Source organism: Streptomyces cucumeris, assembly GCF_024295805.1.
Taxonomy (GTDB): Bacteria; Actinomycetota; Actinomycetes; order Streptomycetales; family Streptomycetaceae; genus Streptomyces; species Streptomyces cucumeris.
On record NZ_JANCLX010000008.1, the window covers coordinates 1 to 55,728 of the forward strand.

Annotated in this window: 53 protein-coding genes, 1 pseudogene and 1 riboswitch (1 of these 55 only partly in view); of the genes and pseudogenes, 27 read left to right on the forward strand and 27 right to left on the reverse strand. The window is 72.2% G+C overall.

Annotated features, from left to right (window positions below):
* Window positions 1-433: 433 nt before the first annotated feature.
* Window positions 434-585: riboswitch (cobalamin riboswitch) on the forward strand.
* A 156-nt stretch (window positions 586-741) separates the two neighbouring features.
* The 8 genes and pseudogenes from NMK44_RS14150 to cobC all read left to right on the forward strand — a co-directional run bounded on the left by NMK44_RS14150 (window position 742) and on the right by cobC (window position 10,305).
* Window positions 742-1,740 (forward strand): cobalamin biosynthesis protein, encoded by a 999-nt coding sequence (locus tag NMK44_RS14150; protein ID WP_254742658.1) that lies wholly within the window; start codon window positions 742-744, stop codon window positions 1,738-1,740.
* Window positions 1,737-3,269 carry a cobyric acid synthase gene (locus NMK44_RS14155; protein ID WP_254742661.1) on the forward strand — a complete coding sequence of 511 codons (1,533 nt, stop codon included), beginning with the start codon at window positions 1,737-1,739 and terminating at the stop codon, window positions 3,267-3,269. Before NMK44_RS14150 ends, NMK44_RS14155 begins: the two co-directional genes overlap by 4 nt.
* A gap of 46 nt (window positions 3,270-3,315) precedes the next feature.
* A complete protein-coding gene (locus NMK44_RS14160) occupies window positions 3,316-5,499 on the forward strand; it encodes a putative cobaltochelatase (RefSeq protein WP_254742664.1) in 2,184 nt (727 codons plus the stop codon).
* Complete coding sequence (gene cobO, locus NMK44_RS14165; protein ID WP_254742667.1) at window positions 5,499-6,095, forward strand: cob(I)yrinic acid a,c-diamide adenosyltransferase; 597 nt, start codon at window positions 5,499-5,501, stop codon at window positions 6,093-6,095. The genes NMK44_RS14160 and cobO overlap by 1 nt, the downstream gene beginning before the upstream one ends.
* Window positions 6,089-7,534 (forward strand): cobyrinic acid a,c-diamide synthase CobB, encoded by a 1,446-nt coding sequence (locus tag NMK44_RS14170; protein ID WP_254742670.1) that lies wholly within the window; start codon window positions 6,089-6,091, stop codon window positions 7,532-7,534. Before cobO ends, NMK44_RS14170 begins: the two co-directional genes overlap by 7 nt.
* Window positions 7,455-7,856 (forward strand): annotated as a pseudogene (locus tag NMK44_RS14175) (cobalamin biosynthesis protein); the annotation flags it as partial. The gene NMK44_RS14170 and the pseudogene NMK44_RS14175, both read left to right, overlap by 80 nt.
* Window positions 7,857-8,420: 564 nt before the next feature.
* On the forward strand, window positions 8,421-9,263 hold the full coding sequence (locus tag NMK44_RS14180; protein WP_254743359.1) for a sirohydrochlorin chelatase: 843 nt from the start codon (window positions 8,421-8,423) through the stop codon (window positions 9,261-9,263).
* Entirely contained in the window at window positions 9,253-10,305 is a 1,053-nt protein-coding gene (cobC, locus tag NMK44_RS14185; protein ID WP_254742673.1) for an Rv2231c family histidinol phosphate aminotransferase CobC, read from the forward strand. Before NMK44_RS14180 ends, cobC begins: the two co-directional genes overlap by 11 nt.
* Before the next feature lie 288 nt (window positions 10,306-10,593).
* Here cobC and NMK44_RS14190 read toward each other — a convergent pair whose 3' ends face one another.
* Window positions 10,594-11,487, reverse strand: a complete 894-nt coding sequence (locus NMK44_RS14190) for an SCO1860 family LAETG-anchored protein (RefSeq protein ID WP_254742676.1) — start codon at window positions 11,485-11,487, stop codon at window positions 10,594-10,596.
* 211 nt (window positions 11,488-11,698) lie between these two features.
* Window positions 11,699-12,811 (reverse strand): amidohydrolase family protein, encoded by a 1,113-nt coding sequence (locus tag NMK44_RS14195; protein WP_254742679.1) that lies wholly within the window; start codon window positions 12,809-12,811, stop codon window positions 11,699-11,701.
* A 489-nt stretch (window positions 12,812-13,300) separates the two neighbouring features.
* Here NMK44_RS14195 and ectA point away from each other — a divergent pair, with 489 nt between their 5' ends.
* The 4 genes from ectA (at window position 13,301) to thpD (ending at window position 16,588) form a co-directional block, all read left to right on the forward strand.
* On the forward strand, window positions 13,301-13,846 hold the full coding sequence (gene ectA / locus NMK44_RS14200; RefSeq protein WP_254742682.1) for a diaminobutyrate acetyltransferase: 546 nt from the start codon (window positions 13,301-13,303) through the stop codon (window positions 13,844-13,846).
* Window positions 13,847-13,985: 139 nt separating this feature from the next.
* The gene (ectB, locus tag NMK44_RS14205) at window positions 13,986-15,251 is read left to right on the forward strand and encodes a diaminobutyrate--2-oxoglutarate transaminase (protein WP_254742685.1); all 1,266 of its coding nucleotides are present in this window, start codon (window positions 13,986-13,988) and stop codon (window positions 15,249-15,251) included.
* Between the two features lie 40 nt (window positions 15,252-15,291).
* Window positions 15,292-15,696: an ectoine synthase gene (locus tag NMK44_RS14210; protein ID WP_254742688.1), complete on the forward strand. Its 405-nt coding sequence runs from the start codon at window positions 15,292-15,294 to the stop codon at window positions 15,694-15,696.
* 4 nt (window positions 15,697-15,700) lie between these two features.
* On the forward strand, window positions 15,701-16,588 hold the full coding sequence (gene thpD / locus NMK44_RS14215; RefSeq protein WP_254742690.1) for an ectoine hydroxylase: 888 nt from the start codon (window positions 15,701-15,703) through the stop codon (window positions 16,586-16,588).
* Window positions 16,589-16,678: 90 nt separating this feature from the next.
* On the opposite strand, the gene NMK44_RS14220 is transcribed toward thpD, so the two are convergent.
* Entirely contained in the window at window positions 16,679-17,725 is a 1,047-nt protein-coding gene (locus NMK44_RS14220) for an aminotransferase class V-fold PLP-dependent enzyme (RefSeq protein ID WP_254742692.1), read from the reverse strand.
* Between the two features lie 136 nt (window positions 17,726-17,861).
* Complete coding sequence (locus NMK44_RS14225; RefSeq protein ID WP_254742694.1) at window positions 17,862-19,412, reverse strand: aldehyde dehydrogenase (NADP(+)); 1,551 nt, start codon at window positions 19,410-19,412, stop codon at window positions 17,862-17,864.
* A 237-nt stretch (window positions 19,413-19,649) separates the two neighbouring features.
* Between NMK44_RS14225 and NMK44_RS14230 the strand changes: the two genes are divergently transcribed.
* The 4 genes from NMK44_RS14230 (at window position 19,650) to NMK44_RS14245 (ending at window position 23,681) form a co-directional block, all read left to right on the forward strand.
* On the forward strand, window positions 19,650-20,642 hold the full coding sequence (locus NMK44_RS14230; protein ID WP_254742697.1) for a hypothetical protein: 993 nt from the start codon (window positions 19,650-19,652) through the stop codon (window positions 20,640-20,642).
* Window positions 20,639-21,943 (forward strand): sensor histidine kinase, encoded by a 1,305-nt coding sequence (locus NMK44_RS14235; protein ID WP_254742700.1) that lies wholly within the window; start codon window positions 20,639-20,641, stop codon window positions 21,941-21,943. The genes NMK44_RS14230 and NMK44_RS14235 overlap by 4 nt, the downstream gene beginning before the upstream one ends.
* A gap of 47 nt (window positions 21,944-21,990) precedes the next feature.
* Complete coding sequence (locus NMK44_RS14240; RefSeq protein ID WP_254743361.1) at window positions 21,991-22,617, forward strand: response regulator; 627 nt, start codon at window positions 21,991-21,993, stop codon at window positions 22,615-22,617.
* An 83-nt stretch (window positions 22,618-22,700) separates the two neighbouring features.
* Entirely contained in the window at window positions 22,701-23,681 is a 981-nt protein-coding gene (locus NMK44_RS14245; RefSeq protein ID WP_254742703.1) for an aldo/keto reductase, read from the forward strand.
* A 16-nt stretch (window positions 23,682-23,697) separates the two neighbouring features.
* Here NMK44_RS14245 and NMK44_RS14250 read toward each other — a convergent pair whose 3' ends face one another.
* Window positions 23,698-24,918 carry a right-handed parallel beta-helix repeat-containing protein gene (locus NMK44_RS14250; RefSeq protein ID WP_254742706.1) on the reverse strand — a complete coding sequence of 407 codons (1,221 nt, stop codon included), beginning with the start codon at window positions 24,916-24,918 and terminating at the stop codon, window positions 23,698-23,700.
* Between the two features lie 196 nt (window positions 24,919-25,114).
* Window positions 25,115-25,699, reverse strand: a complete 585-nt coding sequence (locus tag NMK44_RS14255; RefSeq protein ID WP_254742709.1) for a dihydrofolate reductase family protein — start codon at window positions 25,697-25,699, stop codon at window positions 25,115-25,117.
* A gap of 131 nt (window positions 25,700-25,830) precedes the next feature.
* Here NMK44_RS14255 and NMK44_RS14260 point away from each other — a divergent pair, with 131 nt between their 5' ends.
* The gene (locus NMK44_RS14260; protein ID WP_254742712.1) at window positions 25,831-26,409 is read left to right on the forward strand and encodes a TetR/AcrR family transcriptional regulator; all 579 of its coding nucleotides are present in this window, start codon (window positions 25,831-25,833) and stop codon (window positions 26,407-26,409) included.
* A gap of 36 nt (window positions 26,410-26,445) precedes the next feature.
* Here the strand turns inward: NMK44_RS14260 and NMK44_RS14265 are convergent, their stop codons facing one another.
* Window positions 26,446-27,243 carry a polysaccharide deacetylase family protein gene (locus NMK44_RS14265; protein WP_254742715.1) on the reverse strand — a complete coding sequence of 266 codons (798 nt, stop codon included), beginning with the start codon at window positions 27,241-27,243 and terminating at the stop codon, window positions 26,446-26,448.
* A 299-nt stretch (window positions 27,244-27,542) separates the two neighbouring features.
* Between NMK44_RS14265 and NMK44_RS14270 the strand changes: the two genes are divergently transcribed.
* Window positions 27,543-28,358 carry an NAD-dependent epimerase/dehydratase family protein gene (locus tag NMK44_RS14270; RefSeq protein WP_254742718.1) on the forward strand — a complete coding sequence of 272 codons (816 nt, stop codon included), beginning with the start codon at window positions 27,543-27,545 and terminating at the stop codon, window positions 28,356-28,358.
* On the opposite strand, the gene NMK44_RS14275 is transcribed toward NMK44_RS14270, so the two are convergent.
* Complete coding sequence (locus NMK44_RS14275; RefSeq protein ID WP_254742721.1) at window positions 28,355-28,546, reverse strand: DUF397 domain-containing protein; 192 nt, start codon at window positions 28,544-28,546, stop codon at window positions 28,355-28,357. The two genes, NMK44_RS14270 and NMK44_RS14275, sit on opposite strands and share 4 nt — an antisense overlap.
* Window positions 28,543-29,352, reverse strand: coding sequence for a helix-turn-helix domain-containing protein (locus tag NMK44_RS14280; RefSeq protein ID WP_254742724.1), 810 nt, complete (start codon window positions 29,350-29,352; stop codon window positions 28,543-28,545). Before NMK44_RS14280 ends, NMK44_RS14275 begins: the two co-directional genes overlap by 4 nt.
* Window positions 29,353-29,524: 172 nt before the next feature.
* Here NMK44_RS14280 and NMK44_RS14285 point away from each other — a divergent pair, with 172 nt between their 5' ends.
* On the forward strand, window positions 29,525-30,001 hold the full coding sequence (locus NMK44_RS14285; RefSeq protein WP_302888202.1) for an ATP-binding protein: 477 nt from the start codon (window positions 29,525-29,527) through the stop codon (window positions 29,999-30,001).
* Here NMK44_RS14285 and NMK44_RS14290 read toward each other — a convergent pair.
* Window positions 29,930-30,493, reverse strand: a complete 564-nt coding sequence (locus tag NMK44_RS14290) for a TetR/AcrR family transcriptional regulator (RefSeq protein WP_254742729.1) — start codon at window positions 30,491-30,493, stop codon at window positions 29,930-29,932. The genes NMK44_RS14285 and NMK44_RS14290 overlap by 72 nt on opposite strands.
* A gap of 106 nt (window positions 30,494-30,599) precedes the next feature.
* Here NMK44_RS14290 and NMK44_RS14295 point away from each other — a divergent pair, with 106 nt between their 5' ends.
* Both NMK44_RS14295 and NMK44_RS14300 read left to right on the forward strand, forming a co-directional pair.
* Window positions 30,600-31,526, forward strand: coding sequence for a DMT family transporter (locus NMK44_RS14295; protein WP_254742732.1), 927 nt, complete (start codon window positions 30,600-30,602; stop codon window positions 31,524-31,526).
* Window positions 31,527-31,560: 34 nt separating this feature from the next.
* Window positions 31,561-32,814, forward strand: a complete 1,254-nt coding sequence (locus tag NMK44_RS14300; RefSeq protein WP_254743363.1) for a TerD family protein — start codon at window positions 31,561-31,563, stop codon at window positions 32,812-32,814.
* On the opposite strand, the gene NMK44_RS14305 is transcribed toward NMK44_RS14300, so the two are convergent.
* From NMK44_RS14305 to NMK44_RS14315, 3 genes are all read right to left on the reverse strand, one after another.
* Complete coding sequence (locus NMK44_RS14305) at window positions 32,767-33,873, reverse strand: LLM class flavin-dependent oxidoreductase (protein WP_254742735.1); 1,107 nt, start codon at window positions 33,871-33,873, stop codon at window positions 32,767-32,769. The two genes, NMK44_RS14300 and NMK44_RS14305, sit on opposite strands and share 48 nt — an antisense overlap.
* An 80-nt stretch (window positions 33,874-33,953) precedes the next feature.
* Entirely contained in the window at window positions 33,954-35,402 is a 1,449-nt protein-coding gene (locus tag NMK44_RS14310; protein WP_254742737.1) for an alkaline phosphatase PhoX, read from the reverse strand.
* A gap of 174 nt (window positions 35,403-35,576) precedes the next feature.
* Window positions 35,577-37,061: a hypothetical protein gene (locus NMK44_RS14315; protein ID WP_254742740.1), complete on the reverse strand. Its 1,485-nt coding sequence runs from the start codon at window positions 37,059-37,061 to the stop codon at window positions 35,577-35,579.
* 1,174 nt (window positions 37,062-38,235) lie between these two features.
* Here NMK44_RS14315 and NMK44_RS14320 point away from each other — a divergent pair.
* The 3 genes from NMK44_RS14320 (at window position 38,236) to dapA (ending at window position 41,716) form a co-directional block, all read left to right on the forward strand.
* On the forward strand, window positions 38,236-40,089 hold the full coding sequence (locus tag NMK44_RS14320) for a DUF8508 domain-containing protein (RefSeq protein WP_254742743.1): 1,854 nt from the start codon (window positions 38,236-38,238) through the stop codon (window positions 40,087-40,089).
* Window positions 40,090-40,190: 101 nt separating this feature from the next.
* Window positions 40,191-40,703 carry a hypothetical protein gene (locus NMK44_RS14325; RefSeq protein ID WP_254742746.1) on the forward strand — a complete coding sequence of 171 codons (513 nt, stop codon included), beginning with the start codon at window positions 40,191-40,193 and terminating at the stop codon, window positions 40,701-40,703.
* A gap of 95 nt (window positions 40,704-40,798) precedes the next feature.
* Complete coding sequence (gene dapA, locus NMK44_RS14330; protein WP_254742749.1) at window positions 40,799-41,716, forward strand: 4-hydroxy-tetrahydrodipicolinate synthase; 918 nt, start codon at window positions 40,799-40,801, stop codon at window positions 41,714-41,716.
* Between the two features lie 6 nt (window positions 41,717-41,722).
* On the opposite strand, the gene dapD is transcribed toward dapA, so the two are convergent.
* The 13 genes from dapD to NMK44_RS14395 all read right to left on the reverse strand — a co-directional run bounded on the left by dapD (window position 41,723) and on the right by NMK44_RS14395 (window position 52,357).
* Window positions 41,723-42,718, reverse strand: a complete 996-nt coding sequence (gene dapD, locus NMK44_RS14335; RefSeq protein ID WP_254742752.1) for a 2,3,4,5-tetrahydropyridine-2,6-dicarboxylate N-succinyltransferase — start codon at window positions 42,716-42,718, stop codon at window positions 41,723-41,725.
* 363 nt (window positions 42,719-43,081) lie between these two features.
* Entirely contained in the window at window positions 43,082-44,041 is a 960-nt protein-coding gene (locus tag NMK44_RS14340; protein WP_254742755.1) for a CU044_5270 family protein, read from the reverse strand.
* The gene (locus NMK44_RS14345) at window positions 44,034-44,651 is read right to left on the reverse strand and encodes an RNA polymerase sigma factor (RefSeq protein ID WP_254742758.1); all 618 of its coding nucleotides are present in this window, start codon (window positions 44,649-44,651) and stop codon (window positions 44,034-44,036) included. The genes NMK44_RS14340 and NMK44_RS14345 overlap by 8 nt, the downstream gene beginning before the upstream one ends.
* An 89-nt stretch (window positions 44,652-44,740) precedes the next feature.
* The gene (locus NMK44_RS14350) at window positions 44,741-45,280 is read right to left on the reverse strand and encodes a TetR/AcrR family transcriptional regulator (protein ID WP_254742761.1); all 540 of its coding nucleotides are present in this window, start codon (window positions 45,278-45,280) and stop codon (window positions 44,741-44,743) included.
* Window positions 45,280-45,600, reverse strand: coding sequence for a DMT family transporter (locus NMK44_RS14355; RefSeq protein WP_254742764.1), 321 nt, complete (start codon window positions 45,598-45,600; stop codon window positions 45,280-45,282). The genes NMK44_RS14350 and NMK44_RS14355 overlap by 1 nt, the downstream gene beginning before the upstream one ends.
* 125 nt (window positions 45,601-45,725) lie before the next feature.
* Entirely contained in the window at window positions 45,726-46,061 is a 336-nt protein-coding gene (locus tag NMK44_RS14360; RefSeq protein ID WP_254742767.1) for a metal-sulfur cluster assembly factor, read from the reverse strand.
* Window positions 46,058-46,522, reverse strand: a complete 465-nt coding sequence (sufU, locus tag NMK44_RS14365; RefSeq protein WP_254742770.1) for a Fe-S cluster assembly sulfur transfer protein SufU — start codon at window positions 46,520-46,522, stop codon at window positions 46,058-46,060. Before sufU ends, NMK44_RS14360 begins: the two co-directional genes overlap by 4 nt.
* Window positions 46,523-46,532: 10 nt before the next feature.
* Window positions 46,533-47,789 carry a cysteine desulfurase gene (locus tag NMK44_RS14370; RefSeq protein WP_254742773.1) on the reverse strand — a complete coding sequence of 419 codons (1,257 nt, stop codon included), beginning with the start codon at window positions 47,787-47,789 and terminating at the stop codon, window positions 46,533-46,535.
* Window positions 47,786-48,550: a Fe-S cluster assembly ATPase SufC gene (sufC, locus tag NMK44_RS14375; RefSeq protein WP_254742776.1), complete on the reverse strand. Its 765-nt coding sequence runs from the start codon at window positions 48,548-48,550 to the stop codon at window positions 47,786-47,788. Before sufC ends, NMK44_RS14370 begins: the two co-directional genes overlap by 4 nt.
* 7 nt (window positions 48,551-48,557) lie before the next feature.
* The gene (locus NMK44_RS14380; RefSeq protein WP_254742779.1) at window positions 48,558-48,881 is read right to left on the reverse strand and encodes a bifunctional 3-phenylpropionate/cinnamic acid dioxygenase ferredoxin subunit; all 324 of its coding nucleotides are present in this window, start codon (window positions 48,879-48,881) and stop codon (window positions 48,558-48,560) included.
* Window positions 48,878-50,047, reverse strand: a complete 1,170-nt coding sequence (gene sufD / locus NMK44_RS14385) for a Fe-S cluster assembly protein SufD (protein ID WP_254742782.1) — start codon at window positions 50,045-50,047, stop codon at window positions 48,878-48,880. The genes NMK44_RS14380 and sufD overlap by 4 nt, the downstream gene beginning before the upstream one ends.
* Before the next feature lie 82 nt (window positions 50,048-50,129).
* Window positions 50,130-51,551 (reverse strand): Fe-S cluster assembly protein SufB, encoded by a 1,422-nt coding sequence (sufB, locus tag NMK44_RS14390; protein ID WP_254742784.1) that lies wholly within the window; start codon window positions 51,549-51,551, stop codon window positions 50,130-50,132.
* Window positions 51,548-52,357, reverse strand: a complete 810-nt coding sequence (locus NMK44_RS14395) for a helix-turn-helix transcriptional regulator (protein WP_254742786.1) — start codon at window positions 52,355-52,357, stop codon at window positions 51,548-51,550. Before NMK44_RS14395 ends, sufB begins: the two co-directional genes overlap by 4 nt.
* 181 nt (window positions 52,358-52,538) lie before the next feature.
* Here NMK44_RS14395 and NMK44_RS14400 point away from each other — a divergent pair, with 181 nt between their 5' ends.
* The 3 genes from NMK44_RS14400 (at window position 52,539) to NMK44_RS14410 (ending at window position 55,372) form a co-directional block, all read left to right on the forward strand.
* Window positions 52,539-53,465: an ABC transporter ATP-binding protein gene (locus NMK44_RS14400; RefSeq protein WP_254742788.1), complete on the forward strand. Its 927-nt coding sequence runs from the start codon at window positions 52,539-52,541 to the stop codon at window positions 53,463-53,465.
* Entirely contained in the window at window positions 53,462-54,235 is a 774-nt protein-coding gene (locus NMK44_RS14405; protein WP_254742790.1) for an ABC transporter permease, read from the forward strand. The genes NMK44_RS14400 and NMK44_RS14405 overlap by 4 nt, the downstream gene beginning before the upstream one ends.
* A 96-nt stretch (window positions 54,236-54,331) precedes the next feature.
* The gene (locus NMK44_RS14410) at window positions 54,332-55,372 is read left to right on the forward strand and encodes a COX15/CtaA family protein (protein WP_254742793.1); all 1,041 of its coding nucleotides are present in this window, start codon (window positions 54,332-54,334) and stop codon (window positions 55,370-55,372) included.
* Here NMK44_RS14410 and NMK44_RS14415 read toward each other — a convergent pair.
* A protein-coding gene (locus NMK44_RS14415) for an amidohydrolase (protein WP_254742796.1) crosses the window boundary here: on the reverse strand, window positions 55,309-55,728 show its end. It continues 744 nt past the right edge of the window; 420 of the gene's 1,164 nt are visible here — the last part of the coding sequence; the start codon falls outside the window, past its right edge; the stop codon is at window positions 55,309-55,311. The two genes, NMK44_RS14410 and NMK44_RS14415, sit on opposite strands and share 64 nt — an antisense overlap.

Here is a 55,728-nt window from a genome sequence, read left to right on the forward strand (position 1 = left end):
GGGCGTTACGGTGGATCACGAGGGCCTCCTGCCATCGGCGTAGATGTCGCAATCCACACCGAGCCAGAAGGCCCTCACCTCGTTCAAGCACCCAGCACGCGTGTCACCAACGTGCCGGGACAGCACACCTAGGGCGTGTCCGCAAAGTCCCGCCGGGCCCGCGACGCCTGGCACGCACGCTCGCTGCGTTGTCGGGATCATCCGAGTAGGCCCGCCCCCAGACTCCGTCCGGGGGTACCCCCGCGAGGACGACCCTCCGCCTTGCGATCGCACGCTCCCCCGGCTACCGCCGGGAGGTGCCCCCTGACGCCGCGGGCTGATCCGACGCGACTTTGCGGACACGCCCTAGGCACACTCGTGCGTCGCAGGTCATGGGCGAGTTGACGGCCCTTCGCGGCCCATGGTGGACTTCCGGAGCCAAACGGCGGCAGCAGAGGAAGCCGGTGCGAATCCGGCGCGGTCCCGCCACTGTCACCGGGGAGCGCTCTCCCATCGCCTGCACGGGGTCACGGCTCGTCCGTACGGCTGGTCCGTACACGGAGCTGGAAGACCGGGAGAGCCGCGGATCCGGGAGCCAGGAGACTCTCCCCGCCGGTCACGTCGAACCAGGGCGCGGACCCTGAGTGAGGACATACCGCCATGCCCGGCATCGCCACGCCGCCGCCCCCGCCGCTCCGCGGCCCACTGGACGCGGACACCCCGCGCATCCCCTTCTCCCGAGGCACGACGGCGGGCTGAGGGATGCGTGCCGATCACGCCTCGTTCGCGTGCGGCGCCGCTCTCGGCTTCCTCGGCGACCTCGCCACGGGCGACCCCCGCCGCGGCCACCCGGTGGCCGCGTTCGGGCGGGCCGCCCTGGCCGCCGAGCGCCGACTGTGGCGCGACCACCGCGGTTACGGGGCCCTGCACACCGTGCTGTGCGCGGGCGGCGCGGCCGCCGGTGCCGCGCTGCTGACGCGTGCCGGACGGGCGGTGGCCGGGCGCCACCGCGCCGACATCGCCCTGACCGCCGCCGCCACCTGGGCCGTGCTGGGCGGTACGACGCTGGGGCGCGAGGCCCGCGCCGTCGGCGGCGCGCTGGCCGCCGGGGACGTCGAGGCCGCCCGGGAGCGGCTGCCGCACCTGTGCGGACGCGATCCGCAGGCACTGGACGCGCAGGCGATCGCCCGCGCGGTGGTGGAGTCGGTCGCGGAGAACACCTCCGACGCCGTGGTGGGCGCCCTGGTGTGGGGGGCGGTGGCCGGAGTACCCGGGCTCGTCGCCTTCCGGGCCGTGAACACCCTGGACGCCATGGTGGGCCACAAGTCCCCGCGCTACCGCCGGTTCGGCTGGGCCGCGGCCCGGCTGGACGATGTCGCGGGCTGGCCGGGCGCGCGGCTGACGGCCGTTCTGGCGACGGTCGCGGGCCCCGACCCGCGCGGTGCCCGGCGGGCCTGGCGGCGGGACGGACGGCGCCATCCCAGCCCCAACGCGGGCCCGGTGGAGGCGTCGTTCGCGGGCGCCCTCGGGGTACGCCTCGGCGGCACCCTCGCGTACGCCGGCCGCGTCGAGCACCGGCCGGTGATGGGTGACGGACGGGCGGTGCGCACCGCCGACATCGACCGCGCGGTGCGGCTGTCGCGGCGGGTGGGGGCACTGGCCCTGCTGACGTCGGTGACTGCACGGCTGGTGGTGGGCAGGGTTCTGTCCGACAGGGGCGGGGTCCCGGGCGGACCGGGCGAGCGGAGAGGGAAACGATGAGCGGAACAGGGGGCGGGCTGCTCGTCGCCGGGACGACCTCGGACGCGGGCAAGAGCGTGGTCACGGCGGGCATCTGCCGTTGGCTGACCCGCAAGGGCGTACGGGTGGCACCGTTCAAGGCGCAGAACATGTCGCTCAACTCCTTCGTCACCCGGGACGGTGCGGAGATCGGACGGGCGCAGGCCATGCAGGCGGCCGCCGCACGCGTGGAGCCCAGCGCGCTGATGAACCCCGTACTGCTGAAGCCGGGCAGCGACCGCAGCAGCCAGGTGGTGCTGCTGGGCAGGCCGGTGGGCGAGATGAGCGCCCGCGGCTACCACGCGGAGCGGCGCGAAGGGCTGCTGGAGACGGTCACCGCCTGTCTGGAGGAGCTGCGGCGCACCCATGACGCGGTGATCTGCGAGGGCGCGGGCAGCCCCGCCGAGATCAATCTGCGCCGTACCGACATCGTGAACCTGGGGCTGGCGCGGGCCGCCGGGATCCCGGCGGTGGTGGTCGGGGACATCGACCGCGGCGGGGTGTTCGCGTCCTTCTTCGGGACCACCGCGCTGCTGTCCCCGGAGGACCAGCGCCATATCGCCGGTTATGTGGTCAACAAGTTCCGCGGCGATGTGACCCTGCTGGAGCCCGGTCTGGAGATGCTGCGCGGGCTCACCGGGCGGCCGACGCTCGGGGTGCTGCCGTTCGCCCACGGCCTGGGCATCGACGAGGAGGACGGGCTGCGGGTGTCGCTGCGCGGCGCGGTGCGCGAGAGCGTGGTCGCCCCGCCGCACGGCGCGGACATACTCCGAGTCGCGGTGACCGCCGTACCCCTGATGTCCAACTTCACCGATGTGGACGCGCTGGCCGCCGAACCGGGTGTGGTGGTGCGTTTCGTGGACCGCCCCGAGGAACTGGCCGACGCCGACCTGGTGGTCGTGCCGGGCACCCGCGGCACGGTCCGGGCGCTGGCGTGGCTGCGCGAGCGCGGGCTCGCGGACGCCCTTGTGCGACGGGCCGCCGAGGGGCGGCCGGTGCTGGGCATCTGCGGTGGCTTCCAGGTGCTGGGGCGGCGTATCGAGGACGAGGTCGAGTCACGGGCCGGAACGGTGGAGGGCCTCGGACTGCTGCCGGTGCGGGTGCGGTTCGCGGTGGAGAAGACCCTCGCCCGGCCGGTGGGCGAGGCCCTGGGCGAGCGGGTGGAGGGCTACGAGATCCACCACGGGGTCGCCGAACTCCTCGACGGCGGCGACGAACCCTTCCTCGACGGCTGCCGCGCGGGCTCGGTGTGGGGCACCCACTGGCACGGTTCGCTGGAGAGCGACGGCTTCCGGCGGGCCTTCCTGCGGCGGGTGGCCGCCGCGGCGGGCCGGGCGTTCGTCCCCGCGCCCGACACCCGGTTCGGGGAGCTGCGCGAGGAGCAGCTCGACCGCCTGGGCGATCTGATCGAGGAGCACGCCGACACGGACGCGCTGCTGCGGCTGATCGAGGACGGCCTGCCGGACGGGCTGCCCTTCGTACCGCCCGGGGCGCCAGGAGGAGCGAAGTGAGCATCCCGGACCGCGACCGCGTCACGACCGCTGGAGGTACCGCCGAATGACCACCGCCACCTATCCGTTCACCGCGGTCGTCGGGATGGCCGACATGCGGCTCGCCCTGTTGCTCAACGCGGTCTCCCCGGCCGTCGGCGGCGTCCTGGTGCGCGGGGAGAAGGGCACCGCGAAGTCCACGGCCGTCCGTGCCCTGGCCGCGCTGCTGCCGCCGGTCGGGGTGGTCCCCGGCTGCCGGTTCTCCTGCGATCCGGCGGCGCCCGATCCGGGGTGCCCGGACGGGCCGCATGAGCCGGGCACCGGCACCGCGCGGCCCGCGCGGATGGTCGAACTGCCCGTCGGCGCCTCCGAGGACCGGCTGGTCGGCGCGCTGGACATCGAGCGGGCGCTGGCGGACGGGGTCAAGGCGTTCGAGCCGGGGCTGCTGGCCGACGCGCACCGCGGGGTGCTCTACGTCGACGAGGTCAACCTGCTGCACGACCACTTGATCGACCTGCTGCTGGACGCGGCGGCCATGGGCGCCTCCTACGTGGAGCGCGAGGGCGTCTCGGTCCGGCACGCGGCGCGCTTCCTCCTGGTGGGCACCATGAACCCCGAGGAGGGCGAGCTGCGGCCGCAGTTGCTGGACCGCTTCGGGCTGACGGTCGAGGTCACCGCGTCACGCGACACCGAGGAGCGGGTCGAGGTGGTGCGGCGGCGGCTGGCGTACGACGAGGACCCGGCCGGGTTCGCGGGGCGCTGGGCGGAGGACGAGGGCAGTCTGCGCGAGCGCATCGCCGCGGCGCGCGCCCTGCTGCCGGAGGTGGTCCTGGGCGACCGGGCGCTGCGCCAGATCGCGGCGGTCTGTGCCGCGTTCGAGGTGGACGGGATGCGCGCGGACATCGTGACCGCGCGGACGGCCACGGCGCTGGCCGCCTGGGCGGGCCGGACGGATGTGCGCACCGAGGACGTGCGCCAGGCGGCGCTGCTGTCGCTCCCCCACCGGCGGCGCCGGGCGCCGTTCGACGCGCCGGGGCTGGACGAGGACAAACTCGACGAGGTGCTGCGGCGGTTCGAGGACGAGGAGCCGGAGCCGCCGGAGCCGGACGGGGGTCCCGGCTCCGAGGAAGGTGACACCGACGGCGACGGTGACGGCCCGGACGGGGGACCTGACGGCCCGGACGACGGGCCCGGCGGACCGGAGGGCGGCCCCGGCGGCGGGCTTCCGCACGACCGCGCGCAGGAGCCGCCGTCGCCGTCGGAGCCCGAGCCGTCCGTCCCCAGTCCGCGCGAGGGCGAGGCGGAAGCGGAGGCGGCGGACGACACCGGGACGCCCCAGGAGGCCGGGGGCGGCGCGGGCGCGGGCGGCGGTGAGAAGGCGGCCGTGGGCGCCGCCGAACCGTTCCGCACCCGGCGGCTGGACGTACCGGGCCTGGGCGAGGGGGCGGCCGGACGGCGGTCGCGCGCCCGCACCGCGCACGGTCGCACCACCGGTGCCCGGCGCCCCCGCGCCACGCTCTCCTCGCTCCATCTGACGGCGACCGTACGGGCCGCGGCCCCGCATCAGCACGCGCGCGGGCGCCGCGGTCCGGGGCTGCTGGTGCGCCGGGACGATCTGCGCGAGGCGGTGCGCGAGGGCCGGGAGGGCAATCTCGTGCTGTTCGTGGTGGACGCGTCCGGGTCGATGGCCGCCCGCAAGCGCATGGGAGCCATCAAGGGCGCGGTGCTCTCCCTGCTGCTGGACGCCTATCAGCGGCGCGACAAGGTCGGGCTGATCACCTTCCGGGGTACGGACGCGGACCTGGCGCTGCCGCCCACCTCGTCGGTGGACGCGGCCGCCGCGCGGCTGGAGCGGCTGCCCACCGGTGGCCGGACCCCGCTGGCCGCCGGGCTGCTCAAGGCCCGCGAGGTGCTGCGGGTCGAGCGGCTGCGGGACCCCTCACGGCGGCCGCTGCTGGTCGTGGTCACCGACGGACGGGCCACCGAGGCCCGGCGGGAGGGCACGGCACGGCGGGACGCCACGAACGCGCCGGTGGCGCGGGCCGGGCAGGCGGCGCGGCTGCTCGCGGGCGACGGGATCGCCTCGGTGGTCGTGGACTGCGAGTCCGGGCCGGTGCGGCTCGGCCTCGCGGGGGCGCTCGCCCGGGAGCTGCGGGGCACACCGGTGACGCTGGACGAACTGCGCGCGGACCGGGTGACCGCGCTGGTCCGCGATGTACGGAACGTTTCGACCACACGGAGGGCCGCCTGATGCCGCAAGGACAACCGACCGTCGTCCCCGACGACGGACTGACCACCCGCCAGCGCCGCAACCGTCCGCTGGTGCTCGTGCACACCGGCGTCGGCAAGGGGAAGTCCACGGCGGCGTTCGGGCTGGCGCTGCGGGCGTGGAACCAGAACTGGCCGGTCGGTGTATTTCAGTTTGTGAAGTCCGCGAAATGGCGGGTCGGCGAGGAGCGTGCGCTGCGCGTCCTGGGCGATTCGGGCGAAGGGGGGACCGTGGCATGGCACAAGATGGGCGAGGGCTGGTCATGGGTCCAGCGCGACATGGCGTCCAGCGAGGAGGCCGCGCGCGAGGGCTGGGAGCAGGTCAAGCGGGATCTCGCGGCGGAGACCTACCGGCTGTACGTGCTGGACGAGTTCGCGTATCCGATGCACTGGGGCTGGGTGGACCCAGACGAGGTGGTGTCGGTGCTGCGGGACCGGCCGGGGACCCAGCACGTGGTCATCACCGGGCGCAACGCACCGGCGGCACTGCTGGACTTCGCCGATCTGGTCACCGATATGTCCAAGGTCAAGCACCCGATGGACACCGGTCAGAAGGGCCAGCGAGGCATCGAGTGGTGAACGTTCCCCGTCTGGTCATCGCCGCTCCCTCCTCCGGGAGCGGCAAGACGACCGTCACCGCGGGGCTGATGGCCGCGTTCGCGGAGCGGGGGCTGGATGTCTCCCCGCACAAGGTCGGACCGGACTACATCGACCCCGGCTACCACGCGCTGGCCGTGTCCCGGTCCGCCGGTTCTCCCGGCGTGGGCTCCGCCGGTGGGGGCTCCCGTCCCGGCCGGAACCTGGACGCCTACCTCTGTAGTCCGGACCGGATCGCCCCGCTGTTCCTGCACGGTTCGGCAGGCTGTGATCTGGCCCTGGTCGAGGGGGTGATGGGCCTGTTCGACGGGGCGGCCGGACAGGGTGAGCTGGCCTCCACGGCCCATGTGGCCAAGCTGCTGCGCGCCCCGGTGGTGCTGGTGGTGGACGCGTCCTCGCAGTCGCGTTCGGTGGCCGCGCTGGTCCACGGCTTCGCCTCCTGGGACCCGGAGGTGCGGGTCGCCGGGGTGATCCTCAACAAGGTCGGTTCGGACCGGCACGAGGTGATGCTGCGCGAGGCGCTGGAGGGGTCGGGCGTCCCGGTGTTCGGCGTGCTGCGCCGTACGGACGCGGTGCGGGCGCCCAGCCGCCATCTGGGGCTGGTGCCGGTGGCCGAGCGGCGGGCGGAGGCGGTGGGTTCGGCGGCCGCGCTCGCCGCGCGGGTGCGCGAGGGATGCGATCTGGACGGCCTGCTGGCGCTGGCGCGCAGCGCGCCGCCGCTGTCCGGGCCGGTGTGGGATCCGGTGGCGGAGATACGGGCCACGGCTGCCGCGCCGGTCGCGGGCGCCGTGCCCGCCGTCGGCGGTCCGGTGGTCGCGGTCGCGGGCGGCCCCGCGTTCACCTTCTCCTATGCGGAGCACGGTGAGTTGCTCACCGCGGCCGGGGCGCGGGTCGTCCCGTTCGACCCGCTGCGGGACGAGCGTCTCCCGGAGGGCACGGCGGGCGTGGTGATCGGTGGCGGCTTCCCCGAGGTGTATGCGCCCGAGCTGTCGGCCAACGAGCCGCTGCGGGCGGAGATGGTCCGGCTGGCCGCGTCGGGCGCGCCGATCGCGGCCGAGTGCGCCGGGCTGCTGTATCTGGCGCGTTCGCTCGACGGGCAGCCGATGTGCGGGGTGCTTGAGGGAGAAGCACGGATGTCGGACCGGCTGACCCTTGGCTACCGTGAGGCCGTGGCCGTTTCCGACACCGCTCTCGCCGTCGCCGGGACACGGGTGCGCGGACACGAGTTCCACCGCACCGCCATCATCCCGGGCGCGGGGCCGGACCCCGCCTGGGGCATCGTCCACCCGGAGCGCCGCATCGAGGGGTTCGCCCAGGGCGGGGTGCACGCCTCGTACCTCCATGTCCACTGGGCCGCGGTCCCGTCCGTGGCGGCCCGGTTCGTCGCCGGATGCGTCTCCTGTGCCAGCCGCGCGGGGTGAACCGGAGCTGGTGGTGGGGGTCGGCGCCCGCCGGGGGGTGTCCGCTGAGGAAATCACCGAGCTGATCGCGTCGGTCCTCGCCGCCGAGGGTCTTCCCCTCGGCCGGATCGCCGCGCTGGCGACGATCGCGTCCAGGGCCACGGAGCCGGGGCTGCTGCGCGCGGCCGAGCGCCTGGGCGTCCCGCTGCGCGGCTACCCGGCGTCGGCCCTCGCCACGGTGGACGTCCCCACCCCGTCCGCGACCACCCTCGCCGCGGTGGGCACACCGGGGGTCGCGGAGGCCGCGGCACTGCTGGCGGCGGGCCCGGCCGCCGAACTCCTCGTCCCCAAGCGCGTCTCCACCCCCCGGAACGGCCCGTCCCACGCCACCTGCGCGGTGGCCACCGGCCGCGGTGGCCCCGGAACCGGGTCGGCCGAGGCCCTCGCGGGGCGCGACGCGTCCGCGGGGGACACCGCCCCCGCACACCCCGGCCCGAAGCCACCACCGCGCGGGAGCACACCGGGCCGTACGCCTCGCCCCGGACCGGGCACGGACCCCGGTGAGCGGGACGCCGGGGACGTGTGGGTCAGCCGCCCTACCCCGCAACACCCCGGCCCCAGCCGGGTCGGGCGCACGTCACAGTCGGGTGGTGCTTCGAGTCCGGGTGGCGGGGGAATGCCACACCCCGGCCGCGTGGTGATCCCGCGCGGGACGGCGTGCCCGCGCGGCCCGGTGAACCCGGGGTGGACGGCCGGGCCGCGGCGGCAAATCCGCCCAGGACGGGCAGTGGTGCCCTGCTGTCGCGCGGAGCGGGATCCGTCAGTAACGTCTCCGGGGCGAACCGGCCCCCGTCGCACCGCCGTTCGCCGTGAGACCCCGCACTACCTGCACCACCAAGGAGAGCTCGTGACGACTCCGCCAGCGCTGCTCATCGCCGGCATCGGCACCCGGGACGACGGGCGCGCCGCCGTCTTCCGACGTTTCGTCGAGGAGATGGCCGCCCGCCACCCGGATCTGCCCGTGGGGGGCGGCCTCACCGGACCGGGCGGCGGCGCGTATCCCCTGTCCGACGCGGTCAGCGGCCTCGTCGAGGACGGGGTGACCCGTTTCGCCGTCGTACCGCTGACCCTCATACCCGTGGAGCACCCCCGGGACGGCATAGCCGCCGCGCTCGCCCAGGAGGCGGAGCGGCACGCCGAGGTGTCGTTCTCCTGCGCCCCCGCGCTGGGCCCCCACCCCACCCTGCTCGACGTACTGGAACGGCGGCTGGACGAGGCGCTGGGCGGCGGCCCGCGGCCCGTGTCGGACCGGGCCGGGACCACCGTGCTGCTGGTGGGCGGCGGTTCACCGCTGACCGAGGCCAACGCCGAGGTGCACCGGGCGGCCCGGATGCTGTGGGAGGGCCGCGGTTTCGCAGGCGTCGAGGTCGCCTTCGCCTCCCTCGCCGCGCCGGACGTGCCGGCCGGTCTGGACCGCTGCGCATGGCTCGGGGCGCGCCGCGTCATCGTGCTGCCGTACGCCGTCTTCCCGGGCGACGCGCTGGATCGGGTGCGGCAACAGGCGGAGGGCTGGCAGTTGGCCCACCCCGACGTCGAGGTGCTGGCCGCCGACGCCATCGGCCCGGCCGATGCGTTGCCGGAGGTCGTCATGGCGCGCTACGAGGAGGCGGCGGGCGCCTCCGGCCGGGCGGGCTTCGGCTCCGAGGACCACGCCTTCGCCCACCCGGACGCACACGCCGATGTCCGCTGAGTTCGATCTGCGGCACCACGGGGACGCCGAAGTCCGCGGTGCCGACGGCGCGTTGACGGACCTGGCGGTCAATGTCCGGGCCGATACGCCCCCGGAGTGGCTCAAGGCCAGGATCGCCGGGTCCCTGGACGGACTCGCCGCGTACCCGGACGGGCGGGCGGCCCGCGCGGCGGTCGCGGCGCGCCACGGGGTGCCGGTCGGGCGGGTGCTGCTGACGGCGGGAGCCGCGGAGGCGTTCGTCCTGCTGGCACGGGCCGTCGCCGCGCGGCGGCCGGTCGTGGTGCATCCGCAGTTCACCGAGCCGGAGGCCGCGCTGCGGGACGCCGGGCACCAGGTGGAGCGGGTGGTCCTGGACGAACGGGACGGCTTCCGGCTGGACCCGGCCGCGGTGCCGCGGGACGCGGACCTGGTGGTGCTCGGCAACCCCACCAACCCCACCTCGGTGCTGCACCCCGCCGATGCGGTGGCCGGACTGGCCCGGCCCGGGCGGACGCTGGTGGTGGACGAGGCGTTCATGGACGCCGTGCCGGGTGAGGCGGAGTCGCTGGCGTCCCGCACCGATGTCCCGGGGCTGGTGGTGCTGCGCAGTCTGACCAAGACGTGGGGGCTGGCGGGACTGCGCATCGGCTACGTCCTGGCCGACGAGGGAACGATCGCCGCGCTGGAGCGGGTGCAGCCGCTGTGGCCGGTGTCCACGCCCGCCCTGGTGGCCGCGGAGGCATGCTGTGGGGCTCCGGCGCTGGCCGAGGCGGAGCGGGCGGCGGAGCGGACGGCGGACGACCGGGCCCATCTGGCGGCCCGGCTGGCGGAGTTCCCGGAGGTGCGGGTGTGCGGCCCGGCGGCCGGACCGTTCCTACTGATCCGGGTCCCGGGCGCGGCCGCGCTGCGCGACGCGCTGCGGGAGCTGGGCTTCGCCGTCCGGCGCGGTGACACGTTTCCGGGCCTGGGCCCGGACTGGCTGCGGCTCGCGGTCCGCGACCGCGCCACAACGGACCGCTTCGTCATCGCCCTGTCCAAGGCACTGGCGGACCGGGCCCGCTGAGACGCGGGAGCCGGACCCGGCCGGACGCGCACGGCACCGGAACCGGAGCCTGGCACCCGACCCAGCCCCCGGCCCGGTGCCGCCGGCCGTGGGCCCGGGGTCCTGGCCCCCGGCGGGCCCACGGAGCGGGTTCGCCTCCGGCGTGCCACCCATCAGCCGACCCGGCACCCCGGGCGTGACGCCCGAACCGACCGGCCACCGGGCGCGGCCGGTCCGGTCCGCCCGGCCGGTCCCGGGCCGGCTCGCGGTGTCGTCACGGCGCGAGCCGGGCCGGGGCCGGGACACCGGTTACGCGTCGGCGTCCGCCCCGGCGCGGCGGCGGCGGGACAGGCCGACGGCGGCCGCGCCCATCGCCAGCAGCAGGGCGCCGCCGCCGATCAGGTACGGCGTGGCCGAGCTGCCACCGGTCTCCGCCAGGTCGTCCGGCTTCGGGTCGGGCTTGGCCTGGCTGCCCACCTCCGGGGCCTCCGGCTCATCCGCCGCCGCGGGCGACTCGCAGGTCGCACGGACCAGGGTGACCTGGCCGTTGACCTCGGAGACATTCAGCTTGAGCGGGTTGACCGAGACCTTGAGGTTCAGGGCCGTGGCCGCCGCCGTGCGGGAGGTGACCGAGGTCTTCGACAGATCGAGCCGGACCGTGCCCACCGAGGGCACATCGACCGTGGTGGAACCGCCCGCGGTCAGGTTGATCTTCTTCCCGAGCACGGTGGCGCTGCCGAGCAGGTTGGAGTCGGCCGTGGGCCGCTTCCCGGCGGCGCAGACCGCCTTGGAGGTCACCTGCTGCACCTGGATGAGCGGCATGTTGGCGAGACCGGGTACGTGGACCTTGGCGTTGACGAGGTTGGAGTAGCCCTCGGCGCGCTGCTTGTCCACGGCCGCCTTCGCGGTGGCCACATCGGCGCGCAGCACATTGAACGGCTTGCCGCCGTCGACCCCGTCCAGGGTCGCGGAGAGCGCCGTCTTACTGGCGGTCTGCGGTGCGTGCACCTCGTTGAGGACGACGGCGAGCGGTGCGGACACCGTCTTGTTGAGCAGCGCGACGTTGAGGTCGGTGCGGAGCACGACCGCGTCGGCCTTGCCGGTGGTCTTGGCGGTGTCGGCATGCGCGGTCCCCGCGGGCAGGGCGCCCAGGACGGAGACGGCCGCGGCGGCGGTGACGGCCGCCAGACGGCGGGCGGGCATGCCGAAGAAGGTACTGCTGGAACTGGACACGTGAGTTGACCCCCACTGGAGACATGGAGCCGCTGGCGCCTGCCGCGGGGGACTCCACGGGCGCCGACGGCCTCGACCACGCCATATTTGCGGCACCGAGGGGAAACCGGCGGACACATGCGGTCCGTTCATCCCAACGGGTGGGGTTCGGCGCCGAGTTCGATGCGCTGATCGAAAACGGTCAGGCCACGACCCGCCCGCGCAGCACCACCCGCCGCGGCGACGTCAGCACCCGCACGTCCTCCCGCGGATCCGTCTCGTAGACCACGAAGTCCGCGGCGGCCCCTTCGGTGAGGCCCGGCCGTCCCAGCCAGGCGCGTGCTCCCCAGGTGGCCGAGGAGAGCGCGTCCCGGGCCGGGATGCCCGCCTTCACCAGCTCGGCCACCTCCTGGCCGATCAGGCCGTGGGCGAGCGAACCGCCCGCGTCGGTGCCGGTGAAGATCGGGATGCCCGCGTCGTAGGCCGCGCGGACCGTCTCGTAGCGGCGTGCGTGCAGCCGGCGCATATGGTCCGCCCAGCGCGGGAACTTCGCCTCGCCGCCGAGGGCGAGCCGGGGGAAGGTGGCGATGTTGACCAGTGTCGGCACGATGGCGACACCGCGCTCCGCGAACAGCGGGATGGTCTCCTCGGTCAGCCCGGTGGCGTGCTCGATGCAGTCGATCCCGGCCTCGACCAGCGGGGCCAGGGTCTCCTCGGCGAAGCAGTGGGCGGTGACCCGGGCGCCGAGCCGGTGGGCCTCGGCGATGGCCGCCTCGACCGCGCCGCGCGGCCAGCAGGCCGTCAGATCGCCGGTCTCGCGGTCGATCCAGTCGCCGACCAGCTTGACCCAGCCGTCACCGCGGCGGGCCTCCGCCGCGACGTAGGCGACCAGGTCCTCGGGCTCGATCTCATGCGCGTAGTTGCGGATATAACGCTTGGTACGCGCGATGTGACGGCCCGCGCGGATGATGCGGGGCAGATCCTCACGGTCGTCGATCCAGCGGGTGTCGGCGGGCGACCCGGCGTCCCGCAGCAGCAGCGCCCCGGCGTCACGGTCGGTGAGCGCCTGCTTCTCGCTGGTGGACTCGTCGACGGCGCCGTGGGCATCGAGACCGACATGGCAGTGGGCATCGACCAGACCAGGCAGCACCCAGCCCTCGACGAGCCGGACATCCCGGGCCCCGGCCGGACGCTCGAAGGTGATCCTGCCGTCGACCACCCACATCTCGTCCCGGACACCACCCCCGGCAGCGTGCTCGTCCCCCGGCCCCACCAGGACCCTGCCCTTGATGTGCAGCACCGCGCTATCCCTCATGTCACGCACTGTACGAGACACGAGACACCGATTCCCCGGGCGTTCCGCGCCGATCTTCTCCAGGACGTGGCGACTTCCCGGCGACTTCCCGGCGACTTCCCGGCGACTTCCCGGCGACTTCCCGGCGACTTCACCGTGGTGTTCCTTCGGACTTCTCTGTGGATGATTGAATTCGGGGTCGCCAAAAGATAAATTCGTGACGCATTCCCAGTACAGCTTCCCATCATCGTCTGCCCCGTCCCCGGAACCTTAAACCCAGATTTTTCCCACGCTCCGGAACCCAGAATTCAGGCCCGCTACGGGCCGGTTACGCAGATGTGACAGACTCCACACGCCCGGGGATTCGCCCCACTAACTCCCGTACAAACCAACGCTTTTCAGCGATCCGCCGCGCGTACGCACGGGCCCGCGTGATAACACAGCCACCCCCCTTCGCGTAACCCCTCCCCACGATGCATTTTCCGATTCAGCTCGGTAAATTTAATTTGCATGACCGCCGCACAAGCAGACCTAGCCCGTAGCGAAGAATTGGATTTGCCGGAGGGCCTCACCCTCGACACACCTCGCGTCGAGGACGGAGCCGCGATCTGGCGAATCGCCCGCGACTCCAAGACCCTGGACCTCAACTCCTCCTACAGCTACCTCCTGTGGTGCCGTGACTTCGCAGCCACCTCCGTGGTGGCCCGCGACGCCACGGGCGGACCGGTCGCCTTCATCACCGGCTACATCCGCCCCGAGCGCCCCGAGACGCTCGTCGTCTGGCAGGTCGCCGTCGATGACGCATTCCGCGGCCGCGGACTGGCCGCCACCCTGCTCGACGGGCTGACCCGGCGCGTCGCGGGGATGGGGGTCCGTGGCATCGAGACCACGATCACCCCGGACAACACCGCTTCGAACCGGCTGTTCACCTCGTTCGCCGAACGGCACGGTGCGCCGGTGGAGCGTGAGGTGCTCTTCCACGGCGAGCTGTTCCCCGACGGAGGACATGAGCCCGAGGTGCTGTACCGCATCGGCCCCCTCGCCGACCGGACCTGATCCGGTCCCGGCGGTCCGGATCACCGCTGATCCGGTGCCGCTCCCGCCCGCGGACCCGGTCCGCGGCGGCCCCGAACTCTTTTCGTTCCACCACCACACTCCGCACCCCCGCGCAACACTCATCTCCCAGGAGAATGCTGTGACCATCACCCCGCCCGCCCTGAGCGTCTTCGAGGCCCTGGAGTCCGAGGTGCGCAGCTACTGCCGTGGCTGGCCCGCCGTCTTCGACCGCGCCCAGGGCAGCCACATGTACGACGAGGACGGCCACACCTACCTCGACTTCTTCGCCGGTGCCGGGTCGCTCAACTACGGCCACAACAATCCGGTGCTGAAACGCGCACTGATCGACTACATCGAGCGCGACGGCGTGACGCACGGACTCGACATGTCCACCACCGCCAAGCGCGCGTTCCTGGAGTCGTTCCAGAACAACATCCTCCGCCCGCGTGACCTGCCCTACAAGGTCATGTTCCCGGGCCCGACGGGCACCAACGCGGTCGAGTCCGCGCTGAAGCTGGCCCGTAAGGTCAAGGGCCGCGAGGCGATCGTCTCCTTCACCAACGCCTTCCACGGCATGTCGCTGGGCTCGCTGGCCGTCACCGGTAACGCGTTCAAGCGCGCCGGCGCCGGTATCCCGCTGGTCCACGGCACCCCGATGCCGTTCGACAACTACTTCGACGGCACCGTGCCGGACTTCCTGTGGTTCGAGCGGCTGCTCGAGGACCAGGGCTCCGGTCTCAACAAGCCCGCCGCCGTGATCGTCGAGACGGTCCAGGGCGAGGGCGGCATCAACGTCGCGCGCCCCGAGTGGCTGCGCGCCCTGGCCGAGCTGTGCGAGCGCCAGGACATGCTGCTGATCGTGGACGACATCCAGATGGGCTGCGGCCGTACCGGTGCCTTCTTCTCCTTCGAGGAGGCCGGCATCACCCCGGACATCGTGACCGTCTCGAAGTCCATCAGCGGCTACGGCCTGCCGATGTCGCTGTGCCTGTTCAAGCCCGAGCTGGACATCTGGGAGCCGGGCGAGCACAACGGCACCTTCCGCGGCAACAACCCGGCCTTCGTCACCGCCGCCGCGACCCTGGACACCTACTGGTCCGACGGCCAGATGGAGAAGCAGACGGTGGCCCGCGGCGAGCAGGTCGAGCAGGCGCTGCGTGCCATCTGCGACGAGGAGCAGTCCGGCGCCCACTTCCGTGGCCGCGGTCTGGTCTGGGGCCTGGAGTTCGAGGACAAGGACCGCGCCACCGCCGTGTGCCGCCGCGCCTTCGAGCTCGGACTGCTCGTGGAGAGCTCGGGCCCGCAGAGCGAGGTCGTCAAACTGCTGCCCGCGCTGACCATCTCCCCCGAGGAGCTGGACGAGGGCCTGCGGACCCTCGCCCGCGCGGTCCGCGAAACCGCCTGACCTTCCGAAACAGCACCACAGAGAAAGGCAGCAACTCACCGTGATCGTCCGATCCTTCAAGGACATCGAGGGCACCGAGCGCCACGTCAAGGCCAAGACCGGCACCTGGGAGAGCAAGCGCATCGTGCTCGCCCGGGAGAAGGTCGGCTTCTCCCTGCACGAGACCGTGCTGTACGCGGGCACGGAGACCTCCATGTGGTACGCCAACCACATCGAGGCCGTGCTGTGCGTCGAGGGCGAGGCGGAGCTCACCAACGACGAGACCGGCGAGAAGCACTGGATCACGCCCGGCACCATGTACCTGCTGGACGGCCATGAGAAGCACACGATGCGGCCCAAGACCGACTTCCGCTGCGTCTGTGTCTTCAACCCCCCGATCACCGGACGGGAGGACCATGATGAGAACGGCGTATACCCGCTGATCACAGAGGACGAGGAGGTCTGATCTGATGACCACGGTCACTGACCTGTATCCGACCCGAGGTGCAACCGAGGTGGCCACACCCCGGGTGGACCCGGTGGTGTGGTCGGAGCCCGGCGCCCCGGGCCCGATCGCGGAGTCCGATCTCAGCGACTTCGACCGCGACGGTTTTCTCGCGATCGAAGAGCTGATCACCCCGGACGAGGTCGCGGTCTACCGGAACGAGCTGAACCGGCTGACCCAGGACCCGGAGGTGCGCGCCGACGGACGCTCGATCATCGAGCCGAAGTCGAAGGCCGTCCGGTCGGTGTTCGAGGTCCACCGGATCAGCGAGGTCTTCGCGAACCTCGTCCGCGACGAGCGTGTGGTGGGCCGGGCCCGCCAGATCCTGGGCTCGGACGTGTACGTCCACCAGAGCCGGATCAATGTCAAGCCGGGTTTCGGGGCCTCGGGCTTCTACTGGCACTCGGACTTCGAGACCTGGCACGCCGAGGACGGTCTGGCGAACATGCGGACGGTGTCCGTCTCGATCGCACTGACCGAGAACTTCGACACCAACGGCGGGCTGATGATCATGCCCGGTTCGCACCGCACGTTCCTCGGCTGTGCGGGCGAGACGCCGAAGGACAACTACAAGAAGTCGCTCCAGATGCAGGATGCGGGCATCCCGTCGGACGAGGCGCTCACCGCCTTCGCCGACAAGCACGGCATCAGGCTGTTCACCGGCAAGGCCGGGTCGGCCACCTGGTTCGACTGCAACGCCATGCACGGTTCGGGTGACAACATCACGCCCTACTCGCGCAGCAATGTCTTCATCGTGTTCAACAGCGTGGAGAACACGGCGGTGGAGCCGTTCGCGGCGCCCATCCGCCGGCCGGAGTACATCGGCGCGCGGGACTTCACCCCCGTGCGGTGAGCTGACACCGCTGACACAGCTGACGCAGGTGTGAGCCTGAGGGGAGCCGGGACGTCCCGGCTCCCCTCAGGCGTGTCCGGACCCGCGGGATCAGCCCGCCAGCACCTCCAGCAGCCGGTCCACCTCGGCCGCCGTGTTGTACAGGTGGAACGAGGCGCGCAGGTTCCCGGCCCGCGCCGAGACGTAGACGTCCCGCTCGGCCAGCCGGGGCGCGGCGTCCCCGAGCCCCGGTACCGAGACGATCGCCGAACCGGGGGCGGCCACCGGGGTGTGGCCCAGTGCGGTGACCCCGGCGCGGAAGCGGTCGGCGAGCGCGCGGTCATGGGCGGCGATGGCCCCGGTGCCCAGCTCCTCGACCAGGGCGAGGGAGTGCCGGGCGGCCACGTAGGAGAACAGGCTCGGGCTCTCGTCGAAGCGGCGCGCGGAGTGGGCCAGCTCGGCCACCGGCCCGTAGCAGCTGTCCCAGGGCCGCTCCCCCGCGACCCAGCCCGCGAAGACCGGGGTGAGGCCGCCCAGGTCCTCGGGCACGGTCAGGAAGGTGACCCCGCGCGGACACATCAGCCATTTGAAGCCGACGGACACGGTGTAGTCGGCCTCGGCGGCGTTGACCGCCAGCCATCCGGCGGCCTGGCTGGCGTCCACCAGGGTGCGGGCGCCGTGGGCGCGGGCGGCCGCGCGGATCGCCTCCAGATCGGCGATCCGGCCGTCCGCCGACTGGGTGGCGCTGACCGCGACCAGCGCGGTGCCGGGCCGTACCTCGTCCGCGATCTCCTCCAGCGGGACGGTGCGCAGCTTGAGGTCACGGCGGACGGCGAAGGGGTTGACCAGGGAGCTGAAGTCTCCCTCGGCGGCCAGGACTTCGACGCCCGACGGCAGCGAGGCGGCGATCATTCCGGCGAAGACGGCGACCGAGCCGCCGGTGGCGACCCGGTCGGCCGGTACACCGACGATCCGGGCATAGGCGGCGCGGGTCTCCTCGACGGCCTGGAAGGCCACGTCGGCGGCGGGGCCCCCGGCCGCCGCGTCGTCGAGGGCCGCCTTCATGGCGGCTACGGAGCGTGCGGGGATCAGACCGCTGGACGCGGTGTTGAGGTACGTCGTCTGTGGCGCGAACTCCGCGCCGGACAGGCTCTCCATGCCCATCCACTATGGGACGGCCGCACCCCCACGTCCATTGCGCGTTGTTGACGCATGTCTTCAAGCGATCCTTATGGATCCCCTCTGACCTGCGATGTTCCCTCGGCGCCCGGGGAGGAGGGGGTGCGGACCGGTATCAGCCGGTCGGGTCCGGGCTCCGCTGCTCGCGGACGCCGTCGACCCGGCGGGGCAGCCCCAGCGGGTTGTCCTCGCGCAGCTCCGGCGGCAGCAGGGCGGCCGGGGTGTCCTGGTAGGTGACCGGCCGCAGCCAGCGCTCGGCGGCGGTGCCGCCGACGGACGTGGAGGTGGAGGTGGTGGCTGGGTAGGGGCCGCCGTGGTGCTGGGCGGGGGCGACGGCGACACCGGTGGGCCAGCCGTTGACCAGGACCCGGCCCGCGAGCGGGGTCAGCTCGGCCAGGAGGGCGGCGGCCCGGCCGTCCGCCTCCTCGGCCTCGGCGGCGGAGATCTGGACGGTGGCGGTGAGATTGCCCTGAAGCCGGGAGAGGACGGCGGTGATCTCGGCGTCGTCGTCATAGCGGGCGACCACGGTCACCGGGCCGAAGCACTCCTCCAGCAGGATGTCGTGCGGCCCCTCCGCGGCGAGCAGCCGCGCCGGGACGGTCAGGAAGCCCGCGCTGACCGTGTGCTCACTGCCCGCGCCCGGGGTGACCGGGGCCTTCACCTCCGGCAGCTCGGTGCGCTCCAGGATCCCGGCGAGGAAGGCGTCGCGCATCCGGTGGTCGAGCAGCACCCCGGGGTCGGTGTTGCTGACCGCGTCGGTGAGGGCGGTGACCAACCGGTCGCCGGTCTCCCCCGCGGGCGCGAGGACGAAACCGGGCTTGGTGCAGAACTGGCCGACGCCCAGGGTCATGGAGCCCGCGAGGCCCGCGCCGAGCTGCTCGGCCCGCTCGGCGGCGGCGGCCTCGGTGACCACCACCGGGTTGAGGCTGCCCAGTTCGCCGTGGAAGGGGATCGGCACCGGCCGCGCCGCGGCAGCGTCGAACAGGGCGCGCCCGCCGCGGATCGAACCGGTGAAGCCCGCGGCGGCGACCAGCGGATGGCGGACGAGGTCGAGACCGGCGTCGAAGCCGTGGACCACGGCGATCAGTTCGGTGGGCAGTCCGACCCGCTCGGCGGCGCGGCGCAGGGTGGCGGCGGCCAGTTCGGAGGTGACGGGGTGGTCGGGGTGTGCCTTGACCACGACCGGGCAGCCCGCGGCCAGGGCGCTGGCGGTGTCGCCGCCGGGTACGGAGAAGGCCAGCGGGAAGTTGCTGGCGGCGTAGACGGCGACGACGCCGAGGGGGACCTTGTGGCGGCGCAGATCGGGCCAGGGCGGGGTCTGCGCGGGGTCGGCGTGGTCGATGCGGATGTCCAGGAAGCCGCCGTCGTCCACCACGTCCGCGAAGGACCGCAGTTGGTAGGTGGTACGGGCGAGTTCACCGTTGAGCCGGGCCGGGCCGAGCGCGGTCTCCGCGTCGGCGGCCTCGACCAGGACATCGCGCGCGGCGTCCAGGAGTTCGGCGGCAGTGCGCAGCAGGGCGGCGCGTACCGTACGGTCGGCGAGGGCGCCACGGGCCGCGTGGGCGGCCGACACCACGCGGTCCACCTCATCGGCGGTGGCCTCGACGGCCACCTGTTCCCGTTGCTTTCCGGTTCGGGGGTCGACGCTCCACACTGGTGCTGACACCGCGGATTCCTCCTGCTGTGTATCCACTGCTTGCGTCTCGCATCTCGACTGCTGTTCGATGCGCTGAACGCTGTCCCGGATGGTGAATTGCCATCGGGACTCTATGACCGGCCGAACTGGGGGGTCAAGGCGGTGCCGGTGCCTTGACGAGGAGGACGCCGCGCTCCCCCGCGCGGCGGATACGGATCACCGGGCGGGCCGAGGCGCGACGGGGCCGCCGACCGCGATCCTCGGGGCATGACCGAATCCCGATCCGTCCTGCGCGCCGTCGCCATTGTCTCCGTCCTGCCGTACATCGCGCTCAAGACGGCCTGGATGGCGGGCAGTCATCTCGGCATCCCCGAAGGCAGCGAACTGCTCGACGACGGACGGCACACCACCATGCTCGTCCTCAACGGTGTCACCCTCCTCATGGACGCCGCCGTCGTCGTCCTCGCCCTGCTGTTCACCCGCCCCTGGGGCAGGCGGGTGCCCGCCTGGCTGCTGGTCCTGCCGGTCTGGACCGCCTGTGGTCTGCTCGCCCCGATCATGGTCGGCTTCCCGGCCCAGCTTGCGGCCCGGGCCGTCGGCCTCGGCGGGGGCCGTGCCGACGGCGCCGAGGGACACGATGAGTTCCTGGCCGACTGGGTCTACGGCGTCGTCTACGGCGGATTCATCGTCCAGGGGCTCGCGCTGGGCGCGCTGTTCGTACCGTACGCCCGCGACCGCTGGGGGCATCTGTGGCGCGGCCGGATCGCCGAGCTGCCCGAGCGGGGCCCGGCCGGTACGGCGCAGCGCCTCACCGCCGTACTCACCGCCGCGCTCCTGCTGCTGCCCGCCGCCGTGCACCTGCTGTGGGCCGGGGGTTCGGCCACCGGGCTGAGCGCGGACAGGGCCGGTGACCGCACCGGTGACTTCTACGTCCTGGAGACGATGTTCGCGCTCTTCGCCCTGGTCACCGCCGTCTGCCTGCTCATGGTCGCCTTCCGCGCCGGAGGGCGGGTCCGGCTGGCCGTTCCGCTGGGCCTGGTCTGGATCGGATCGGGGGCGCTGGCCTGCTGGGGCGGCTGGCTGACGGTGGCCGGGCTGACGGCCGGGGAAGAGGCCGAAGCCCCGACGGCGCTGATGGAGGTGACTTACGCTGTGCAGATGATCATCGGGCTGCTGGTCCTCACGGCCGGTGCGTACTTCTTCGGCGCACGGCGGCACACCGCCGGTGCGGACCTCGCCGTGGAGTGCGACACCCCGTGACCGGCGCGTGGTGGCGGCGGACGGCACGGGCGGCGCTGGGGCGGCGGACCCGGCTGCGCTGGGTCCATCTGGTGCTCGGCGGCGCCCTGTTGATGCCGTACTTCCTGCTGGCCAGCGTGATCCTGTCGGCCATCCCGGGCGCCAATCCGTTCAGATCGCTGGGCTGGCAGCTCATCACCTACGCCGTCGCGCTGCCCCCGGCCGCCGTCACCGCGCTCTTCCCGCTGGTGCGGACGCTGGAGGCGACCGCGGCGCGCTCGCTGTGCGGGCTGCCCGCGTCGGCCGAACTCGCCACCGCCCCCGCCACCTCATGGGACGCCCGCAGCCGCACCTCCATCTGGTACGTCCTGCACCTGGCGGTCGGCGGGCTGGTCAGCGCGGTGACGCTGTCCCTGCCGCCCGCCGCGCTGCTGCTGCTGTTCCTGCCGTTCGCCGGTGCCTCCGAGGCCCGGGAGCTGGGCTGGCCGACCGCGTGGGACGGTGCCGTCGCGGTGGCCGCCCCGGCCGCCGGACTCCTGCTGCTGGCCGTGGTGGTGGCGACCGCCGTGGGTGCCGGGGCGCTCCTGGCCCGCTGTGCGCCCGGACTGCTCGGCGCGGTCCCGGCCGAACGGCTGGCCGCCGCCGAGGCGCGGGCGGCCCGGCTGGCCTCCCGCAACCGCCTCGCCCGGGAGCTGCACGACTCGGTCGGCCACGCGCTCAGCGCGGTGACCCTCCAGGCGAGCGCCGCACGCAAAGTGCTGGACGCCGACCCGGAGTTCGCCCGGCAGGCCCTCACCGCCATCGAGGAGACCAGCCGGGGCGCGGTCGGCGAACTCGACACCGTGCTCGGTCTGTTGCGGGACGGTGGGGACGGGGCCGCGGCGGCCACCACCCCCTCCCCCACCCTGGCCGATCTGGACGGGCTGCTGGACCGCACCCGCGCCGCGGGCGTATCCGTCGAGCTGACGGCGCCCGGCCCGCTCGGCGCGCTGCCCCCGGTGGTCTCCCGAGAGGCGTACCGGATCGTGCAGGAGGGGCTGAGCAACGCGCTGCGCCACGCGGGCCAGGTGCCGGTGCGGCTGCGCATCGCCTGGACCGCGGACGAGGCGGACGAGGACGGACCACGGAAGGAGCTGGAGATCAGCATGGAGAACCCGGTGGACGGCACCGCCCGGGAACAGCGCACCGGCGGCGGCCGGGGGCTGCGCGGGATCGCCGAGCGGACGGCACTGCTGCGCGGTGTCTGTGCCTGGGGCCCGGACGGCGCGGACGACGAGGTGTGGCGGCTGTCGGTCCGGCTCCCGCTGGAGGTCTCCCGGTGACCGCCCCGCCGCCCGCGCTGCGGGTGCTGCTCGCCGACGACGAGCGGATGGTGCGCACCGCGCTGCGCGCGATCCTCTCCAGCGAACCGGACCTGGAGGTGGTGGGCGAGGCGGGCGGCGGCACCGAGGCCGCCCAACTGGCCCTGCGGCTGCGGCCGGACGTGGTGCTGATGGACGTCCGGATGCCCGAGGGGGACGGCATCCAGGCCACCGAGGAGATCCTGCGCACCGTTCCGGAGCCGCCGCGCATCATCGTGGTGACGACCTTCGAGAACGACGCCTACGTGTACGACGCGCTGCGCGCCGGGGCCAGCGCCTTCCTGCTCAAGCGGTCCCGCGCGGAGGAGCTGGTGGAGGCGGTACGGCTGGTGGCGCGCAGCGATTCGCTGCTGTTCCCGGCGGCCGTACGGGCGCTGGCCGCCGAGCACGCCGCCACCCGCGCGGAGCCCGACCCCCGGGCCGCGAAGATCCTCGGCCGGCTCTCCGAGCGGGAGGCCGCGGTGCTGCGGCTGATCACCCGCGGGCTGACCAACGCCGAGATCGCCGAGCGGCTCGCGGTGGGCCCGGCCACGGTCAAGACCCACGTCGCCTCGGTCCTCGCCAAACTCGGCGTCCGCGACCGCACCCAGGCGGTCATCGCGGCGTACGAGTGCGGTTTCGTCACCCCCGGCTGACATCCGGCCCCGGGGGTGGTCGGCTGAGCCCCGGGGGTGGTCTGCTGAGGAGGAGGGGGCGGGACGGCGAGAAGGGAAGCGAGATGGAGTACGCGCGGCTGGGCACCTCCGGTGTCAGGGTGTCCCGGATCTGTCTGGGCATGATGAGCTACGGCAGCCCCGACCACCGCCCGTGGCAGCTCGACATCGACGCGGCGCGGCCGGTCGTGCGCCGGGCCGTGGAGGGCGGGGTGACCTTCTTCGACACCGCCGACATGTACGCCATGGGCCGCAGCGAGGAGATCACCGGCGAGCTGCTGCGCGAGCTGTTCCCCCGCCGGGAGGACTATGTGCTCGCCACCAAGGTGTACTCCCCGATGGGCCCCGGCCCCAACGACCGGGGGCTGTCGCGCAAGCACATCATGGCGGGCATCGACGCGTCGCTGCGGCGGCTGGGCACCGACCATGTGGACCTCTACCAGATCCACCGCTTCGACCCCGGGACTCCGGTCGAGGAGACCATGGAGGCGCTGCACGACGTGGTGCGCGCGGGGAAGGCGCGGTACCTCGGGGCGTCGTCGATGTACGCCTGGCAGTTCGCCACGATGCAGTACACGGCCGCGGCGCACGGCTGGACCCGGTTCGTCTCGATGCAGAACCACTACAACCTGCTGTACCGGGAGGAGGAGCGGGAGATGAACCCGCTCTGCCTGGACCAGGGGGTCGGGGTGATCCCCTGGAGCCCGCTGGCGCGCGGTCTGCTCGCGGGCAACCGCGACCGGGACGGCTCCGGGCCCACCACCCGCGCGCGGAACGACCCGATGGTCGAGAAGTGGTACGCCGACGCCGAGTTCGACATCGTGGACGCCACCCGGGCGGTGGCCGCCGGACGCGAGGTGACCCCGGCCCAGGTGGCGCTGGCCTGGCTGCTGGGCAGGCCCGCGGTGACGGCGCCGGTCGTGGGCGCCACCAAGGCGGCGCATCTGGACGACGCGGTGGCAGCGGTGGGGCTGGAGCTCGACGAGTCCGAGGTGGCCCGGCTGGAGGCGGCCTACCGGCCGCGTCCGGTCATGGGCCACGGCTGACCGCCGGGATACCCGGTCACTTCATCGTCGAGCCGAGCGGCGTGCTGTCCATCACCACCAGGAAGCTGGTGACGGGCAGCGAGCCGTCCTGCCGCCGGGAGCCGTAGGCGGTGGTGGGGTCGGTGGTGACGAAGGGCGGTGAAGGACGCGCGCCCGGCGTCCAGTTGTCGCCCTCGGAGACCGCGAACCGCCCCATGTCGGCCTTGTCCCGGCCGTTGGTGACCGACAGGTTGGACCGCAGCCGGGCGTGGGAGTCCTGGAGGTCGAAGCCGTCGCCCGCGTTGCCGAACGCGGTGCTGCGCTGGATGCGCAGATCGCCCGTGTTGCCGCCCGCGGTGAAGCCGCTCTTGCTGTTGCTCCAGGCGGCCGAGGTCCGTACGACATGGGCGGGCGAGGGGGCGGGGGTGCGGTCGGCGCCGAGCTGGAAACCGCTGCCGTCGCCGGTGAAGCCGGGGATCCGCCAGCGGTTCTCGCCGTTCCCGTATGCCCAGGAGTGCTCGATGGTGACGGGGCTGGACCACATCCACAGGTCCACGCCGTCATCGCTGTTGTGGAAGAGCCGGGAACCGGTGATCACATTGCCGGTGCCGGAGCCGTGGGTGATGGCTATGCCGTCGGCTCTCTGCCCGCCGGTGGCGTCGTCGTGGTTGTCGGAGGAGTCCAGGTTCCGGATGACGTTGTCGGTGGTGCCCGCGCCGCGCAGGGTCAGCCCGGTGTCGCCGTTGTCCCGGGTGGTGAGGTTCTCGAACACACCGCGGGAGCAGGAGGTGCACACCAGCCCGCCGCCGGGGGCGCCGCGCAGTTCGAGGCCGGAGAGGGTCCAGTAGTCGGCGCTGAGCGCGACCAGGGCGGATCCGGTGCGCAGCCGGGATCCGTCGAGCCGGACCTTCTCGCTCTCGTAGGGCCGCACTTCGACCCGCTCGCGCGCACTGCCGTCGACCGAGCTGCGCAGGGTCCGGGCCGGGTAGTAGGTGCCGCCGCGCACCTCGATGGTGGTGCCCGCCTCGGCGACCGAGAACGCCTTCTCCAGCGTCCGGAACGGTGCCGCGAGGGTGCCCGATTCGCGGTCGCTGCCACTGGGGGCGACATAGACGGTGCTGGGCACGGCCTGCGCGCCGTCCGGTGAGGCGGTGAGGTACACCCCCGCCACGGCCGATGCCACGATGACGGCGCTGCCCAACGGCAGCGTGCGGTCCTTGCGGCGGCGGTGGCGGCCCCGCTTGCGCCTCACCCTCATGGCAACTCCTGTTCGGCGTCGAGAGAACGGACCGGGGGATCAGGACCGGTCGTTCCGTGGCGTAGTTGCCGACAGTCCAGATTAGGCCGCCGCCGTCTTGAGGATTCTTAGATTACGAAAATGAGCCGCCCTGGCGATAGGGTCCGGCAACTCTTGATCATTTTGTGGCCGATCCTGTTCGTCGTCGTCCGGGCCCTTATCGTGCTTCCCCGGTCCGCTCATAGGTCTGGATCGAGACGGTCGCACCGGCCTTGACGTCGGTGAGCCGGAAGCGGCGTGGCGCGAAGTCACCGCCGAACAGCGGGATTCCGGCTCCGACGGCCACCGGGTTGATCTTCAGCACCAGTTCGTCGATCTCCTCCGCCAGGGTGCGGGCCAGGGCGGCGCCGCCGCACAGGTAGATGTCCAGCCCCTCCTCGCGCTTCAGTTCACGGATCGCCCCCACCGGATCGTCGGCGATGAGCGTGACCGCCGGGTCCGGACTCGCGCCCATGGTGGAGGAGACCACGTACTGCCGCAGCCGCGGGTACTGGTCGGTGAGTCCGACGCTCGCCCCGACCTCGTAGGTCGTCCGGCCCGAGACCACGGTGTCGAACTTGACGTTCGCCACCTCGGGGCCGATCCCGAACGCCTCCAGGGCGGGCGCCGGAAGGGTCTCGGGGAAGTGCTCACGGATCAGATCCGTGTAGTCGGTGCCCGGACGGAAGAAGTCGTACGACCCGTCGGGCGCGGCGATGAACCCGTCCAGGGTGACCGCCACGTAGTAGACCAGCTTGCGCAAACCATGCTCCTCGCTCGGAATGCCTCAACCACTCCGGTTGAAGTACTTGGACTGTAGTACTCTGCCTGTAGTGGTTGCAAGAGCTTTTTCCGGCGGGCACGGCAACGGCCCTTCAGGAGGGGAGAGAAGCGATGAGCAGGAACCCGGCCCGGCGCGCGGCACTGATCGACGCCGCCATCGAGGTACTGGCCCGGGAGGGCGCGCGGGGGCTGACCTACCGCGCAGTGGACACCGAGGCGGCCGTACCCCCGGGCACGACCAGCAACTACTTCACCAATCGCGACGATCTGCTGAACCAGGTCGCCCCACGGGTCCACGAACGGCTGACCCCGGACCCGGACGCGATGACCGAGACCATGAAGGCACCCCGGGACGCGGCCCTGGAGACCGAACTGCTGCGGGGCACCCTGGACCGGATCTCCCAGGACCGCAGCGGCTATCTGGCCCTGATGGAGCTGCGGTTGGAGGCCACCCGGCGGCCGGCGCTGCACGAAGCGCTGACGCGGACGATGAACGAGACCCTCGGGGCCAATATCCGCTTCCACCTGGACGCGGGACTCCCGGGCGACGAGATGACGGTGGTGCTGCTCTATCTGGCGATGACCGGCCTGGTCATCGAGGAGCTCACGCTGCCGGAGGCGCTGGCGCCGTTCACCCCGGACGCGGTGATCGAGGCGCTGGCCTCACGTGTGCTGCCCCAGGACCCGTAGGCCCTGGGGCTGGATGCGGCTGAGGATGCGCGGGGCTCAGGGCTTGTAGACCTTGCCCGGCTCCGCCACGGCAGGAGCCAGCAACTGGCCCACGGTCACCACCGTGTAGCCGCGCTTCTTCAGCTCCTTGAGGATGCCCGGCACCGCCGGGACCGTGCCCTTGTAGATGTCGTGCAGCAGGATGACGCCGTCGCGTTCGGTCTGCTCCAGGACCCGTTCCTTGATCAGGGCGGAGTCATTGGTCTGGTAGTCCTTCGCGGTGACGCTCCAGAGCACCTGCGCCACCCCCAGCTCCCGGCTGATCTTCGAGACCCGCTCATCGGTGCGGCCCTGCGGCGGACGCATCAGCAGCGGGGTGCGGCCGGTCAGCTTCTTCACGGCCTTCTGCACCCGGTTGATCTCCGAACGCACCTCATCGTCGTCGGAGTCGGTCAGGATCTTGTGCGACCAGGTGTGGTTGGCCAGTTCATGCCCCTCGTCGGCGATCCGCCGCACCAGGTCGGGGTGTTTCTCGATGTGGTTCTTGCCGAGCATGAAGAACGTCGCGTGCGCCTTGTTCTTCTTGAGGATCTCCAGCAGCCGCGGGGTGTTCTCACTGGGACCCGCGTCGAAGGTCAGGGCGACACACTTGACCTTGGAGCAGTCGATGTGCTCCGAACCGTTCGTCGCGTCGAGCGTCGTGTTCTTCGCGTCCGACTTCGCCTGCTGGTCCTCCGCCGCCTGCTCCCTGGCGCTGCGCGGCGCGGTGGTGTCGTAGGAGGCACCGCAGCCACTGAGGCCCAGCGCCAGGGTTATGGCCGTCACCAGCCCGGATATGCGGCCTATTCGCCTCATGAACGTCCCCGCTTGATGAAGTTGTGCGCCGTACGCACGCGCCAAAGTGGTCAGCACCCCGTCAACCGACGCCGAAAGGCGTGCCGTTGGCAGGACACCCCAGGCACTCTACACCGGGTGTATACATCGCATGTATAGGGATTCACCTGGGACGGAGCCGCATCGCTATCCGCCCGGCTCGACCAGTGAGACGACGTAGACCCGGCCGGGGTTGCTCGGCGGTCAAACCGTTGGACACCTGGCGCACGATGGCGAGACTGAAGGCGACCCGCTTACCGCACACACGGGAGGCCCAGCCCATGCCCGCTCCCCGCACCGTCCTCCTCACCGGCGCCGCCGGGGGGATGGGCACCTGGATGCGCGAACTGCTCCCGCAGTACGGCTATGAGCTGCGCCTGCTGGACCGCGCCCCCGTCGAGGGCGCACCGGACGCCATCACCGCCGACCTCGCGGACGAGGGCGCACTGCGCGAGGCGGTACGGGGCGTGGACGCGATCGTCCACCTCGCGGGCATTTCGGTGGAATCGACCTTCGAGAAGATTCTGCGCGCCAACGTCGAGGGCACGCACCGCGTGTACGAGGCGGCCCGGGAGGCGGGCGTCCGCCGGGTGGTCTTCGCCTCCAGCAACCACGCGGTCGGCTTCACCCCGCGCCCGGCCGCCGACGGCGATCCGGTGATCCCGGCCGGGACCCGGCACCGGCCCGACACCTTCTACGGGCTGTCCAAGGCGTTCGGCGAGGACCTGGGCTCGTACTACTGGGACAAGTACGGCATCGAGTCGGTCGCCATCCGCATCGGCTCCTGCGATCCGGAACCGCTCACGGTGCGCGCGCTGTCGACCTGGCTGAGCCCTGCCGATGCCGCCCGGCTGCTGCATGCCGCGCTCAGCGCGGAGAAGGTGGGCTTCCGGGTGGTCTACGGCAGCTCGGCCAACACCCGGCTGTGGTGGGATCTGTCATCCGCCTACGAGCTGGGGTACGAGCCCCAGGACGACGCGGAGGTGTACGCGGAGAGGCTGATCGCGGAGCAGGGCGAGCTGGTGCCGGGAGATCCCGCCACCGACCGCCTGGGTGGGGACTTCTGCACCAACCCGCCCTTGTGGGACCGCTTCTAGTCGTCGGCCGCGAACCCTACGAACGCGGCCCACGCGTCGGCCGTGAACGTGAGGACCGGGCCGGTGGTGTCCTTGGAGTCGCGGACGTGGATGTTGCCGGGGCAGGCGGCGACCTCAACGCACTCGCCGCCTTCAGCTCCGCTATAGCTGCTCTTGAACCACACCTGCTCACCTATGCCGTTGTTCATAGCTCTCCCAGCAGCTTCTCAATGAAGGTTGCTGACTCCCGTGGCGTGAGAGCCTGCGCCCGGATGATCCCATACCGTGCTGCCATGGCGTGGACTTCATCTCGGTCAGTCAGGAGCGTGCTCTGTCCCTGACATTCGACGTAAGCAAGTTGTTCACCGCCCTTGGGGGTCATAAGAGTCAGCGGCCCGTCCACTCCCGCGTTGTCCTCGCGGCTGAGAGGCATGACCTGGATCTCCACGTTGCGCTTCTCACCGATGAGGAGCAACTGCTCAAGTTGCCCGCGCAGCACCTGCCTGCCGCCGAACGGCTTGCGCAGAACGGACTCTTCGATGACAAAGCCCAGCAGCGGCGCGGGGCGCACGCTGAAGATCTCCTGCCGGGCCATTCGTGCAGCTACCCGCTGAGCAACGACCTCTTCATCCAGTAGCGGGCGGCGCATCCCGAATACGGCACGTGCGTACTCTTCCGTCTGCAACAGACCGGGGACCGCTTGGTGAGCATAGATCTGTACCTCAACCGCTTCGGCTTCCAGACGCGCCGCGTCGCGGAAGAACGCCGGATACCGCGCGAGCACGGCTTCCTCCTTCATGGCCTTCAGAAGGCCACCCGCCTCCAGTACCTCATCGGCCTTGTCGATCAACTCCGGCTTGGGGATGCGCCGTCCGCACTCGACCGACGCCACCTGTTCCGTGCTGTACCCCACGCGCGACGCCAGCTCCGCCTGGGTGAGTCCGGCACGTTCGCGTAAGAGCTTCAACTGCTTGCCGAAGCCCTTCAGGAACGCCGACCTTTCCGTCCCCGCCATCGTCAAGTCCCTCCCTCCGCACTTGGCGTGTCCGTACAGGGACTGTCCGTACACGCGCGCTTCCTGGTCAGGCTGGCACGGCACCGCAAGGCTCGTACCCATGACGACCGAAAAAGCCCCCACACGAGGTACGGGAAAGGGACATTCCCCTTCCGTACCCGGCGAGTTCGCCATGCGCTTCACCTCGACCGCGCGGGGAGCGCGGCTGGCGCGGCGGCTCGTCTCCCACCGGCTGGCCCAGTGGGGGTACCCGTACGACTCCTGCCCCAACGAGACCGCGACCCTGATCGCCAGTGAGCTGGCGGCCAACGCCGTACGCCATGGACGCGTCCCCGGGCGGGACTTCCATCTGCGGCTGACCGCGCCGCCGTACACGCGCGGGCCGATCCGGATCGAGGTGTCGGACACCCGCACCGAGAAGCTCCCCACCGTGCGTCCGGCGGACCTCGACGCCGAGACCGGGCGCGGGCTGTTCCTGGTGTCACAGCTCGCGGAGCGCTGGGCGGTGGGCCCGCGGACCGGCGGGGCGCCGGGGAAGACCGTCTGGGCGGAGGTCTCGACCCGTCCGCGCCTGGCGTCAGAGCCCGGCGCGCTCCAGGGCCGCAAGGGCCATCCGGCGCGAGACGGCGACGGGGTCGGCGAGGGCTGACAGCCCGTTGAGCACGGTGGCGCCCTCGTGGAGCAGCAGGAGCTCGTCCGCCAGGTCGTCCGCCTCGCTCGCGCCCGCCTCCTCGCACAGCTCCCGCAGATACCCCCGCAGCCAGTGCTTCTGGTCGGCGATCACGGCCCGCGCGGGGTGGTCCGCGTCCGGCAGTTCGGCGGCGGCGTTGACGAAGCCGCAGCCGCGCGGGTTCTCGCGGCGCATCCAGGCGGCGAGGGCGTCGAACGTGGCGAGGATGCGGTCCTGTGGGGGCGCGGCGTCGACCTGGGCGGTGAGCCAGGCGCGCCACCGCTCGTCGCGCTCCCGCAGATACGCGGAGATCAGCGCTTCCTTGGAGCCGAAGCGTTCGTAGAGCGTCTTCTTGGTGACTCCGGCGTGCTTGGCGATCAGGTCCACGCCGACGGCGTTGATCCCGTGGCCGTAGAAGAGCTCGGCGGCCGAGTCGAGGACCCGGCGGGCGGCGGGCGTGAGCGCTTCCATCAGTGATCGCCTCCCGGTGGGGATGGACGGGGTAAACCGATCTGTTTAGTCTAGTACGGAGAGGAGTAAACAGATCGGTATACCCGACCGGAAGCGAGGACAGCTCATGCCCGGCAGCGCGGCCACCTCCCTCGGCCTCGTCGTGATGTGGAGTTCCGGCTTCATCGGGGCGGAGCTCGGGACCCGGCAGACCACCGCGGACACCCTGCTGATGTGGCGGTTCATCGCGGCGGCCGGGCTGCTGGGCGCGGGCTGGCTGCTGCTGCGGCGGCGCGCGCTGCCGCCGCGGGCGGTGGCCGAGCAGGCGGTGATCGGCGCGCTCTCGCAGGGCGGCTACCTGGGCGGGATCGTCTGGGCGGTGGGGCTCGGGGTGCCGGGCGGGACGGCGGCGCTGATCGCCGCGTTGCAGCCGCTGGCGGCGGGGGCCCTGGCCGGGCGGCTGCTGGGCGAGCGGGTGGCGCCTCGGCAGTGGGCGGGGCTGGCGATCGGCCTGGCCGGGGTGGCGCTGGTGGTCCGGGACGACCTGGGCGCGGGTGCGGCGCCGGGTTGGGCGTACGGACTGCCGTTCGCGGCGATGGCGGCGCTGCTGGCGGCCAGCTTCCTGGAGCGGCGGGCGCGGGTGCCGCTGGCCCCGGTGGACGCCGTCCCGCTGCACTGCGTGATCAGTGCCGTGCTGTTCACGGCGGTGGCAGCGGTGGGCGGACACGCCGCGCCTCCGGCGGGCGGCGCGTTCTGGGCGGCGGTGGCCTGGACCGTACTGCTGTCCACCGTGGGCGGCTACGGCTTCTACTGGCTGAGCCTGCGGCGCAACGGGGTCACCCGGACCAGTGCGCTGATCTACCTCACCCCGCCGACCACGGCGGTGTGGGCGTACGCGATGTTCGGCGACGCGCCGGGCGCGCTCGCACTGGCCGGGATGGCGGTGTGCGTGGCGGGGGTCGCGGCGGCCGCGACCGGCGGACCTCGCGGACGGAGCGCGGCGGGAAGCGAGTGCGGGAGGGTCCCGAAAACGGCACAGGTCAAGGAACCGTAAAGCGAGGACGTTCGTTACCCCGGTCATGACCGCAATGACTCCCGGCTCGAATCTGCCGCTTCCCGTCGCACGCGTCGCGGTGGACGTCACCGCCCCGGTGCGGCTCGACGTATCGGGCCTGCTGCTCACCGCCAGTGGCAAGGTGCGCTCCGATGACGACTTCGTCTTCTACAACCAGCCGTCGGGCCCCGGTGTGACGCACCGCGCGGGCGCCGGGGGCGCGGGCGACACCATCACCGTCGACACCGCCGCCGTCCCCGCCGACATCGAGAAGATCGTGGTGACCGCGAGCCTGGACCAGCCCGGTGCGACCTTCTCGGGCACCGAGCCCACCGCCACGGTGCGCGGTGCCGATGACGGTGCCGTGATCGCCAGCTTCACCCCGCCCCAGCTCGGCGCCGAGACCGCGCTCGTGGTGGTCGAGGTCTACCGGCGCAACGGCGCGTGGAAGGTCCGCGCGGTGGGCCAGGGCTATGCGAACGGGCTGGCGGGGATCGCCACCGACTTCGGCGTCTCGGTCGAGGAGCCCGCCGCTCCCGCCGCCCCCGTCGCGCCCCCGATGCAGGCGCCGCCCGTACAGGCGCCCCCGGTGCAGGCGCCGCCGCCGGCCGGGCCGCCCGCCGGGTTCGGCGCCCCGCCGCCGCCGATGCCGAGCGCCGCGCCGCCCGCTCCCCCGGCCGCCGCGCCCGCTGCCGGGGCTGCCGGTGGCGGCAAGATCAACCTGGACAAGGGGCGGGTCAGCCTCCAGAAGAACCAGACCGTCTCGCTGGTCAAGGGCGGCCGTCCGCTGCTCACCTCGGTGAAGATGGGCCTCGGCTGGGAGCCCGCCTTCCGCAGCGCGGACATCGACCTGGACGCGTCCGTGATCGCCTACGGCGTGGACCGCAAGAAGATCGACGCCTGCTTCTTCGGCAAGCTGGGCATCCTCAACGGCGCGATCCAGCACTCCGGTGACAACCTCACCGGTGAGGGCGGCGGGGACGACGAGACGATCACCGTGCACCTGGGCGGGCTGCCGCCGGAGGTCACCGGGCTCGTCTTCACGGTCAACTCCTACTCCGGCCAGAAGTTCACCGACGTGGCGAAGGCGTACTGCCGTCTGGTCGACGCGCAGACCGGCGAGGAGCTGGTCCGCTTCGACATCACCCACGCCGAGCCGCGTACGGGCGTGATGATGGCCAAGCTGGTCAAGCAGTTCTCGGGTGAGTGGGAGATGACCGCGCTGGGTGAGTACGTGGACTCACGCACCGTGCGCGGCATGGTCAAGCCCGCCGGGAAGGCCCTCTGAGACGCGCTCCGAGGCCGTCGTCGGAGCGGGCGTCGCCGTCGCCAATCCGGCCAGCCGGGCCAGCCGCCGGTAGGAGTCGAGCAGCGCCTCGCGGTCATGGGTGCTGGTGGTGACCAGCACCTCGTCGGCGCCGCTGCGCTCGATCAACGCGTCGAGCGCGGCGGCGACCTCGTCCTCGGTGCCGTGGAGCTGACCGCTCAGGCCCCGTTCGTAGAAGCCGCGCTCCTTCCCGGTCATCGCCCCGTTCCGCGCCAGGGCCTCGATCGCCGCGGGCGGGGTAAGCGGCGGGAAGACGCCGTGGGTGCGGGAGTACGCCATCGCCCAGGCTTCGGGGAGCAGCAGTCGGCGCGCCTCCTCGGCCGTCTCCGCCACCGCGACATTGCCCGAGACGATCACATAGGGCTCGGCCGACCACACCGAGGGCCGGAAACCGGTGCGGTAGCGCTCGATCGCGCGCAGCATGGTGTCCTCACCGCGGAAGTCCCCGATCACCAGGGAGAGTCCGGCCGCCGCTGCCACCTCCGCCCCGGCGCCGGTGGCCAGCACGAACGCCGGAAGCGTCAGCCCCTCGGCGGGATGGGCGTGGACCTGGGGATGGGCGGTCTGGTCCCCGGTGAAGTAGCCGAGGAGTTCGGTGAGCCGGGCGCCGAAGTCATCGGCGTCGTCCTTGTCGGCGCCCAGAGCACGGCGTATGCCGTCGGTGAAGCCGACCGAGCGGCCGAGACCCATGTCGATCCGGCCCGGGAACAGCGACTCCAGCACGCCGAACTGCTCCGCGACGACGAGGGGGCGGTGGTTCGGCAGCATCACCCCGCCGGTGCCCACCCGGATCCGGCTGGTGGCCCCGGCCACGGCCGCCGCCAGCACGGTCGGCGCCGAACCGGCGACCCCGGGCACGCTGTGATGCTCCGAGACCCAGAAGCGGTGGTAGCCGAGGGCTTCGGCCTGCTGGGCGAAGCGCACGGTGTCGCGGAGCTCCTTCGCCCTCTCCTGGCCCTGGCGGGTGCGGGAGCGGTCGAGGACGGAGAACCGGGTGGTGCGCAGACGGTGGGTGCTCACATACTCGTCAACACGCGCGGGGCCGGAGGATTCCCGGCCCCGCGCGCGCGGGCGGGCGCCCGGGCGGGCGCTCGGGAGGGTCAGCGCTGACGGCGCCAGGGGCCGGTGATCGCGAGCATGATGCCCGGGTCCTGGATGTTGGCGTAGAGGGTGTGGCCGTCCGGCGAGAAGACGACACCGGTGAACTCGCTGTACTCCGGCTTCTCCGCGGTGCCGGTGTTCAGCTCGTTGCGGGCGATGGGATAGGTCCGGCCGTCGTCGGTGGCGCCGAAGAGGTGCTGGACGCCCGCGCCGTCCTCGGCGATGACAAGACCGCCGTACGGGGAGACGGTGATGTTGTCCGGGCCGTCGAAGGCGCCGTCCGCACCGGGGTCGGGGTTGACGCCCAGCAGCACCTTGAGGGTGAGGGTGCGGCGCCTGGGGTCGTAGAACCAGACCTGGCCGTCGTGCTGGACCGGGCTCTCCTCACGGGCGAAGGAGGAGACGATGTACGCGCCGCCGTCGGCCCACCACATGCCCTCCAGCTTGCGGGCACGGGTGACCCGGCCGTCGGCGAACTGCTTGCGGACCGGTGTCGAAAGGGCGTCCCGGTCCGGGACGTCCACCCAGTCCACGCCGTAGACGGTGCCGGTCCTCGTGGCACGGGACAGGTCGTCCACGAACCGGCCGCCGGAGTCGTAGGCGACGGGGGCCTTCAGCACGCCCGCGTCGTCGGCGAGGGTGCCGAGCGCGCCGCGCCCGTGGCGGAATCCGTGCGGCGGGACCCAGCGGTAGAGGAGGCCGTTGGGGCCGGAGGCGTCCTCGGTGAGGTAGAGGTCACCGCGCCGGGGATCGACGACCACGGCCTCATGGGCGTACCGGCCCAGGGCCTTGATCGGCTGGGGGTCGCGGTTGGCGCGGCGGTCATGCGGATCGACCTCGAAGACATAGCCGTGGTCCTTGGTCATCCCGTTCTGACCGGCCTTGTCCTCGGTCTCCTCACAGGTCAGCCAGGTGCCCCAGGGGGTGCGTCCGCCCGCGCAGTTGGTGGAGGTGCCCGCGATGCCGACCCACTCGGTCACATGGTCCCCGTGCTTGGACACCTCGACGACGGTGCAGCCGCCGGACGCCGCCGGGTCGTAGACCAGCCCCTCGGTGAGCGGCACGGGGTGCGGCCAGTCCGAACGGGGGCCCTTCAGCTCGTGGTTGTTCACCAGCAGGGTCGCCCCGCGGGTGCCTTCGAAGGTGGCGGTGCCGTCGTGGTTCGAGGGCGTGGACTCACCGGTTTCGAGCGTCGTCTCGCCGGTGCGGGTGATGACGCGGTAGCGGAACCCCTCGGGGAGGGCGAGGATCCCCTCCGGGTCGGACACCAGCGGCCCATATCCGAGCACCGCCTTCGTGGCGTCGGCGTCGGCGGCGGCGTCGGTGTTGACGTTCTCGGCGGCGAGGGCCCCGGGCGCGGTGGCGAGCACCCCGGCACTCCCGACGAGGGCCACCCCGGCCCCGGTGTAGGCGGAACGCATCGCGAAGTCTCTTCGGCTGAGCGGCATCTTCATCTCCTGGCGGCAGACGGCTCCTCCAACTGCCCGCCACGATCGCGCCACCGCCCGAACACGAGCTGAACACCACACGACAACCCCGCTCCCGGTTCCGGCCGGGGCGGGGTCGTCGTCGTGTGCTGCTGGTTCGCCGTGGTCGGGCGCTATCCGGGCGCTATCCGGGCGTTATGCCCGGGAACGGGCCTTGAACGCGGCCTTGCGGGCCTCCTTCGCGGCCTTCCTGTCCGGGTGGAGGCGGCCCATCGCCTCCAGCACGTCCGCGGTGGCCGGGTGGTCCACCCGCCAGGCCGTGTCGAAGAAGCTCCCCGACTGGTCGACCAGCCCGCGCACCAGCTCCCGCAGCTCGTCCGAGTCGTCCTCGGTCGCGAGCTGCGCGGCCAGCGTGTCCACCGTCAGCCAGAACACCATCTGCTCAGACGGCTCCGGCACTCCCGACGCGCCGTGCTCGGCCAGCCAGACCCGGGCCAGCCCGCCGAGGTGGCGGTCGTCCAGCACCTCGCGCAGCGCGGGCTCGGCGTCCGCGCCGACCAGTGACAGCGTCTGCTGGCAGGTGAGGCGGCGCAGCGGCGCGGACTCGTCGTCGCCGCGCGCTGCGGCCAGCAGTTCGCGGGCGGCCTCCTCCGGCGTACGGCGGGCGAGCCACTGCTCGGCCTCCGCCTGCGCGGCGGGCTCGGGGTGGCCGGGCAGGGCGTCCAGCAGCACGTCCGCGCCCTTGTCGGCGAGATCGCCGACGGCCGGGGCGTCGATGCCCGCCTCGACCATCCGGGACCGCATGCCGTAGACGCCGAGCGGGGTGAGACGCACCATGCCGTAGCGGGAGACGTCCTCCTCCTCGTCCTCGGCGAGCGCGGCGTCCGAGCTGTGGATGCGGCCCTCGCCGTCGACCTCCTCGATCAGCGCCTCGTCCACCGGCTGGTAGTCGATCAGCCCCATCGGCGCGAGCAGCCGGAACTGGTCGTCCAGCCGCATCATCGCCTCCGAGACCTCTTCGAGGATGTCGTCGGTGGGCTCGTCCATGTCGTCGGGGACGATCATGGAGGCGACCAGCGCGGGGAGCGGGACGGAGCCGGCGTCCTCGCCGAGGGCGGTGAGCATGTAGAGGTTGCCGAGGATCCCGTCGAGGAACTCGGCCTCCTCCTCGGGGTTCCAGTCGATCGAGTCCAGGTCGAGTTCGCCGCCCTCGGTGATCTGGTCGACGATGTCTGCGAGGTCGGGCGCGGCGGCGTCGGCGAGGACGGTCTCGAAGCCGTCGAGCCAGATGTCGAGGATGTCCCGCGGGCTGCCCTGGGTGATCAGACGCAGCTCCTCGCCGCTGACGGCGGTGGCGTCGACGGCCTCGGCGCCGTCGGCGGCCTCCTCCTCTGCGTCTTCGCTCTCCTCGATCTCCACGAGCCCGGTGTCGACGGCGAGCTGCCACGCCTGGGCGGTGTACTCGGGGCCGTTCTCATCGGCGGTGAGGTCGAGCAGCTCGACTGCGGCGCGCAGATCGTCCCCCGGCAGGACACCGCCCGAACCGACCGGCTTCCCCGGCTCGACCCAGCGGGCGAGCCGCACCGCGCGGGCGAGGAGCGGCGCGGCCAGCGCGTCCCGCGCGAGTTCCGCGTCGGTGCGCAGCCGCACGGGCGGCATGGTGGGGCGGTCTCCGGACATGGGCGGAGTCATCTCCTCGGGGTGCGGATGTCGCGGGCACGGTGTGGACACGCGGCCGACCCCAGCGTAGACGGAACGTGCGACCAGTTTCGTCCCGATGTGGCCCCGCGCCCCGGCAACCGGATGATTCAGCCACCCCGTCCCCTCCAGCCGACCCCACCCACCGAGCGCGACCACCCACCCGGCGACGCCGAGTGCGAGCCTCCACCGGCGCGACCGGGTCGCAGCTACGGGGCGCGACCGCCCGCCCCCGGCGCCGGAACGGCCAGCGGCCCCGGGGTCCAGGCCCGGCCCGGCCCGCCGACCGGGGGCACCCCACCGTCCACGCCCACACCGAGCCGGTGCCCGCCATCCGCCGCGCCGGAACCACCGGGTCCATCGACGGGGCTGACCGCGCCGCACCCACCCCGGCAGCGTCGAAACGGCGCGCGGCGCCTGACATCGGGGACCAGGCCCCGCCCGGCGCGACCGGGCCGGGCCGCCGCTCCGGGGCGCGGCGCACCCAGAATGGGCCGCGCCCGCACCGGCCAGGCCCCCCAACCGCCGTACCGGCCACGGCCCGGGCAGCGGTCGGCAGGTCGCTCGACGGTCCGTGGCGGCGGCGCGCCCCGGGCTCCGCGGCTGACGGCCGTACGCCAAGGGGCATGCCGCGCCCGGCCTGCGCCCTGCCAGACCTGATCCCGGCGGCACCGGAAGCAGCGCGGCGCACGACGCCTGGCGGCGGGGACCGGCCCCCGCCCGGAACCGGCCGCACCCGCACCGTGCCAGATCCCCGACCACCGCACCGGCCACGGCTCGGGCAGCGGATCGGCAGGCCGCTCGACGGTCCATGACACGGCTTGGCCCGGACTCCGCAGCGGACGGCTGTCCGTCGGGGAAGGCCGCGCCTCGCCGGACCTGACCCGCGCCGCACCGGAAGCGGCGCGGCCGGGCCGCCGCTCCGGGGCGCGGCCGGCCCGGAGCCGTGGAAGCCGCCCGACCGGCGCAGCCGGAGGCGCGCGGCCGGGCGGTGGGTTGTCGGAATCCACATCCCCACCCCCGCATTCGGTGGGTTCATCCACACGCCCCGCCCCGTATGCCCGACGTCCCTTGACAACTGCCCTGCCCAGGACTGACATTGACGCGCGTAGAGGCCCATTTTCCCTCTGTTCACTCCTTTCCGGAGGCCATCACCATGTCCCCACGCGCCCTGCGCGCACCTCTGACCGTCACCGCCGTCGTCGCCTCCGCGCTCGCGGCCGGGTTGCTCGTCGTGCCGTCCTCGGCTTCCGCCGCCGAGGTCCGGATCCATGACATCCAGGGCAGCACCCGGATATCCCCGCTGGCCGGGCAGAAGGTGACCGACGTTCCCGGCACGGTCACGGCGATACGTTCCTTCGGCTCCGCGCGCGGGTTCTGGATGCAGGACGCCAGCCCGGACAAGGACCGGGCCACCAGTGAGGCGATCTTCGTGTTCACCGGGTCGACGACGCCCACCGTGGCCGTCGGCGACGCGGTCACGGCGTCCGGCACGGTGAGCGAGTACTACCCGGGCGGGGCCGACGCCGGGCTGCAGTCGATGACGGAGCTCACCAAGGCGACCTGGACGGTCACCTCCTCCGGCAACGAGCTGCCTGCCACGTTCCGTCTCAACGACTCCACCGTCCCCGGCCGGTACGCCCCCGAGGCTGCGGACGGCGCGGGCACCGAGGGCGGTGCGACCGGGTCCATCGAGGGGCTGACGCTGCGCCCGCGCTCCTACGCGCTGGACCTGTACGAATCCCTGGAGGGCATGCGGGTCGCGGTCAAGAACGCGCCCGTCGTCGGGGCGACCAGCAGCTACAAGGACCTGTGGGTCACCGCCGAGCCGCGCCGCCACCGCACCGCGCGCGGCGGGGCGCTCTACGACTCCTACCGCGACCCGAACGCCGGGCGGCTGAAGGTGGCGTCCCTCCTCCCCTACGCCCAGCACCCCTTCCCCGTGGCGGACGTCGGCGACGAGCTGACCGGCGCCACCGAGGGCCCGCTCGACTACGACAACTTCGGCGGCTACACCATCGCGGCCACCGCCCTCGGCGAACTCGCCGACCACGGGCCGGAGCGCGAGCGGACCCGGCCGCAGAAGTCGGACGAACTCTCCATCGCCACCTACAACGTGGAGAACCTCTCCCCCAAGACCGCACAGGCGAAGTTCGACCGCCTCGCCTCCGCCCTGGTCGGCAATCTCGCCTCGCCGGACATCGTGGCCCTGGAGGAGGTCCAGGACGACAACGGCCCCACCAACGACTCCGTCGTCGGCGCCGAGGCCACCCTCAAGAAGCTCACCGACGCGATCGCGGCGGCCGGTGGCCCCTCGTACGAGTGGCGGCAGATCAACCCCGTTGACGACCAGGACGGCGGCCAGCCCGGCGGCAACATCCGGGTGGCGTTCCTCTACAACCCGAAGCGGGTCTCGTTCACCGACATCCCCGGCGGGGACGCCACCACCCCGGTCCAGGTGGTGAAGAAGGACGGCAAGGCGTCGCTGTCGGCCTCGCCGGGCCGGATCGCCCCGGCCGACGAGGTCTGGAAGGCCAGCCGCAAGCCGCTGGTCGGGCAGTTCTCCTTCCGTGACCGCCCGGTCTACGTGGTCGCCAACCACTTCAACTCCAAGGGCGGCGACCAGGGCCTGGACAGCCGCTTCCAGCCCCCGGCCCGCTCCTCGGAGACCCAGCGCACCGGCCAGGCGAAGGCGGTGAACGGTTTCGTCAAGGAGCTGACGGCCGCCGACCCGAAGGCCGCCGTGGTGGTCGCGGGCGACCTGAACGACTACCAGTTCTCACCCGCGCTGACCGCGCTCACCAAGGGCGGGGTCCTCACCGACCTGGTGAAGCGACTGCCGCGCGCCGAGCGCTACGGCTACGTCTACAACGGCAACTCGCAGGTGCTGGACCACATCCTCACCAGCCGCGCGCTGCGCCGCCCGGACTACGACATCGTGCACATCAACTCCGAGTTCGCGGACCAGTCCAGCGACCACGACCCCCAGGTCGTCCGCGTCCGCCCCTAGGGATCCGTAGGGATCCCACGGAGCACGGCTGACTAGAGTGCTCCGGAGTCCGGCGACGCGCCGGACTCCGGAGCACTCGTGTGTCACAGGGGGCCAGCCAGATGTCACCGTCGTCAGCCACGCGCCACCGGGCCGTCTGGGCCGTTCCGCTGGGTCTGACGGGGCTGGTGCTGGTCCTGCTGCTGGCCGTCGGCGGGTGGTTCCTCCTCGGGCCGGACAGCGACACGCGCACCTCGGCGGCCGACCGGGCCGAGCAACTGGCCCGTTTCGCGCCCGAACAGAATCCGCACGCGGGCCGCTTCTACGTACCCGTCGAGGGACGGAGCGCCGGGCACACCGCCTGTCTGCGGTACCGGATCAACGGCGGACAGGACAGCAGCGTCAAGGACTTCCGGCGGACCTACGGGATCGAGGGCCCGGGCCGCGTCGGGGCCGCCATTCCGCGCGCGGTGGCGGACGGCCTCACCAGCCATGTCCCCGCGCACGCGGACCTGGCCTTCACCGATATCGACGAGGGCGTACGGCGGGACGTGTATGTGGTCTACAACGGCAAGGGCGAGGGCAGCGCCACCGAGTCGGGTGCGCGGGTGTACGTCCACGCCGAGAAGCCGTAGGCGAAGCCGAAGTCGGCCACTCTGCAGCGACGCTGCACGGTGGGATGTAGAACCCTGAAGTGGACCTGTAGATCAACGGGCTTGAAAATTCCCTCATGTCCACACATCACCACCGCACCGGCGGTCCCTCCGGCCGTTCCGCCTGTGCCATGATCACGCCGTTCACCGCCGACGGTTCGCTCGACCTCGACGGCGTCCAACGGCTCGCCACCCGCCTCGTCGACGAGGACGGCTGCGACGGGCTGGTGGTGAACGGCACCTCCGGCGAGGCGCCCACCACCAGCGACGCCGAACAGGAGGCGGTCGTCCGGGCGGTGGCCGAGGCGGTCGGCGACCGGGCGCGGATCACCGCGGGGGTCGGCAGCAACGACACCCGGCACGCGGTCGGACTGGCACGCGCGGCCGAACGGGCCGGGGCGCACGCGCTGCTGGTGGTCACGCCGTACTACAGCCGCCCGCCGCAGGACGCGGTCCGGGCCCACTTCCGCACCGTCGCGGACGCGGCCGGCCTGCCCGTTCTGCTGTACGACATCCCCGGGCGCACCGGGACCGCGCTCTCCTGCGAGACCCTGCTGCGGCTGGCCGAACACCCGCGGGTGGCGGGGGTGAAGGACTGCGCGTACGACCTGATGAAGTCGGCGAGGGTCCTGGCGGCCACCGATCTCGCCTACTACTCCGGCTGCGACGAGCAGAACCTCCCGCTGCGGGCGATCGGCGCGGCCGGGTACATCAGCACCGTCTCGAACGTGGCCGGACCGCAGGTGCGCGCCGTGCTGGACGCGTATGACGCGGGAGACCCGGGCACCGCGGCCCGCCGTCATCTCGCGCTCACCCCGCTGGTCGACGCGATGATGTCGAACCTGCCCGGGGCGGTCACCGCGAAGGCGCTGCTGGACGCGCTGGGGCTGCCCGCGGGGCCGGTACGGGCGCCGCTGCTGGCGGCCGGTACCGACACCACGGCCGGTCTGGTCGACGCCTACAAGCGGGCGACGACCGGACCGGCCTGGGACTAGCGGCGGCTAGTTGTGGCTGTGCAGCGCCTCGTTGAGGCCGCCCCACGAACCGGAGCGCGGCAGCGCCTCGACCGCACCGGTGGTGGAGTTGCGGCGGAAGAGGAGATTGCGGGCGCCGGACAGTTCGAGCGCCTTGACGATCTTGCCGTCGGGGAGGGTGACGCGGGTGCCGGCGGTCACGTAGAGGCCCGCCTCGACGATGCAGTCGTCGCCGAGCGAGATGCCGATGCCCGCCTGGGCGCCCAGCAGGCAGCGCTCACCGATGGCGATGGTCTGCTTGCCGCCGCCGGAGAGGGTGCCCATGATCGACGCACCGCCGCCGATGTCCGAGCCGTCGCCGACCACGACGCCCGCGCTGATCCGGCCCTCGACCATCGAGGTGCCGAGGGTGCCCGCGTTGAAGTTGACGAAGCCCTCGTGCATGACGGTGGTCCCGGCGGCGAGGTGCGCGCCGAGCCGTACGCGGTCGGCGTCACCGATGCGGACCCCGGCGGGGACCACATAGTCGGTCATCCGCGGGAACTTGTCGACGCTGGTCACGCTGAGCTGGAGGCCCTCGGCGCGGGCGGCCAGCCGGGCGCGGTCGAGCTGGTCGACGGCGACCGGACCCAGCGAGGTCCACGCCACGTTGGCGAGTACGCCGAACATCCCGTCGAGGTTCTGGCCGTGCGGGGCGACGAGCCGGTGGCTGAGCAGGTGCAGCCGGAGGTAGACGTCATGGGCGTCCTGCGGCTTGTCGTCGAGCGAGGCGATGACCGTACGGACGGCCACGACCTCGACACCGCGGCGCGGGTCCGGGCCGAGCGCCTTGACGGCGGTCTCGCCCAGCAGCCGGGCGGTCTGCTCGGCGTCGAGCCGCTCGGTCCCGGCCGGACCGGGGGCCTCGGCCAGCTCGGGGGACGGGAACCAGGTGTCCAGAACGGTGCCGTCCTCGGTGAGGGTGGCGAGTCCGGCGGCGACGGCGCCGGGGCGGGTGGTACGGGTGGTGGCTGCGTCGGTCATGGTCAGAACGCTAACCGGAGCCGCCCCCGGGAGGCGAACCGGTCTCATGTCCCGGCCCGCAGCCGACCCCCGGCACGGCCCGGCCCCGGGGTCCGGACGACGCTGCCGGAGGGTCCGGCGAGCCGTTGTGCGGACCGTGGGCCCGGTCTCGGAGGCCCCGGTCCGCCCGATGTCCCGCGCACCGGGTCGCCACACAGCCGCGGAGGCGGGCCTCGGGGGGGGGGGGGGGCCCGCCCCCCCCCCCCCGGGGGGGGCGCCCCGGGGGGGGCCGCTGGGGGACCCGAGGCCCCGCGCCCCGGGCCCCCACCCCGCCGCGGCGGCGGGCCTCGGTGCCGGGCCCGGCCGGGCCCGGCACCGAGGGGGTCAACGGCCGGTGTCGCCCTTGTCGTCGACCAGGACGCGGCTCTCCTGCGCCTCGGAGATGATCACGTCTCCGGCCTTCCAGTGGTCCTCAGGACCGCCCTCCCCGCCCGGGTTGTCGGTCACCGCGATGTGGCGGCTGCCGGACGAGATCCAGGTGCGCGGGTTGTAGAGGTACTGGCCGCGGAGGTCGCCCTGGGCCTTGTCGCCGAGCGAGAGCGCGATGGCGTCGCGGCCGAGGATGTCCTTGACCGAGTCGGCCTTCAGACCGGGGATCGCGGCCATGGCGCGGAAGACCGCGGCCCGCCCCTTCGGCGGTGCCGGGTAGGCGTCGGTGAGCAGGGTGAGCGCCCGGAAGTCGTGCTGGGCGCGGGTCTCCCCGTCGGCCTTGGGGTAGAAGGCACGGGCCTTGGCGCGCACCTTCGCCGGGTCCTCGGGGAGGGAGTTCAGGAAGCGGTAGGTCTCGCGCGGCGAATGGTCGTCGCCCGCCTTGCCGCCCTCCATCGAGGGGTTGTCGTAGCGGGACCAGGACGAGTGGTCCACCAGACCGGGCCGCTCGCCGTCGGTGGCGTTCACCCGGCTGGTCTCGGTGAAGACCCACTGGCCGTCATGGGGCCGGGGGTCCTTGGCCCGCTCGGCGGTGGCGGCCGCGTCCCGCAGGGTCTCGGCCGGGCTGCCCAGCGCCACCGCGTAGGACTGGCTCATCGCGGCGACCGGCGCCGTACGGACGCCCTCGCCGCCGTCCACCAGTTGGGCGGACAGCACGGCGGCCGCGGTGACGGTGGCGGCGGCGCCCACGGCGGCCAGCCGCCAGCCGAGGCGGAGGTGGGGGGTGTTGAGGCGACGGGCGCGGACGCCGCCCTCGGCGGCCTCGGTGAGCTGCCTGCGTCCGGCCGCCAGCCGGATCGCGTCCGGGCGGGGTGCCTGCGAGCGCAGTTCACGGACCTTGGTCATTTCATCCATAGGTGGCCACCTCCGTGGCATCGCTGAGGACGGCGGGATCGGCGCCGAGGGCGGCGCGCACCTTGCGGCGGGCGCGGTTGAGCCGGGAGCGGACCGTCCCGACGGGGATGCCGAGGGCTTCGGCGACCTCCTGGTAGCTGAGGTCGGCCCAGGCGATCAGCAGCAGGACGTGGCGGTCCCGGGCGGACAGCCCGGCGAGCGCCTCGGCCAGCGGCCGTCGGGTGGCCTCGGCGGCGACCCGGTCGTCGGCACGCTCGACCCAGGACTCGGTGACCGGGTCGGTGCCGGTGCGGGCGAGGGCGCGCAGCGCCCGGACCTCGGTGCGGCGGTGCTTGCCGATCAGATTGGCGGCGATGCCGTAGAGCCAGGGGCGGGCCGCGTTGCGGCGGGTGTCGAAACGGGCCCGGCAGCGGAAGGCGACGAGGAAGGTCTCGGCCGTGATGTCGTCCGCGGCGCCGTCGCCGAGGCGGCGGGCGGCGTAGCGGTGGATGTCGGGCGCGTACCGGTCGTAGAGCCGGGCGAAGAGTTCGGGCCGCTCCACGGACTGCGCGATGACATCGGCGTCGTCGTGGAGCGGTATGTGCTGGGGCGGTGGATCGGGATCTGTCACGGAGTCTCCGCATCCTTGGCGGGAAGGAGTGTCACCCTCTGTTCCCCGCAGGGCCCGATCGGGTTCACGCGCCGCCTCCCTCGCCCGTCTCAGCCGGTGATCCGCTCCATGGCCGCGCGTACCTCGGTGCGCTCCAGCGGTCTGCCGGTCAGCAGTACCTGGAGTATCACCCCGTCCATGAGCGCCACCACCATCCGTGCGGTATCGAGGTCGCCGGTGCGGCGGGCCAGCAGGACGGCCATCTCGTCCAGACAGGCGGCGGCGATGGGCCGCACCGCCGCCCGGCGCAGCGCGACGAGGTAGAGCTCGTACTCCAGCTCCAGCCGGGCGCGGTCGCCGCCCAGCAGGGTCTCGATGAACCGCAGCAGTTCGTCGGCGAGCGGGCGGCCGGGGTCTACGGCGCGCTCCCACCGCTCCAGGTGGTCCAGCCAGTCCACGTTGAGCTGGCTGAGGGCGGCGACGAGCAGATCGTCGAGGGTGGCGAAGTGGTAGGTGGTCGAGCCGAGCGGTACGTCCGCCTCGGCGGCCACCGCGCGGTGGCTCAGTCCGCTGATCCCGCGCTCCCCGACCACCGTGATCGCGGCGTCGATGATCCGCTGCCGCCGGTCGGGGTCGTAGCGGCGCGGCATCAGTGGGCCCCGCCGAGGTTGAGCACCACGACCCCGGCGATGACCAGCAGCACCCCGACGATCTTGGCGGCGGTCGCGGCCTCGCCGAGGAAGACCATGCCGATGACGGCGATCACGGCGGTCCCGGCCCCGGCCCATATGGCGTAGGCGGTGCCGACGGAGACCGTCTTGAGGGTCTGGGCGAGGAGGGCGAAGGCGATCAGATAGCCGGTGACGGTGACCACGGTGGGCCACAGCCGGGTGAATCCGTCGCTGTACTTCATCGCGGTCGTGGCCAGCACCTCGGCCAGGATCGCACCGGAGAGCATCAGGTACCCCATGCGTACGATCGTACACAACGTTGCGTACGGTCGTACACAAGCAGGGCCGGGAGAGCGCCGGAAACGCGGAACGGCCCCCGCGCGAGTGCGCGGGGGCCGTTCCATGGAACGCTGCGAGGTGGTCCTCAGACGTTGAAGCCGAGGGCGCGGAGCTGCTCGCGGCCGTCGTCGGTGATCTTGTCGGGACCCCACGGCGGCATCCAGACCCAGTTGATCCGGAGCTCGTTGACGATGCCGTCGGTCGCGGACTTCGCCTGGTCCTCGATGACGTCGGTCAGCGGACAGGCCGCGGACGTCAGCGTCATGTCGATGGTGGCGATGTTGGCGTCGTCGACGTGGATGCCGTAGATCAGCCCGAGGTTGACCACGTCGATCCCCAGCTCGGGGTCGACGACGTCGTAGAGGGCCTCGCGGACCTCTTCCTCGCTGGCGGGCTTGGTGGTCGTCACATCGTCGCTCATGCGGTCTTCCCTCCAGCGGTTTCGCCGAGCGCCTGTGCGGTGGCGTCCTTCCACGCCATCCAGCTCAGCAGGGCGCACTTCACTCGGGCGGGGTACTTGGAGACACCGGCGAACGCGACCGCGTCCTCCAGCACCTCCTCCATCGCGTCGTCCGGAACGGTCTGCCCCTTGGACTGCATCAGCTCCAGAAACGTCTCCTGGATCCTGCGAGCCTCGCCCAGCTCCTTGCCCACCAGCAGCTCGTTGAGCACCGACGCGCTGGCCTGGCTGATGGAACAGCCCTGGCCCTCGTAGCTGACGTCCTCGATGGTCTCGCCGTCGAGCCGCACCCGCAGGGTGATCTCGTCACCGCAAGTGGGATTGACGTGGTGTACCTCTGCGTCGCCGTCCCTGAGGCCCCGTCCATGCGGGTTCTTGTAGTGGTCCAGGATGACGTCCTGGTACATCGAATCCAGTTTCACGCGGTCGCCCCTACCCGAAGAAGTTCCGTACGTGCTCCAGGCCCTCCACCAAGGCGTCGACCTCGGCGGGGGTGGAGTACAGATAGAACGACGCCCGTGTGGTCGCGGGAATTCCGTACCGCAGGCAGACGGGTCGGGCGCAGTGGTGGCCGACGCGGACCGCGATGCCCTGTTCGTCGAGGACCTGGCCCACATCGTGCGGGTGGATGTCACCGAGCGTGAAGGAGATCGTGGCACCGCGTTCCTCGGCCGTGGTGGGGCCGATGATGCGCAGGTCCGGCACCTCCAGGAGCCTGCCGACCGCGTAGTGGGTCAGGGCGTGCTCATGGCGGGCGATGTCCTCCATGCCGACCGAGGCCAGATAGTCCACGGCCGCGCCGAGGCCGACGGCCTGGGCGATCGGGGGCGTACCGGCCTCGAACTTGTGCGGCGCCGGGGCGTAGGTGGAGGAGTGCATCGAGACGGTCTCGATCATCTCGCCGCCACCGAGGAACGGGGGCAGGTCCTCCAGCAGCTCCTGGCGGCCCCACAGCACACCGATACCGGTCGGACCGCACATCTTGTGGCCGGTGAAGGCCACGAAGTCGGCCTGGAGCGCCTGGACGTCCAGCACCATGTGCGGCGCGGCCTGGGAGGCGTCGATGACGACCAGGGCGCCCACGTCCTGGGCGCGGCGGACGATCGCCTCGACCGGGTTGACCGTGCCCAGGATGTTGGAGACCAGCACGAACGAGACGACCTTGGTCTTCTCGGTGATGACCTGCTCGATCTGCGACAGGTCGAGACGGCCGTCGTCGGTGAGGCCGAACCACTTCAGCTTCGCGCCGGTGCGCTGCGAGAGCAGCTGCCACGGGACGATGTTGGAGTGGTGCTCCATCTCCGTGATGACGATCTCGGTCTCGCGGTCCACCCGGTAGGGCTCATCCGCCCAGCCGAGCATGTTGGCCACGAGGTTCAGCGACTCCGACGCGTTCTTGGTGAAGATCACCTCATCGCGGCTGGGAGCGTTGATGAAGCCGGCGACCTTGTCGCGGGCGCCCTCGTACAGCGCCGTGGCCTCCTCGGCCAGCACATGCACACCGCGGTGCACATTGGCGTTGGAGCGTTCGTAGTAGGTGTTGAGCGCGTCGAGCACCTGACGCGGCTTCTGGGACGTGGCCGCGTTGTCCAGGTAGACGAGCTTCTTCCCGTCGTGGACCGGGCGGTCCAGGATGGGGAAGTCCTTGCGGATCGCCTCGGTGTCGAGGAGGCCCGGCAGCTGTGTCACTCGGATGCGCCTCCCTTCACGTACGCCTCGTAGCCCTCGGCCTCCAGCTTGTCGGCCAGCTCCGGGCCGCCGGACTCGGCGATCCGGCCCGCGGCGAACACGTGGACCTGGTCGGGCTTGATGTACCGCAGGATACGGGTGTAGTGCGTGATCAGCAGGGTGCCGACCTCACCGGCCTCACGGACCCGGTTGACGCCCTCGGAGACCACGCGCAGCGCGTCGACGTCGAGGCCGGAGTCGGTCTCGTCGAGGATCGCGATGGCGGGCTTCAGCAGCTCGAGCTGGAGGATCTCGTGGCGCTTCTTCTCACCGCCGGAGAAGCCCTCGTTGACGTTGCGCTCGGCGAAGGAGGGGTCGATCTGGAGGCGCTGCATGGCCTCCTTGACCTCCTTGACCCAGGTGCGCAGCTTGGGGGCCTCACCACGGATGGCGGTGGCGGAGGTCCGCAGGAAGTTGGAGACGGAGACGCCGGGCACCTCGACCGGGTACTGCATGGCCAGGAAGACACCGGCGCGGGCGCGCTCGTCGACGGACATCTCCAGCACGTCCTCACCGTCGAGGGTGACGGTGCCGCCGGTGATGGTGTACTTCGGGTGGCCGGCCAGCGAGTAGGCCAGGGTGGACTTGCCGGAGCCGTTGGGGCCCATGATGGCGTGCGTCTCGCCCTGCTTCACGGTCAGGTCGACGCCGCGCAGGATCTCCCGGGGGCCGCCCTCGGCCTCGACGGAGACGTGCAGGTCGTGAATCTCAAGCGTTGCCATGGGTGCCTCAGGACTCCTGGGTGACGGAGACGAGCACGTCGTCCCCTTCGATCTTTACGGGGTATACGGGGACGGGGCGCGTGGCCGGGAGACCGGACGGCTTGCCGGTGCGCAGATCGAAGCTGGAGCCGTGCAGCCAGCACTCGATCTGACAGTCCTCGACCTCGCCCTCGGACAGCGAGACATTCGCGTGCGAGCAGATGTCGTTGACGGCGAACACCTCGCCCTCGGTGCGGACCAGCGCGACCGGAACGCCGTCGAGCTCGACCCGCTTGGGGGTGTCGTCCTCGAGCTCGGCCAGGGCGCAGGCGCGTACGAAGGTCTCGGTCATCCTACGGACGCCTCCAGCTCTGCCTCGATCTTGGCGATCAGACGCTCCTCCAGATCGGGGATGCCGATCTGCTGGACGAGCTCGGCGAAGAAGCCGCGGACCACCAGACGGCGGGCCTCGTCGGCCGGGATACCGCGCGCCATCAGGTAGAAGAGCTGCTCGTCCTCGAAGCGGCCGGTGGCGCTGGCGTGACCGGCGCCGACGATCTCGCCGGTCTCGATCTCCAGGTTGGGCACCGAGTCGACGCGGGCGCCGTCGGTGAGCACCAGGTTGCGGTTGAGCTCATAGGTCTCGGTGCCCTCGGCGGCGGCGCGGATCAGCACGTCGCCGATCCAGACCGCGTGGGCGTCCTTGCCCTGGAGCGCGCCCTTGTAGGCCACGTTGCTCCGGCAGTGCGGGGTGTCGTGGTCGATGAAGAGCCGGTGCTCCTGGTGCTGCCCGTTGTCGGTGAAGTACAGGCCGTAGAGCTCGGCCTCACCGCCGGGGGCGCCGTAGACCACCCGCGGGTGGAGACGCACCAGATCGCCGCCGAAGGTGACGACCACGGACTTGAAGCTCGCGTCCCGGCCGACCAGCGCGGTGTGCTGCCCGGTGTGGACGGCGGTGTCGGCCCAGTCCTGGATGGAGACCACGGTGAGCTTGGCGCCGTCGCCGAGCACGTACTCGACGTTGGCGGCGAGGGTGGCGTCACCGGTGTGGTCGATGACCACCACGGCCTCGGCGAAGGCGCCGAGCTCGACGAGCTGGTGGCCGAAGGCGGTGCCGCCCTCGCCGTGCACGGAGATCCGCACCGGCTCGGTGAGCACCGTCTCCTTGGGGACGGAGACGACCGAGGCCTTCTCGAAGGAGCTGTACGCCTGCGCCGCGACCCGGTCCACCGGCTTGCCGGCCTTGCCCAGGCGCGCGTCGTCCCGGCCCACGGTCTCGACGGTGACGCCCTCGGGGGCGGTCACCTCGACCTTGACGCCGCCGTCGGCGACGGCGGTGCCGTCGTGGAGGCCGCGCAGCCGCTCCAGCGGGGTGAACCGCCATTCCTCCTCCCGGCCGTGCGGCACGGGGAAGTCGGCCACGTCGTACGACGCGGGGGCGCTGACCCGCGCATCGGTGGGCTGGCCCACCTGGATGACACCGTCCGTAGTGGATCCGGCGGGAATGGTTTCAGCCATGGCTGTCGTACTGCTCGCTTTCTGCCTTCGGTGGCTTTCACGGGGATGCCCCGGTGCGGTGGGGCCGGAAGGTGCGGTGGCGTCAGCCGACCGCGCCCTCCATCTGCAGCTCGATCAGCCGGTTGAGCTCCAGCGCGTACTCCATGGGCAGCTCGCGAGCGATCGGCTCGACGAATCCGCGGACGATCATCGCCATGGCCTCGTCCTCCGACAGACCGCGGCTCATCAGGTAGAAGAGCTGGTCGTCGCTGACCTTGGAGACGGTCGCCTCGTGGCCCATCGACACATCGTCCTCGCGGACGTCCACATAGGGGTAGGTGTCCGACCGCGAGACGGTGTCCACCAGCAGGGCGTCACAGAGCACATTGGACTTGGAGCCCTCGGCGCCCTCGCCGATCTCGATCAGACCGCGGTAGGAGGTACGGCCACCGCCGCGTGCCACCGACTTGGAGACGATGTTGGACGAGGTGCGGGGCGCCATGTGGACCATCTTGGCGCCGGCGTCCTGGTGCTGGCCCTCGCCCGCGAAGGCGATGGACAGGGTCTCGCCCTTGGCGTGCTCGCCCATCAGGTAGACGGCGGGGTACTTCATGGTCACCTTGGAGCCGATGTTGCCGTCGACCCACTCCATGGTGGCGCCCTCGTAGGCGACGGCGCGCTTGGTGACCAGGTTGTAGACGTTGTTCGACCAGTTCTGGATGGTCGTGTAGCGGCAGCGGGCGCCCTTCTTGACGATGATCTCGACGACCGCGGAGTGCAGCGAGTCCGACTTGTAGATCGGCGCGGTGCAGCCCTCGACGTAGTGGACGTAGGCGTCCTCGTCGACGATGATCAGCGTCCGCTCGAACTGGCCCATGTTCTCGGTGTTGATCCGGAAGTAGGCCTGGAGCGGGATCTCCACGTGGACGCCCTTGGGCACGTAGATGAACGAGCCGCCGGACCACACCGCCGTGTTCAGCGAGGCGAACTTGTTGTCGCCCGCCGGGATCACCGAGCCGAAGTACTCCTTGAAGAGCTCCGGGTGCTCCTTGAGCGCGGTGTCGGTGTCCAGGAAGATGACGCCCTGCTCCTCCAGGTCCTCACGGATCTGGTGGTAGACGACCTCGGACTCGTACTGGGCGGCGACACCGGCGACCAGGCGCTGCTTCTCGGCCTCCGGGATGCCCAGCTTGTCGTACGTGTTCTTGATGTCCTCGGGCAGCTCCTCCCAGGAGGCGGCCTGCTGCTCGGTGGAACGCACGAAGTACTTGATGTTGTCGAAGTCGATGCCCGACAGGTCCGAGCCCCAGGTGGGCATGGGCTTCTTGCCGAAGAGCTTCAGGCCCTTCAGACGCATGTTGAGCATCCACTCCGGCTCGGACTTCTTCGCCGAGATGTCGCGGACGACCTCCTCGGAGAGCCCGCGCTTGGCCGAAGCGCCGGCCACGTCGGAGTCGGCCCAGCCGTACTCGTAGTTGCCCAGACCCTCGAGCTCAGGGTGAGCGGTCTCCGTGGGGAGAGTCATACGGGGTTCCTCCCGGCCGTGCTGGCAGATGCGGTGGTGGTCTTACTGGTACTGGGGTCGGCCGTCTCGGCCGATGCGGTTCTGTCGGTCTTCGGAATGAACGTCGTGCACACCCCGTCGCCATGGGCGATGGTGGCCAGACGCTGCACATGAGTCCCGAGCAGCTGGGAGAAGACCTCGGTCTCCGCCTCGCAGAGCTGCGGATATCGCTCGGCTGCGTGGGCGACCGGGCAGTGGTGCTGGCAGAGCTGTTCGCCGACCGGCGCGCTGCGCGCCGTAGCAGCGTACCCGTCCGCGGACAGCGCGCCCGCGAGGGCCTGGGTACGGCTGCCGGGATCGGCGGCCTCGACGGCACTGCGGTACGCCACGGCCTGGCCGGCCAGCCGGGCGCGGGCGAACGCCGCGACGGCGGCCCGTCCGGCCTCACCGCCCCCGGCGCTCTGCTCGATCCAGCGCAGGGCGTCGACGGCCAGCGAGTCATAGGCCTGGTCGAAGGCGTCACGGCCGCAGTCGGTCAGGGCGAAGACCTTGGCCGGGCGGCCGCGCCCCCGCGCCCCGTACACCCTCTTCTCGCGGGGCTCGACGACGCCGTCGGCGACGAGGGTGTCGAGGTGGCGGCGGACGGCCGCCTGGGTCAGCTCCAGCCGCAGCGCGAGCTCCGCCGCGGTGGAGGGGCCGTGATCGAGGATGGAACGGGCGACCCGGTTGCGGGTGCCGTGCTGCTCATCGGGCGCGGACACGGGCACGCCGGACCGCGCGGCCGGGTCGGCCGCGTGTCCCTTCGGAGCCTCGCTCGCGTATTTCACAACGCCATTGTTGCGTAATTCCGGCGGGACATACAACCGACGGCCGACGCCCTCGCTGGTGGGGTGCATCACTTAGGCACACCTAACTTCACCTGCGACGATGCGATGGCGCGGCGATTCGCGAGGACCGGCTTCCGCCCTGCCGCCCACAGCGCCCCCGGGGATTCGTAGACTGCCCGGCATGCGAGAAGAGCCCGCGGTCGACGTCGTCGGCCTGGTCAAACGGTACGGCTCGAAGACCGCGGTCGACGGACTCGACCTGTCCGTCGCGCGCGGCACCGTGAGCGCCGTCCTCGGGCCCAACGGGGCCGGCAAGACCACCACCGTCGAGAGCTGCGAGGGGTACCGCCGCCCCGACGCCGGGACGGTGCGCATATTCGGCCTGGACCCGGTCGGGGACGCGGCGGCGCTGCGGCCGCGGATCGGGGTGATGCTCCAGTCCGGAGGCGTTTATTCCGGCGCGCGCGCAGAAGAGATGCTGCGGCACACCGCCTCCCTGCACGCCCATCCGGTGGACGTCGGTCTGCTGGTCGAGCGGCTGGGGCTCGGCTCCTGCGGCCGCACCACCTACCGCAGGCTCTCCGGCGGTCAGCAGCAGCGGCTCGCCCTGGCCATGGCCGTCGTCGGCCGCCCCGAGCTGGTCTTCCTCGACGAGCCGACCGCCGGTCTGGACCCGCAGGCCCGCCGCGCCACCTGGGAGCTCATCCGCGAGCTGCGCCAGGACGGGGTCACCGTCGTGCTGACCACCCACCACATGGACGAGGCCGAACAGCTCGCCGACCACGTCGCGATCATCGACGGCGGCAAGGTGATCGCCCACGGCAGCCCCGAGGAGCTGTGCCGGGGCGGCGCCGAGAACACCCTGCGCTTCACCGGCCGCCCCGCGCTCGACCTGGCCTCGCTGCTCAAGGCGCTGCCCGACGACAGCACGGCCGCCGAGCTGACCCCCGGCGGCTACCGCGTCACCGGCAAGATCAACCCCCAGCTACTGGCCACCGTCACCTCGTGGTGCGCACAGAACGGGGTGATGCCGGACCGGATCTCGGTCGAGCGGCACACCCTCGAGGACGTCTTCCTCGAGCTCACCGGTAAGGAGCTGCGAGCGTGACCGCCACGGGCACTTTCCTCCCCCGGCCGGGGTCGGCACCGCTGCTGCGGATGATCCGGGCACAGGCCGCGCTGGAGACCCGGATGCTGCTGCGCAACGGTGAGCAGCTACTGCTGACCGTGGTCATCCCGTCCCTGGTGCTGGTGCTGTTCAGCAGCGTCGACATCGTGGACACCGGCACCGACGGCGAGACGGTGGACTTCCTGGCCCCCGGGGTGCTGGCGCTGGCCGTCCTGTCGACCGCGTTCACCGGGCAGGCCATCGCCACCGGTTTCGAGCGGCGCTACGGCGTGCTGAAGCGGCTCGCGGTCTCCCCGCTGCCACGGTGGGGGCTGATGGCCGCCAAGACCTGCTCGGTGCTGGTCACCGAGGTCCTCCAGATCGCCCTGCTGACCGCGATCGCGCTGGGTCTGGGCTGGTCGCCGCACGGCAATCCGCTGGTGGTGGCGCTGCTGCTGGTGCTGGGCACCGCGGCGTTCTCCGGTCTGGGCCTGCTGATGGCGGGCACCCTCAAGGCCGAGGCCACCCTGGCCGCCGCCAACCTGGTCTTCCTGCTGCTGCTCGTCGCGGGCGGGGTGATCGTCTCGCTGGACAAGTTCCCGGACGCCGTCCGGGGTGTCCTGGAGCTGCTGCCGATCTCCGCACTGTCGGGCGGGCTGCGGGACGTCCTCCAGAACGGCGGTCCGGCGCCCTGGCGGGAGCTGGGGATCCTGGCGGTGTGGTCGGTGCTGGGTCTGGGCGCGGCGGCCCGCTTCTTCCGCTGGGAGTAGGCACGTCACCGCATCGGCGAGGCTGCGGAACGGCCGGTTCCGCCCGTTCCGGGACCCTCGTGAAAAGCTGCACAAGCGGCCGCCTACGATGGGCCCGTGCCCTCTTCGCTGAACCCTCTTGAGCAGATCGCCCGGCGCTGGCAGCCGTCCGCACGCTTCGTGGAACGCGCCGCGCTGGCCGCCGTGGTGATGGCCGTCGTCATCGTCGTCACCGGCGGCGCGGTCCGGCTGACCCAGTCCGGACTGGGCTGTGACACCTGGCCGAAGTGCACCTCCGACAGCCTGACGCCGACGGCCGAGGCGGGCATCAACGGCATCATCGAGTTCGGCAACCGGATGCTGACCTATGTGCTGTGCGCGGTGGTGGGGCTGCTGATCATCGCCGCCCGCGCCCGCACCCCGGTGCGCACCTCGCTCACCCGGCTCGGCTGGATCCAGTTCTGGATCATCATGGGCAATGCCGTGGTCGGCGGGATGACCGTCCTCACCGGACTCAACCCGTACATCGTCAGCTCACACTTCCTGCTGGCCACCGCGCTGCTCACGGTGGCCGTGGTGACCTGGCAGCGGGCCCGGGAGGGCGACGCCGAGCCCCGGGAGCTGGTGGCCCGGCCGGTACGTCAGCTCACCTGGCTGCTGGTGGTCTCGACCGCCGCGCTGATCGTGATCGGCACCGCGGTCTCCGGAGCCGGTCCGCACGCCGGTGACGCCCGCAAGGTGCACCGCATCCCGGTGGACTGGCAGGAGATCACCCAGTTGCATGTGGACTTCGTCTACATCGTGCTGGGCCTCACCGCCGCGCTCTGGTTCACCCTGCGCGCCGTGAAGGCCCCGGCCGCCCAGCGCCGCGCGGTGCTGGAGCTGCTGGTCGTCCTGCTGCTCCAGGGCGTGATCGGCTATGTGCAGTACTTCACCCACCTGCCCGAGATCGTCGTCGGCACCCATATGTTCGGCTCCTGCCTGGTGTGGATCGCGGCGCTGCGGGTCCTGCTGTCGCTGCGCGAGCGCAGCGGCACCGCCGGATCCTCGGAGGCCGCCGGGGTGCCCTCCCCCACCGGGGAGCACGAGGCGCTTCAGCCGGAGACCGCGTCCGCCCCGGCCGCCGGACCGGCCGAGCCCGCCGCCTCCAGCCGGTAGACCCGGCGCGCGGTCCCGGCCGCGACCAGAGCGGTGATCCGCCGTGCCTCGGCGCGGGTGCACACCCCCTCGTCGGTCCACTCGGCGGTCAGCCGCGCCATGGCGTGGGCGAACAGCCGGGCGGCGGTCACATACAGCTCGGGCAGCGCCCGCGCGCCGGTGGAGAACAGCAGTTTGCCGAACGGCGCCTCGCCCAGGGTCTCCGCCGGACGCGGCCCGGCGTCCGCGTAGACGTGCGGGAAGGCCGCGGCGAACTGGGCCGCCCGCCGGTGGTACGGCCGCTCGGGCAGCAGCACCAGATCGGTGCCGAACCCGGCGGTGGCCCGCAGGAAGCCCAGCAGCGGCTGCGGATCGGC

Excerpts from the sequence above, each read along its gene's own strand:
- NMK44_RS14150 (WP_254742658.1), top strand. The coding sequence starts at position 742 with ATGCGTGCCGATCACGCCTCGTTCGCGTGCGGCGCCGCTCTCGGCTTC.
- NMK44_RS14155 (WP_254742661.1), top strand. The coding sequence starts at position 1,737 with ATGAGCGGAACAGGGGGCGGGCTGCTCGTCGCCGGGACGACCTCGGAC.
- NMK44_RS14160 (WP_254742664.1), top strand. The coding sequence starts at position 3,316 with ATGACCACCGCCACCTATCCGTTCACCGCGGTCGTCGGGATGGCCGAC.
- cobO (WP_254742667.1), top strand. The coding sequence starts at position 5,499 with ATGCCGCAAGGACAACCGACCGTCGTCCCCGACGACGGACTGACCACC.
- cobC (WP_254742673.1), top strand. The coding sequence starts at position 9,253 with ATGTCCGCTGAGTTCGATCTGCGGCACCACGGGGACGCCGAAGTCCGC.
- NMK44_RS14190 (WP_254742676.1), bottom strand. The coding sequence starts at position 11,487 with ATGCCCGCCCGCCGTCTGGCGGCCGTCACCGCCGCCGCGGCCGTCTCC.
- NMK44_RS14195 (WP_254742679.1), bottom strand. The coding sequence starts at position 12,811 with ATGAGGGATAGCGCGGTGCTGCACATCAAGGGCAGGGTCCTGGTGGGG.
- ectA (WP_254742682.1), top strand. The coding sequence starts at position 13,301 with ATGACCGCCGCACAAGCAGACCTAGCCCGTAGCGAAGAATTGGATTTG.
- thpD (WP_254742690.1), top strand. The coding sequence starts at position 15,701 with ATGACCACGGTCACTGACCTGTATCCGACCCGAGGTGCAACCGAGGTG.
- NMK44_RS14220 (WP_254742692.1), bottom strand. The coding sequence starts at position 17,725 with ATGGAGAGCCTGTCCGGCGCGGAGTTCGCGCCACAGACGACGTACCTC.
- NMK44_RS14230 (WP_254742697.1), top strand. The coding sequence starts at position 19,650 with ATGACCGAATCCCGATCCGTCCTGCGCGCCGTCGCCATTGTCTCCGTC.
- NMK44_RS14240 (WP_254743361.1), top strand. The coding sequence starts at position 21,991 with ATGGTGCGCACCGCGCTGCGCGCGATCCTCTCCAGCGAACCGGACCTG.
- NMK44_RS14245 (WP_254742703.1), top strand. The coding sequence starts at position 22,701 with ATGGAGTACGCGCGGCTGGGCACCTCCGGTGTCAGGGTGTCCCGGATC.
- NMK44_RS14250 (WP_254742706.1), bottom strand. The coding sequence starts at position 24,918 with ATGAGGGTGAGGCGCAAGCGGGGCCGCCACCGCCGCCGCAAGGACCGC.
- NMK44_RS14260 (WP_254742712.1), top strand. The coding sequence starts at position 25,831 with ATGAGCAGGAACCCGGCCCGGCGCGCGGCACTGATCGACGCCGCCATC.
- NMK44_RS14265 (WP_254742715.1), bottom strand. The coding sequence starts at position 27,243 with ATGAGGCGAATAGGCCGCATATCCGGGCTGGTGACGGCCATAACCCTG.
- NMK44_RS14270 (WP_254742718.1), top strand. The coding sequence starts at position 27,543 with ATGCCCGCTCCCCGCACCGTCCTCCTCACCGGCGCCGCCGGGGGGATG.
- NMK44_RS14275 (WP_254742721.1), bottom strand. The coding sequence starts at position 28,546 with ATGAACAACGGCATAGGTGAGCAGGTGTGGTTCAAGAGCAGCTATAGC.
- NMK44_RS14280 (WP_254742724.1), bottom strand. The coding sequence starts at position 29,352 with ATGGCGGGGACGGAAAGGTCGGCGTTCCTGAAGGGCTTCGGCAAGCAG.
- NMK44_RS14285 (WP_302888202.1), top strand. The coding sequence starts at position 29,525 with ATGCGCTTCACCTCGACCGCGCGGGGAGCGCGGCTGGCGCGGCGGCTC.
- NMK44_RS14290 (WP_254742729.1), bottom strand. The coding sequence starts at position 30,493 with ATGGAAGCGCTCACGCCCGCCGCCCGCCGGGTCCTCGACTCGGCCGCC.
- NMK44_RS14295 (WP_254742732.1), top strand. The coding sequence starts at position 30,600 with ATGCCCGGCAGCGCGGCCACCTCCCTCGGCCTCGTCGTGATGTGGAGT.
- NMK44_RS14300 (WP_254743363.1), top strand. The coding sequence starts at position 31,561 with ATGACTCCCGGCTCGAATCTGCCGCTTCCCGTCGCACGCGTCGCGGTG.
- NMK44_RS14310 (WP_254742737.1), bottom strand. The coding sequence starts at position 35,402 with ATGCCGCTCAGCCGAAGAGACTTCGCGATGCGTTCCGCCTACACCGGG.
- NMK44_RS14315 (WP_254742740.1), bottom strand. The coding sequence starts at position 37,061 with ATGTCCGGAGACCGCCCCACCATGCCGCCCGTGCGGCTGCGCACCGAC.
- NMK44_RS14320 (WP_254742743.1), top strand. The coding sequence starts at position 38,236 with ATGTCCCCACGCGCCCTGCGCGCACCTCTGACCGTCACCGCCGTCGTC.
- NMK44_RS14325 (WP_254742746.1), top strand. The coding sequence starts at position 40,191 with ATGTCACCGTCGTCAGCCACGCGCCACCGGGCCGTCTGGGCCGTTCCG.
- dapA (WP_254742749.1), top strand. The coding sequence starts at position 40,799 with ATGTCCACACATCACCACCGCACCGGCGGTCCCTCCGGCCGTTCCGCC.
- dapD (WP_254742752.1), bottom strand. The coding sequence starts at position 42,718 with ATGACCGACGCAGCCACCACCCGTACCACCCGCCCCGGCGCCGTCGCC.
- NMK44_RS14340 (WP_254742755.1), bottom strand. The coding sequence starts at position 44,041 with ATGGATGAAATGACCAAGGTCCGTGAACTGCGCTCGCAGGCACCCCGC.
- NMK44_RS14350 (WP_254742761.1), bottom strand. The coding sequence starts at position 45,280 with ATGCCGCGCCGCTACGACCCCGACCGGCGGCAGCGGATCATCGACGCC.
- NMK44_RS14355 (WP_254742764.1), bottom strand. The coding sequence starts at position 45,600 with ATGGGGTACCTGATGCTCTCCGGTGCGATCCTGGCCGAGGTGCTGGCC.
- NMK44_RS14360 (WP_254742767.1), bottom strand. The coding sequence starts at position 46,061 with ATGAGCGACGATGTGACGACCACCAAGCCCGCCAGCGAGGAAGAGGTC.
- sufC (WP_254742776.1), bottom strand. The coding sequence starts at position 48,550 with ATGGCAACGCTTGAGATTCACGACCTGCACGTCTCCGTCGAGGCCGAG.
- NMK44_RS14380 (WP_254742779.1), bottom strand. The coding sequence starts at position 48,881 with ATGACCGAGACCTTCGTACGCGCCTGCGCCCTGGCCGAGCTCGAGGAC.
- sufD (WP_254742782.1), bottom strand. The coding sequence starts at position 50,047 with ATGGCTGAAACCATTCCCGCCGGATCCACTACGGACGGTGTCATCCAG.
- sufB (WP_254742784.1), bottom strand. The coding sequence starts at position 51,551 with ATGACTCTCCCCACGGAGACCGCTCACCCTGAGCTCGAGGGTCTGGGC.
- NMK44_RS14400 (WP_254742788.1), top strand. The coding sequence starts at position 52,539 with ATGCGAGAAGAGCCCGCGGTCGACGTCGTCGGCCTGGTCAAACGGTAC.